We start from the raw sequence: 49,103 nt of genomic DNA, 5'->3' as shown, positions 1-49,103 counted from the left end.
CTCCTACTCTGATCCCCTGTAGGAGCTGCCGGAGGCTGCGATCTTTTGATCTTGGTTTAAAACGGATTCTGTCGCGGCAAACGCTGCGACAGTTCGTCGAGCAACTTCTGCTCGCGCTTGTCTTCGAGGCGTTGCGCCTCTTCGCGATAGCGCTGCACCAGTTTGCGGAGCCCTTCGACCTTGGCGAACGCTTGCTGCCATTCCTCGCGGGCCTTGTCGAGTTTGTTCTGGTGCCAGTTCAGGCTTTGCCGCTGCTGATCGACGGCGGTGTCGAGCTGCGCCAGAAAGCCCTGAAAACCGAGCAACCATTGGCCGGTCACGCCGGTGGCGCCCCGCACGATCCATTGCTCGGAGTAATCCAGACGAAAGGCATTGAGGTCGGCAAGTTTGCTTTCAGCAACCTTCACCTGGCCCTGAAAGTAACCCAAGCGTTGCACGGCGGCTTTCTCGGCCTGTTCGGCCATGTCCACCACCGGCGCCAGGCGCGCGGCACGACTGACGGCAGCCATGACCGGTTAGCCGCCCGCCGCTGGGGCGAACAGGGTTTCGAGGTAAGCCTGGCTTTCGCCCATGGTGATTTTGTCGTTGAGCCCCTGCCGCTGGTAGCGAACCAATTGCGGCTGCAGGGAGATCGCCAGGTCGGTTTCGCGATCGCCACCGGCAACGTAGGCACCGACGCTGATCAGGTCGCGACTCTGCTGATAGCGCGACCACAGCTGCTTGAAATACTGCGCGCGCTGCATGTGCTCAGGCGAAACCACTGCCGGCATCACCCGGCTGATCGACGCTTCGATGTCGATGGCCGGATAGTGCCCTTCCTCGGCCAGACGCCGGGACAGCACGATGTGGCCGTCGAGTACGCCTCGCGCCGAGTCGGCAATCGGATCCTGCTGATCGTCGCCCTCGGACAACACGGTATAAAACGCGGTAATCGAACCCCCGCCCTTCTCCGCATTACCGGCGCGTTCCACCAGTTTCGGCAGCTTGGCGAACACCGATGGCGGATAACCCTTGGTCGCCGGCGGCTCGCCGATGGCTAGGGCGATTTCCCGCTGAGCCTGAGCGAAACGGGTCAGCGAATCCATCAGCAACAGGACGTTCTTGCCCTTGTCGCGGAAATACTCGGCGATGCGCGTGCAATACATCGCGGCACGCAGACGCATCAACGGTGCATCGTCGGCCGGCGAGGCAACCACTACAGAACGCTTGAGGCCTTCTTCACCGAGGCTGTGCTCGATGAACTCCTTGACTTCTCGACCCCGCTCACCGATCAGGCCGACGACGATAATGTCGGCCTCGGTGAAGCGCGTCATCATGCCCAGCAATACGGATTTACCGACACCGGTACCGGCAAACAGGCCCAGACGCTGGCCACGGCCGACCGTCAGCAAACCGTTGATGCAACGGATGCCAACGTCCAGCGGCACGCTGATCGGGTCACGGTTGAGTGGGTTGATCGTCGGGCCGTCCATCGGCACCCAGTCTTCGGCTTTCATGCCGCCCTTGCCATCCAGCGCACGACCGGCGCCGTCGAGCACGCGCCCGAGCATGCTCATGCCCATCGGCAAACGCCCGGTATCGGCGAGTGGCACCACGCGGGCGCCCGGGGCGATACCGGCGACACTGCCGACCGGCATCAGAAAGACTTTGCTGCCGGAAAACCCCATGACTTCCGCTTCCACCTGCGAGGGGTGATAGCTGTCGTCGTTGATCACCAGGCAACGCGTGCCCATGGCGGCGCGCAGGCCTTCGGCTTCGAGGGTGAGGCCGACCATGCGCAGCAGGCGACCTTCGAGAATCGGCGCGCCGGCAATTTCCGTCGCCTCAGCGTAAGTGCTCAGGCGCTTGGCGAAACTGGTGCGTTCAAGGCGCATCGGGGTCGTCCGCGAGCGGCTCTTCAGGCGTGGCCGCCGGTTTTACGTCTTCCGGAATATCCAGAGTCAGATCCGCTTCAGCCGGGTGCAAAGCCTGTTCATGCAACTGATCGAACAGTTTGGCCATGACCTGAGTGACGCGGGTTTCGATGCTCGCATCAATGCGGCTGTGCTCGGTTTCGACCCGACAGCCACCCGGCAACAGCGACTCATCTTCGACGATGCGCCAGGTTTCTTCATGACGCTCGCGCAGGGCTTTGGCTTGCTCGAAGTCTTGCGGATTGACATACAGACGCACGTTGTCGACGCCCAGCGGCAACAGCTTGAGGGCGTCGCGCATGACGTGTTCGATCTGGCTGGAATCGATGGCCAGTTCGCGCTTGATCACCTGTTTGGTGATGTGTTGCACGAGGTCGACCAACGATTTTTCGATGTGTGTGTCTTGCTCGGCGATGGGCTCGAATAGGTTCACCATCAGTTGCTCAAGGCTGGCGAGTTTGGCGCTCAGCGCGACCTCGGCTTCCTGACGCACCTTGAGCGTGGCGCTGTGAAAACCTTCTTTTTCGCCGATGCCGAAGCCCTCGTTGTAAGCCTCCTGACGGATGCTTTCGAGTTCTTCCAGAGTCAGTGGCTGGACTTCTTCCAGCGGCACTTCTTCCATTTCCGGCGGTTCGGGCTCTGGCTCAGGCTCGGGTTCCGGCTTCGGCGGGTCGAAGCTGGGCATGGCCCAGGATTCGAAACCACGGACATCGCGGGCGCGGATCAGATCCGTCACATCGTCGTCGTGCTTGTCCATGGGCTTAGATCATTTCCTCGCCACCTTTGCCACCGAGGACGATCTCGCCGGCTTCGGCCATACGACGGGCAATGGTGAGGATTTCTTTCTGTGCAGTTTCGACGTCGCTGACGCGCACCGGGCCTTTGGCCTCGAGGTCGTCGCGCAACAGTTCGGCAGCACGCTTGGACATGTTCTTGAAGATCTTCTCTTTGACGCCTTCGTCCGAACCCTTGAGGGCCAGCACCAGCACATCGGAAGACACTTCGCGCAGCAACGCCTGAATGCCACGGTCGTCGACATCGGCGAGGTTGTTGAACACGAACATGAGGTCTTCGATCTGACCGGACAGGTCTTCGTCGACTTCGCGGATCGAGTCCATGAGCTGGCCTTCGATCGAGCTGTCGAGGAAGTTCATGATGTCCGCCGCACGCTTGATGCCACCCAAGGTGGTGCGCGAGGCGTTCGAGTTGCCGGAGAACTGCTTCTCGAGAATCTGGTTCAGCTCTTTCAATGCCGCTGGCTGCACGGTGTTCAACGACGAGACGCGCAGGATGATGTCCAGACGCACCTTGTGGTCGAAGTTGCCGAGCACTTCACCGGCCTGATCCGGGTCGAGGTACGCGACCACGATCGCTTGAATCTGCGGGTGTTCGTAACGGATCACGTCGGCAACGGCACGCGGCTCCATCCATTTCAGGCTGTCGAGGCCACTGGTGTTGCCACCGAGCAGGATGCGGTCGATCAGGCCGTTGGCCTTGTCTTCACCCAGGGCCTGGGTGAGCATTTTGCGCACGTAGTCATCGGAACCGACGCCGAGGCTGGTCTGGTCGCCGACGATGTCGACGAACTCGCTCATGACCTGCTCGACCTGTTCGCGATGGACGTTGCCCATCTGCGCCATGGCCACGCCGACGCGCTGAACCTCTTTCGGGCCCATGTGGCGCAACACTTGTGCAGCATCGGTCGAACCCAGGGACAGCAGCAGAATCGCGGCTTTGTCGACCTTGGTCAGTTTGACGGCTGCGGCTCGGTTATCACTCATCTGCGTTAATCCACTCTTTCACGACCTGAGCCACACGACCCGGATCCTCGGCCACAAGGCTCTTGATTGCATTCAGTTGCGCGTCATAACCCTCGCTCGGGCTCGGCAACAGAATGCTCTGCGGACCACCGAGGCTCACGCGGTCGTTGGAAAGTTCGCCGTCCAGGCCGCCCATCCCGCCGAGTTCCACGTCGCTGCCAAGACCGGCCAGCTCCTTGCCTTTGCCGCCGCCGGTGATGTTGTTGAGCACCGGACGCAGTACACCAAACACCAGCACCAGGATGAACAACACACCCAGCACTTGTTTGACGATGTCCCAGAACCATGGCTGGGAGTAGAACGGAATATCGGCAATCACTTCACCGCGCTCGGCGGAGAACGGCATGTTGATCACGCTGACACTGTCGCCACGGCTGGCGTCGAAACCGACGGCGTCCTGCACCAGACGAGTGAAGCGCGCCAATTCGTCGGCGCTCCACGGCGCACGGGTGGTTTCACCGTTGGCCGCGTTGACCTTGACCTGATCGTCGACAACAACCGACACCGACAGACGATTCAGGCGACCCTGCTGCTGCTTGGTGTGGCTGATCGAACGGTCGAGCTCGAAGTTCTTGGTGGATTGTTGACGCTTGTCTGCCGGGTACGGCGCGAGCATTGGCTGGCCGGTGGCAGGGTCCATGATCTGCTGACCGTTGGCGTCAACCAATGGCTGACCGGGTTGCACCATGCTGGCCGGTGCCGCAGCGCCGCCGGTGGTTTGCGGCGCAGAAGCCGGCGCCGGTGGCTGGTTGCTCAGGGCACCCGGCACACCTTGCGGGCCATTGCTGGCGGTGCGTTGTTCGTTGACCGACTGCTCGCTGCGCAACGCCGGTTGATCCGGGTTGAACTGCTCGGCAGTCGATTCGACAGCACTGAAATCGACATCGGCCGAGACTTCAGCCTTGTAGCGATCGTTGCCCAGTACCGGTTGCAGAATGTTGTGTACACGCTGAGTGAGCATGCTTTCCATGCGGCGGCTGTAATCGAACTGCTTGCCGGCCATGGTCATTTCGGAGTTTTCCGCCTGATCAGAGAGCAGGTTGCCCTTCTGGTCGACGACGGTGATCTGCGACTTGCTCAACTCGGGAACGGAAGTCGCCACCAGATTGATGATCGCAACGACCTGACCCGGCTCCAGCGAACGACCGCTGTACAGCTCAACCAGCACCGAAGCGCTTGGCTTGCGCTCGTCACGGACGAACACCGAACTCTTCGGAATCGCCAGGTGCACGCGGGCACCCTTGACGTTGTTCAGGCTGGAAATGGTCCGCGCCAGTTCACCTTCGAGGCCGCGACGATAACGGGTCGCTTCCATGAACTGGCTGGTGCCCAGACCCTGTTCCTTGTCGAGGATTTCAAAACCGATGTTGCCATCGCTGGGAGTGACACCAGCGGCTGCGAGCTTGAGGCGCGCGCGCGACAGATCATCGGCCTTGACCAGCAAGGCGCCAGAATTCGGTTCGACGGTGTAAGGGATGTCGGCGGAGGCCAGGGTATCCATGACCTGCTTGGCGTCCATGCCGGCAAGGCTGCCGTACAACGGACGGTAATCCGGCTGCTGCGACCACAGCACCACGGCAAAGCCAATCGCCACGCTCGCAGCCAGGCCGACCAACAGGCCCACCTGACGCAGCATGGTCATCTCGGAGAGGTTTTCCAGGAAGGACAGGCCGAACAACGGCGGTTTGCCGTCTATCGGGGTGGCCTTGGCCGGAACGTTATCGGCGACTGCTTCTGCCATGACTCAATCTCGTCCTTAAACCGGCATCTGCATGATGTCTTGATAAGCCTGAACCAGTTTGTTGCGCACCTGGGTCAGAGCCTGGAACGACACGCTGGCTTTTTGCGAAGCGATCATCACGTCCGTCAGATCGACGCCGCTTTTGCCCACTTCAAAGGCGTTGGCCAATTGAGTCGATGCCGTCTGGGTATCGCTGACCTTGTTGATCGCCTGACCGAGCATGTCGGAAAAGCTGCTGCCTCCCAGCTCAGGGACAGCGGTCGTCGATTTCGGCGCAGACATGGCATCCACTTTCATGGCCTGCATGTCCATCATCAACCGATTAAATTCAATACCTTGGCTCATGGTCTACTCTCTTGGGCGGCCCGCAATTTTTTGACACTCACTCGGCGGGTACACAGGTATTAGCAACAAGGGTGCCAGCTCATGGACACCCCTTCATAAAAGCGTTTTCAAAGCATTGCGCCACGGATCAAGTGGCGAACAGATAGCCTTCGACGTCCATCCCCGCATCGCGCATTTGCGCCAGTTTGTAGCGCAGGGTTCGCGGGCTGATGCCAAGCTTTTCTGCCGCTTCTTTGCGGCGACCGCGCTCGGTGCGCAGGGTGTCGATGATCATCTGAAACTCCCGGCGGCGCAGGTCATCGCCCAGTGCGCCGGACGAATCCACCTCAATTTCCACTTCACGAACTGCCACCGGCGCAGGCGTTGCGACTGGCAATGCGGCGAACGTCACGGCACAAGCGAGACAGAAATCCTGCGGCTGGATCAAACCGCCCTGCTGCAAAATCAGTGCGCGTTGAATCGCGTTATCCAGCTCTCGCACGTTGCCTGGCCACGGGTAGGCGGTCAGGCACGCTTGCGCCTCAGGCGAAAGTTTCGCGGCGGCATGCTTCATTTTATTGACGTGTTTCGCCAACAGCCTTTCGGCCAGCGGCAGGATATCGGCAGTGCGCTCGCGAAGTGGACGCCAAGCCAAGGGGAAAACCGACAGACGGTAGAACAGATCCTCACGGAAACGCCCCGCCGCCACTTCGCCCGCCAGGTCGCGGTTGGTTGTCGCGACCACCCGGATATCGAGGCTGATCGGTTTGCGCGCCCCAACGCGCTCGACTTCACGCTCTTGCAACACGCGCAGCAGCTTGGCTTGCAGGCCGAGGGGCATTTCGGAAATTTCGTCGAGCAGAAGAGTGCCGCCGTCGGCCTGTTCGAACTTGCCGGCCTGCGCGGCGATGGCCCCGGTAAAGGAACCCTTCTCGTGCCCGAACAATGTTGCTTCAAGCATGTTGTCCGGGATCGCGGCGCAGTTGATCGCAATGAACGGTTGATTGGCGCGATGGGATTGCTGGTGGATGTAGCGCGCCAACACTTCTTTACCGGTGCCGGACTCGCCGGAGATCAGCACGGTGGAATCGCTTCGTGCGACGCGCGCGGCCAGCTCAAGCAGTTGGGCGCTCGCCGGTTCGACTGCAATCGGGCCTTCGCTTTCGCTCGCGCCAAGATTGCCCAAGGCATGGCGTGCGACCAGATCGAGCAGCGCTTTGGGCTCGAACGGCTTGACCAGATAATCCGCCGCGCCCTGACGCATCGCATCGACCGCGCGTTCGACGGCGCCATGGGCGGTCATCAGCAACACCGGTAATTGCGGCTGGCGGGCCCGTAACAATGCAAGCAGTTGATGGCCATCCATGCCGGGCATGTTGACGTCGCTGACCACCAGACTGAACGCCTCTCGCGCCACCGCCGTCAACGCTTCTTCAGCGCAACCGACCGCGTGGTAATCATGCCCGGCCAACAGCAGTGTGTCGGCCAGCGCTTCGCGCAATGAGCGGTCATCCTCGACCAGCAAAACCTTGATGCCCATGTCTGTCACTCAGCTCCCTGTACAGCGGAAAACAGCGGCAGGCTGACCTGCGCGCACGTGCCACGCCCGACTCGCGAGCGCAGCTGCAATTCTCCCTGATGCGCCCGCGCCACCGCTTTGACCACGGTCAGGCCGAGGCCAGTGCCAGTCACTTTGGTGGTGAAAAATGGTTCGCCGAGCCGCGCCAGAACAGCGGGCTCGATGCCGCTGCCACTGTCGCTGACACTGATGCGCAAGGCGTTGTCGCGGGTGTAGCAGTGCACTTTCAGCCGCACATCACCGGCGCTGGCTTGAATCGCGTTTTCAATCAAATTCAACAGCGCGCCGACCAGGGTGTCGCGATTGCACAGCAACTCACCGGCATGGCTGTCGCACTGCCAGCGAATGGGCAGATCCTGCACATGCGTCAGCGCCGCAGCTTGCAGCGCTTGCATCAAGGCATTGGGCGTGAGGCGATCGGTCAGCGGCAACTCACCGCGCGCGAATATCAGCATGTCGCGCACCTGGTGTTCCAGCTCATGCAGGCGCTCTTTCAGGCGCCCGGCGAAACGCTGCTGCGTGGCGACTGGCAATTCCTGCTCAGTCAAATGACTGGCGTAGAGCAACGCGGCGGAGAGTGGCGTGCGAATTTGATGGGCCAGTGAGGCAACCATGCGCCCCAGCGATGACAGGCGTTCATGGCGCGCCAATTGATCTTGCAGATGACGGGTTTCTGTCAGGTCGTTGAGCAGCACCAACTGGCCTGGCTCAGCGTCCAGCGAACGGGTCGCGATCGACAGGCGCCGACCGTTTTTCAGGGAGATTTCGTGACCGTCGTCTTCGCGCGGGGCGAAGCAACGCGCAATGACTTGGCGCCACAGCTCGCCTTCCAGTGGCAAGCCAAGCAGCTCAATGGCGGCGGGATTGGCTTCGCGCACCATGCCGTGACCGTCAATCACGATGACGCCACCGGGCAACAGATCAAGGAGGTTTTGCAGACGGTTGGCCAGGCGTTCTTTTTCCGCCAGTTCCTGCATGCGCTGGGCACTGACCACCGCCAGCTCACCCTTGAGCTCGGTGACCCGCGCTTCAAGCATGCTGTAGGAATCAGTCAACTGGCTGGACATTTGATTGAACAGCTCGAAAGCCTGCTCAAGACCCTGTCGGCTTGCCTGTTCAACGGAGGACGGCTGCCCCTCGGGACTGGAGGCAGAAGACATCTGGGCGGCTTGGGGCATTGTGCTTTCTCGCGTGGCTGACCGTCAGTTAAACGGAACGTTGCGAGGGATGTAGCAATACCCGTGCCTAAAAAAAACTGCTTATAAATGAAGCAGTTGAAAAACAGGCGTCAATCATCCGCCTGTTCATCACCGTCGCGACGGCTCATGCCGTACTTGCGCATCTTCTCCACCAGCGTGGTACGACGAATGCGCAGGCGTTCAGCCGCACGCGCCACGATGCCATTGGCGTCGTCCAGCGCCTGCTGGATCAAGCCCTGCTCCAGACCACCGAGGTAGTCCTTCAGATCGAGACCTTCCGGCGGCAGCATGGCATTGGCGGCGAAGTCAGGCGTATGGCCGTTGATGGCCACGCGCTCTTCGAGGTCGCTGCGCAGGCTGTCGACCATTTGCTCGTCTTCGTCGTCGACGTAGCGGAATTTCTTCGGCAGCTCGACCACGCCGATCACCCCGTACGGATGCATGATCGCCATGCGCTCGACCAGGTTGGCCAGCTCGCGGACGTTGCCCGGCCAGCCATGGCGGCACAGCGACATGATCGCGGCGGAGTTGAAGCGGATCGAACCGCGCTTCTCGTGCTCCATGCGCGAGATCAGTTCGTTCATCAGCAACGGGATGTCTTCAACACGCTCACGCAGTGGCGCCATCTCGATCGGGAACACGTTCAGGCGATAGTAGAGGTCTTCGCGGAAAGTGCCGATCTCGATCATGCTTTCGAGATTCTTGTGGGTCGCGGCGATGATGCGCACGTCGACGCTCTGGGTCTTGTTGCTGCCCACACGCTCGAAAGTGCGTTCCTGCAGGACGCGCAGCAGTTTGACCTGCATCGGCAGCGGCATGTCGCCGATTTCGTCGAGAAACAGTGTACCGCCGTTGGCCAGTTCGAAACGGCCGGCACGGCTGGTGATCGCGCCGGTGAAGGCGCCCTTCTCGTGGCCAAACAATTCGCTTTCGAGCAGTTCTGCCGGGATAGCCCCGCAGTTGACCGGCACAAACGGCGCATCGCGGCGTTTGGAATGGTAATGCAGGTTACGCGCAACCACTTCCTTGCCGGTCCCGGACTCGCCGAGGATCAGCACGCTGGCGTCGGTGTCGGCGACCTGCTGCATCATCTGGCGCACGTGCTGGATCGCCCGGCTGGTGCCGACGAGGCTACGGAACAGATTGGGCTCGCGATGACGGCCGCGCTCGCGGGCCTGGTCGTACATCTCGCGATAGACCTGGGCACGGTGCAGGGAGTCGAGCAGTTTGCTGTAGCTAGGCGGCATTTCGAGGGTCGAAAGCACGCGGCGGCGCTGGTCTTCAGGCAAGTCGACGGAAGAATTATCGCCCATCAGCAAAACCGGAAGGAACTCATCCCAGGTCGAGAGTGTCTTTAACAAGCCCAAAAGCGCGCCAGGAGCATTAACGGTCCCGATCAGTACGCAAATGACCTCACGACTAGACGACAAAGAGCCGACTGCCTGCTGCCAGTCATGGCTGCCGCAGGGTAAATTTTCTTCGCCAAGAAAATTTAAGATCACCGCCAGGTCGCGGCGGCGGACGCTATCGTCATCGATCAGCAGAATTTTGGTTTCACGCCACATGCAATAGCAACTTCCCTAGTCAACTCAATGCCCGAAAAATTGGGGCAAGCGAGACGCTTGCAGGACACCATGTGCCTGTAGACGCCTGAAATCTGAAATCAGCCACTAGTTAAGTCAAAAAACCGTGCACAGTCAAATTTATGGCGCACATGTCTGGATTAACTGCGGGTTAATTAACCAAACAGATGGTAAACCTTTGCTGCCTTTTGCGCTTGGGTGATCTGCGACATCTCGTTGGCTATCGCTTGCCGCTCTCCCATGGCCACCTCGAGAAGGTCCTTGTAGACGTGCAGCAGCTCCTCGAGATTGTCGCGCAACGCGACCTCGTCCAGCGAAGCCTCAGCCATGACGTCTTCCATGCAGGAACGGCAAGCCAGATCCAGCTCGCCAATGGCTTCCCAATTGCGTTCGGCCAGCGCAGTAACCAACGCTTCACGGGTATCGGCGATTCGCTGCAATACAAGACTCATGGCGCTCTCCTTAGAACTGTGGACCTGGTGGAGCAATACCGTCCCAGCCTTCCTTTACGGTGCGCAGGAGACCGGCAACTTCGTCGAGAATCTTCGGATCACTTTTGACGTTGGCCTCGGCGAGTCGCTTCATCATGTAGATGTAGAGCTGATTGAGCTCCCCTACCGCATCGGCGCTGTTTTCCAGATCCAGGCCTTCACACAATCCACCAATGATGCCAACGGCTTTGCTGATAGCCGTGCATTTGGCAGCAATATCCTTGCGCTCAATGGCGCCCTTGGCCTCGGCGATACGCCCCAGACCACCTTCCATCAACATTTGCACCAGACGGTGCGGGCTCGCTTCGGACGTCTGTGCATGCGCGCCGACTTTCTGGTATTGCCGAAGGGCTAACATCGGATTCATGTTCTACCTCATTGCCACAATGACTCGTATAACCAGTGTATCGCCAACGAATCAGAGAACTTTAGATGAAAAGACAAAAACCCGGCACACGCCGATAAAGCGTAGCCGGGTTTTTGTCGTGCCTGCCTGTTACTTCGCGGACTGCTGAGCGTTCAGCGAGGTGAAGAACGAGGTAATGCTGCTCGCCGTCGCTTTCATTTGCCCTACCAGCAAGTCCATGGCGTTGTATTTTGCAGTCAACGTCTTGGTCAGGTTGGCAACACGCAAGTCCAGCGCCAGTTGCTGCTCGGTCAGGTTTTTGGTGTTCTTGGTCAGAATAGCCATGCGCTGATCAAGCAAACCCGTGCCGGTAATATCACCTGCAGCTGGCTTGAGATACGGGTCCACTGCTTTGCTCATGCGCGCCAACAGACCGTTAGTGTCGTCGGTACCGGTGAACAACTGCTGAACCTGACCGGTCATGCCTGGCTGGGCCATGGTTTTGGTGAAAGCGCTGGTATCAAACGTCAGGTTACCGGTGTTGCGGTCGGTCATTACGCCCAACTGCGACAGCACGGCCAACGGACCACCTGCCCCCGTGTTGGTCAACTCGGCACGTACATCGGCAATCAGCGAGCGTGGCATCGCGTCACCGGTGAATGCCGCTTGCACGGTCAGCTTGCCATCCGCATCCGGGGTGGCTTTGGACAGCGTATCGATGGTGGTTTTCAAGGTGTTGTAAGCATCGACGAAAGCCTGAATCGATGTTTGCAACCCTTTGGTGTTGGCATCCACGCCGACAACAGTCGGCGTCGCAACGCCACCCGAGACAGAGCTCACCGTGGTCAAATTCAGGGTCAGGCCACTGATTGCGCCGGTCACCGTGTTGCTCTTGCTGCTAACCTCAAGGCCGTCGATGGAGATTTTGGCGTTTTGCGCAACGCCGTTGACGGCGCCCGCAGCACCAGCCGCAGGACTACTGCCCAGAGATTTTGTGCCATCAATCTCCAGACCGGCAATGCCGCTGACGCTAAGGTCAGAACCTTCGCCGGTCTTGTTCGAACTGATCACCAGGCGCGAAGCACCGGAAGCGTCGGTCACAATGTTGGCGGAGATACCGTTGGCGCCCTGAGCCTTGTTGATGGCGTCCCGGGTAGTCTGCAAAGTGGAATTGGCAGGAATGTCGACATTGTAATCAGTGCCATTCTGACTGATTTTCAGGGTACCACTCGGAATGGCACTGGAGGCGCCGCCGGCGAAGGAGGCACTGGCGATTTTCGAGCCGGTAGCCAACTGCGTTACAACAACATTGTAACTGCCCGAAACCGCGGAACTGTCGGCGGTGGCGCTCAGGTTCGTATTGCTGGAAGTCGCGGTGAAACCGGCAAATGCAGGATTGGTCTTGCTGCTCAGATTGGTCATCGCCGTCTGGAACGCAGTCAGCGCACTCTTCAACGAACCGATGCCGGAAATTTTCAGCGTGTTGGCTTTGGTCGCGGTGTCGATCTGCGTCTGCTTCGGTGCCTTGTCGGCATCGACCAGTGCAGTGACGATCGCACCGATGTCCAGGCCGGAACCCAGTCCGGAACCCGGTAGAATTGGACTTGCCATGTGCATCTCCCTTCAGATTGTTGCCATTCTTTTGACCGTTACACGCGTCCTGAGAACGGACAAACATTATTCATGCCAGCTATCAGACTTTGGCGTCGAACAACACGTGGCTCGCGTTGGCCAGGCTGTCTGCCAGCTTGAGGGCTTCTGCGGAGGGAATCTGTCGAACGACCTCACCCGTCTCGCTTGCGATCACCTTGACGATGACCTTGCCGGAATGCTCGTCGATGGAGAACTCCAGATTGCGTTTGATCGACTGGACAAACTTTTCGATCTCTTGCACCGCCAGTTTCAACTTGGCGTCGTCCGAATCCTGACTCTTGGCAGCGACCGGCGCTTCAGTCTTGGCAACCTTGGGCGTCTCTGACGGTTTGTCAGCAACCGGCGTGACTGGCTTGGGAGCCGGATAAGACTGGTTAAGCTTGACGCTCATGTCCATGCTCATCACCTCCTAACGTAAAAAGGCGAGAGAGCGCGACCAGCGCACCCTCCCGCCCAAACTTGTTCCGAAATTACTGAAGCAGCTTCAGTACAGCGGAAGGCAGTTGGTTGGCTTGAGCCAGAACGGAGGTCGAAGCCTGCTGCAGAGTTTGCTGCTTGGTCAGGTTAGCAGTTTCTGCGGCGAAGTCGGTGTCTTGTACACGACCCTGTGCAGCGGTGGTGTTCTCAACGATGTTCTGCAGGTTGGAGATGGTGCTGGTCAGACGGTTTTGCGAAGCACCCAGGCTGGCACGGGTATCACCGATCGCAGCGATAGCAGCGTCGATTGCAGTGATAGCGTTGTCGATGTTGCTACCAGCGGTAGCAGCGTCAGTACCGGTCAGAGCCAGAGTACCTTTGTCCACGGACAGGTTGACGGCGTCGAACTTGGAGCTCAGTACCAGGTCGATGTGGTTAGCAGTACCGGTGTTTGCGCCAACTTGCAGAGTCACAGTACCAGCCGAACCGTCCAGCAGGTTTTTGCCGTTCAGGTTGGTGGAAGCGGCGATACGGGTGATTTCGTCCGACATGTCGGCGAATTCTTTGTTGGTCGCTTTCTGGTCAGCAGTGCCGTTGGTGCCGGTACGTGCTTTAACAGCCAGTTCACGCATACGCTGCAGAATGTCGGTAGTAGCTTGCAGAGCGCCTTCAGCGGTCTGAGCAACGGAGATACCGTCGTTGGCGTTCTGGATAGCCTGGTTGCCACCGCGGATTTGCGATTGCATACGAGTGGAGATCTGCAGGCCAGCGGCGTCGTCTTTAGCGCTGTTGATTTTCAGGCCGGAAGACAGGCGCTGCATCGAAGTCGACAGGGCGTCGGAAGCGCGGTTCAGGTTTTTCTGAACGTTCAACGATGTGGTGTTGGTGTTTACTGTTAAAGCCATGACGAATTCCTCGTTGGTTGGGTACTGCGGCTTCCGGCCCTGGCAACCGCCGGGTATGGCCTAGAGAACCTTCGTAATAGTTATCGTCGGGTAATCAGGTTGCTTGAGGGCTTTTTGAAAAAATTTTGCCATCAACCGGCCACCCCCGTGAAAACAAGGGTTTAGCCGCCCCTCACCCACGAAAAAATGACGTCATAAAACCGACCACGGCGAAAACCTGCGGGCCAGTGCTGCCGCCCATCTTCAGGCCGGCACGCTTTGCAGCAACTCAACCAACTCGTACTCCATGTCATCAGCCAGTCCCAACCAGTCCTGACGCTCCTGACAGTCGAGCATGTGCGTGAGGATCTGCGCCCATACCTGTTGTGTATCCGCCGGCGCCAACACCAACACCTGCTGCGCACCCTCGAAGACCTCGACCATGCTAAGCGCCGCCTCGACATCACGGCCCAAGCGAAACAGGCCGGCGCAGTGACGGCATTCGTCGATGCAGGTATCAATCGCCGTCATTGCACAAACTCCTGATTGAATTGCGTCCCGGCGATCAACGCGCCTGCCCTGCTACTGTTGAAGAACTGCACGTGCGGATGCGCGGCGATGTAGCGCTCCAGCACACACAGGTAACCCCGAAAATTCAGTTGCGTACTGACCCGCTGGCCATTGCCGTCGCGTACCCAGTGCCGCGCCTGACTCACGCCGGGCCCCAGATCACCGTCGCCCCAGCCCGCGTGAGTCTTGTTCATTGGAAAAGCAAAATCGGCGCCAAACAGCGTGACGCGCGACGCGCCCATTTTCACCGCCAAATCGACCGCCGGATGAATCACGCTGCCGCCGACATGCAACAGCGCGCGCGGATGCTGCTCACGCAAGCCGGCATAGATCGGACTGGCCGAGTAACCACCGTAGCGCTTGCCCTTCCAGGCGCGCAGAACTTCAGGATCACTCATGGGCAGATACACCAGGGCGATGCCATCGGACTCTTCGAACGGCAGGTGCCTGAAGCTGATGCGCTGATCGATGGTGACCACCAGATCGGGCTTGATACCGTGTTCAAGCAACGGTCGATACGCGGTGTCGACACAGATGAACAACGGGCGCTGCGCCTGAGCCCGCGCTGCTGCCAGTCGCTCAAAGTGCCCTTCAAGGGTCGGGCCGGTGCCGATCACATAGACTTCGCGATCAGTACAGCTGCCGAACAACTGCGCGACATCGTCATCGCCCAACAGCACTGGCAAGCACTCCTGCAAACGCTGCTGAATGAACGGCGACTGCGCATCGAATTCGCGATTGTTGAAACTCAAATGGACTTCATTGACCAACCGATCACGGATCTTCGCATTGAAGTCATCGGCCAGCAGCATCTCGGCCGGCAAGGCGAAAAACGGCGTAAACATGTCCGAGTGATCGCCGGCGTAGAACAACTCGACACGCGGATCTTCCAGCCACTGCCGCTGATCGAGCAACTGCAGCACCAACGCGAACAGCGCGCCGTTGAGGATGTGCACGTACAAACGCTGCAGTCCTTCGCGCTCAAGCAGGACACCGGGCAGATCGCCGAGGCCAGTGCCATAAACGTGTAATTGCGCTTTGTCGGGCAGGCTCGCCGCCTGAACCTGCGCTTCGTGGAGGCGATCGTGGCGGCTGGTGAGCTGGATGCCGTTAACACTCAGCGTAGAGCCCAGGCCTTGCACCAGCTCGGCCTGAATGGCCGCACTGTCTTCAGCCATCAATCGCTCGAACAGCGCCGGCCAGCGCCGTTGCAACACTTCGGCATTGGCTTGAAAAAACTCGCTCATGGCGCCTCGCGCTCCCGTTCAGGCAAAAAAATAGCGTTCAAGGTTAACCTTGAACGCTTTTTTTGTATCCGCCGTTTTTGCTTCAGCTCAAGGGCGATAGATGATCGCCGAGCCCCACGACAGACCGACACCAAAACCGCTCAGCGCAATACGCTGCCAATCGGAATCGAGTACGTGTTTTTCCAGCAGCAACGGAATGCTCGACGACACGGTGTTGCCGGTCTCGACCATGTCCTTGATGAACTTCTCCGGCTCGCCTTCGAAGCGCCGCGCCACGGCATCAACGATTGCCGCGCTGCCTTGGTGAATGCAGAACGCATCGATGTCATCAGCCTTGAGGCCGGAATCATCCAGCAGCTCGTGCAAGTGCGCGGGGACTTTGAGCAAAGCAAAGTTGAACACCTGACGACCGTTCATGAAGAACACGCCATCGGTGACTTTCAAATGCGGTGCGCCGGAACCGTCGGTGCCGAACTTGGCTTTGCCCAACGCCCAGCTCGGATCTTCGCCCATCCAGGTGGCCGTGGCGGCATCGCCGAACAGCATGGTGGTGTTGCGATCTTCCGGATCAACGATTTTCGAATACGGGTCAGCGGTGATCAGCAGGCCGTTCTTCAGGCCGGCGGCTTCCATGAAACCCTTGATCGCGTAGATGCCGTAGACGTAACCGGAGCAGCCCAGGGAAATATCGAACGCGGCGACGTTGGTTGGCAGGCCGAGTTTGTCCTGCACGATCGCGGCGGTATGTGGCAGGCCCTCTTCGTCACCGTTCTGGGTGACGACGATCAGCGCGTCAATCGATTCACGCTTCAGATCCGGATTGCTGGCAAACAGCGCATTGGCCGCTTCCACGCACAGATCGGAAGTTTCTTGCTCAGCGTCTTTGCGCGGCAGGAATGCCGAGCCGATCTTGCCAAGGATGAATTCTTCATCCTTCTCGAATTTTGCACCTTGTGCGTAATTGTCCACGCCGGCTACAGGAACGTAGCTCGCAATGCTTTTTATGCCAATCATTACGGCTTCCCAATAAAAAACAGCCCAAGACCACCGCTCGCAAGGATTTCGAGGGGCGCCGACAAACAGAAAACGGCCGCCACAACGGGCAGCCACGGGGAGCGCAAAGGGCTATCACTGGAATCGAAAACGAGCCAGGCGCCATCTCCCCGATCAATACAATACAGTGAAGATGCGCGTTATGACTCACAGGTCACGCTATTTTGCCGAATCGGTGCAGATCGGCTTATTCGACCAACGACCAGTCCAGCGGCGTGCCGCGTTTGATCGGCGTGCGCGCGCGGCGGCCGAGAACAGCGTCGGTGTGCTTGGGCGGCAAACCGAGGCCGGGACGAATGGCGCGCAGATTGTCCCGGGAAAAGGCCTCACCAGCGGCCATGTCGGCGGTGACGTAGAGCGAACGGCGATACACCACCGATTTGAGCTCGGCTTCGGTTGCGCCGTATTGCACCTTGCCAAGGGCCTGCCAGGCGCGCTCGGTTTCCAACACCAGGCTGGCCATTTCCGCTGGCTCCAGCGAGAAACTGGCATCGACGCCACCTGCTGAGCGGTCGAGGGTGAAGTGTTTTTCCACCACCGTCGCACCGAGCGCTACCGCCGCTACCGACACACCAACGCCCATCGAGTGATCCGATAGCCCCACTTCGCAACCGAACAACTCACGCAGATGCGGGATCGTGCGCACATTGCTGTTGAGTGGCGTGGCCGGGTAGGTGCTGGTGCATTTGAGCAGCACCAGATCCTTGCACCCCGCCTCACGTGCAGCGCGCACGGTTTCATCCAGCTCGGCGATGCTGGCCATGCCGGTGGAGATAATCAGCGGCTTGCCGGTGGCAGCCACACGACGGATCAATGGCAGATCGGTGTTCTCGAAACTGGCGATCTTGTAGGCCGGCACATTGAGGCTTTCGAGAAAATCCACGGCGCTGTCATCGAACGGCGTGGAGAACGCGAGCATGCCCAGTTCCTTGGCCCGAGCGAAAATAGGCGCATGCCATTCCCACGGTGTATGGGCCTCTTCGTACAGTTCATAAAGCGAAGAACCGGCCCACAGACTGCCCGGATCCTTGATGAAGAATTCGCCTTCAGCCAAGTCCAGGGTCATGGTTTCGGCGGTGTAGGTTTGCAGTTTCAGGGCATGCGCCCCGGCCTTGGCCGCTGCCTCGACAATTTGCAGGGCCACGTCCAGCGACTGGTTATGGTTACCGCTCATCTCGGCAATGATGAAAGGCGGCGCGTCGGCGCCGATCAAACGGTCGCCGATCTTGAAACTAGTCATGGGGGTGATCCTTCAAAACACGGGTGAACGCACAGGCACTCTGAGTAAACCCGGCATCACGAAACACATTCAATGAGGGCCGATTGGCCGGCGATACCTGAGCAGTCAGCGCCGTCACTTGCGGCCAGTGGCGGGTGACGAACGCTTCGCTCCGCGCCAGCAGCGACTTGCCCCAGCCCAGGCCGAAACGGCCCTCAAGCAGATAGATCGACACTTCGGCATCAAATCCGCGCAGGTCGTAACGCAGAACACCCACCGGGCCGTCATCGGCCTCGGCAATCAGCAGCAAGCGCTGCGGGTTGCGCAGACTGGCGGTCAGCCAGTTGAGGTGCTGCGGCCAGTCGATTTCCGCGTTTGCCAGCGACCAGCGTCGCACTGGCTCAGCATTGCGGCCATCGAACAACAGTTGCGCATCCTCTTGCGTGGCAGGCCGGATCGTCAGCACCGCACCGGACAATGCGGCGGCCACACGCAAGGCGCCGCGCCCGTCGACCAATTGCCGCGAGCGCTCAGCCAGGCTCTGACGCAGGTAATAATTGTCGGTGACAAAGCCAATGGCATCGCGCAGTTGCTCGACACTCACTTGCTCGCGAGCGCCCATGAACACATGTGCCCCCGCCGCTGCCATCACTTCACCGTTATTCTGTTGGTTGTTCGACACCGCAATGCAGATCGTCGGCAAGCCCAGCGCCGCGCGCTCCCAACTGGTGCCGCCGCCGGCGCCGATAAACAGATCAGCTTCCGTCATGCGCTGATGGAAATCGCTGACAAAACTGTGCAGGCGCCAGTTCGGTCGCGTCTCGGCCAGTGCCTGCATCTGCGTCCACGCCGGATTGTCGGCGCCCGCGACGAAGTCCACTTGCAGTTCGGTGAAATCCGCCAGGGCGAGCATCGCGTGATGGGTTTGCATCGCCGCATCGAACCCGCCGAAGTTCACCAGCACGCGTCGCGCCTGCGGTTTGATCTCGATCGGCGGGCAATCGAATTCTTCGCGCAGCATGGCGAAGCGTGGGCCGAGCAACGTGCGGCAGCCCTCGGGCAACAACGGCGCATAGTTTTCGCTGAGACCGGACAGGTTCTGATTGAGCAGTAGATCGACGCTGTAACGCCGGGTGGCCAGATCATCCACCGCCGCGATGCGATGCGCCCAGCGCCGTGCCGCGGTTTGCCAGTGATGATCGAGGCCGTAGTGATCGACGATGATCCAGTCAAACTCGGCCTGACCTTCAAGCTGCGAGCCTAGCGCGTCGATGTCGGCCTGCCACGGCAGCATCGATTCGATGGCTTGCAGTGGATCTTCATAGGCGTAGCGCTCAGGCAACGCGAACGTTTCAAAACCCTCGGCATTCAATGCGTCCAGACGATGCCCTTGCAACCGCCGGCAAGCGAACGCGACATGACTGCCCTGCGCGAGCAGCACCCGCGCCAGAGTCAGGCAACGGGCAATGTGGCCGCTGCCGATGGTCGGCGAGGCGTCGGCGCGAATCAGCACTCTCATTGCAGTTCTCCGCTGGCCTTGAGCGCGGCATAAAGGTATTCGGCGCGCTTCCAGTCCTGCGGCGTGTCGATGTCCTGAACCAGATGCCGGGGCAGAATCACCGGCAGGCTGGCTGGCGAATACAACACTTCGCCGCGCAACCACGCCTCGCTGCGCCCCCAGTAAAACTGGCCGGCGTCTTGAAACGCCTCCGGCAGATCCTGGGAACGGGTGTTGCGAAATTCCGGATACAACGCGGTCAAGGCACCCTGCCCGTCCAGCGTCAGCGCTCGCTGCACCGGAAAGCCGAAATCACAGACTGAGAAGGCGAACGACTTGTCCGAATGCCGCTCCAGTAACTCGAAGCCTTCGCGCAGATAGCGTACCTGCAACAGCGGCGCCGTGGCGTACACACAGCAGGCGTAATCGAAGGCTGACAGTTGCTGCAAGGCATGCTCGATCACCGCTGCGGTGCCGGTGAAATCATCGGCCAGCGCCGCCGGACGCATGAACGGCACCTGTGCGCCGTGCGCCAGTGCGACTTCAGCAGTTTCGGCGTCGTCGGTGCTGACCACGACTTGATCGAACAAACCTGAATCCAGCACCGTGCGGATCGAACGAACAATCATCGGCACGCCATCGAACGGCAAAAGATTCTTGCGCGGGATGCGTTTGCTGCCGCCACGGGCGGGGATGATTGCAACACAGCTCACACTTGATTACTCCTCAAGAACCAGCCGACGCAATTGCTCGACCACGTAATCCTGCTGCTCATCGCTCAACAACGGAAACAACGGCAGGCTGATCGCCTCGGCGTAATAACGCTCGGCTTCAGGGAAATCGCCCTCGGCAAAACCCAGGTCGCGATAGTACGGCTGCAAGTGCACGGGAATATAGTGCAGATTCACGCCGACGCCGGCGGCACGCAAGCCTTCGAACACCTGACGATGGGTGAGGCTGATGCGCTCGGTCTGCAAGCGAATGACGTAAAGATGCCAGGCAGATTCTGCCTCTGGCTGAAGGCTCGGTAGCGTGACTGGCAAGTAAGTCAGCAGGCGATCGTAACGCGCCGCCAGTTCGCGGCGCCGGGCGATGAAGCCGTCGAGTTTGCCCAGTTGCGACAAACCCAACGCGGCTTGCAGATCGGTGATGCGGTAATTGAAGCCCAGCTCGATCTGTTGGTAGTACCACGGGCCGTGGCTGGGCTCGGTCATCTGCTGCGGATCGCGGGTCATGCCGTGGCTGCGCAGGCGCAGCAGGCGCTCGGCCAGTTGCGGGCGATTGGTCAGCACCATGCCACCTTCGGCGCTGGTGATGATCTTCACCGGGTGAAAACTGAACACCGTCATCGCCGCGAATTCTCCGCAACCGACCGGACGCCCTGCATAGGACGCACCGACCGCATGAGAAGCATCTTCGATCACCGTGAAGTTGTAGCGCTCGGCCAGTTCGGCAATCTTGCGCATGTCACAGCTCTGCCCGGAGAACGCCACCGCCACCAGCACTTTCGGCAAGGTGCCGGCCTGCTCGGCCTGATCAAGCCTGGCTTCGAGGGCGAACGCATCGAGGTTCCAGGTCAGCGGATCGATGTCGACGAAATCGACGTCAGCGCCGCAATAACGTCCACAGTTGGCCGAGGCGAGAAAGGTGTTGGGCGTCGTCCACAAACGATCACCCGGCCCGAGCCCCGCCGCTAGACAGGCAATGTGCAGCGCCGCTGTGGCATTGCACACCGCAACCGCAAAATCGGCCTGGCAACGCTCGGCCATCGCCTGCTCAAAACGCTCGATGCTTGGCCCTTGGGTCAGCCAGTCCGACTGCAGGACTTCGACGACCGCGTCGATGTCTGCCTGATCGAGGCTTTGCCGACCGTACGGAATCATACCGAGAGCTTCGCGTGCAGGTCGGCGATCTGCCCGACCGAGAGGAAATGAGGATTGGTGTCGGAGCGATATTCGAAATCTTCGCCGACCGCACGCCCCCGCTCACCGACTTTGTCGACGGCAAAATCGACATCGACGCTGGTAAAGCGAATCGACGGCTGGATGGTGTAGTGATCTTCGAATTCGAGGGTCATCCGCGCATCGTCCAGCGGCACCATCAACTCATGGAGTTTTTCGCCCGGACGAATGCCAACATTCTTGTGCGGCAGATGTTCGGCCATGCCGCGCGCCAGATCGACGATGCGGATCGACGGGATCTTCGGCACGAACACTTCACCGCCGTGCATGCGCGCGAAGCTGTCGAGCACGAACTGCACGCCGTGATCGAGGGTGATCCAGAAGCGGGTCATGCGCTCGTCGGTGATCGGCAACTCCGTAGCGCCGTCGGCGATCAGCTGGCTGAAAAACGGCACCACGGAACCGCGCGAGCCGGCGACATTGCCGTAGCGCACCACGGCAAAACGGGTTTCCTGCTCGCCGGCAATGTTGTTGGCAGCGACGAACAACTTGTCCGAGAGCAACTTGGTCGCACCGTACAGATTGATCGGGCTGGCGGCTTTGTCGGTGGACAGCGCCACGACCTTTTTCACGCCATTGTCGATGGCGGCGGCGATGATGTTCTCCGCGCCATTGACGTTGGTGCGGATGCATTCGGTCGGGTTGTATTCCGCCGCCGGCACTTGCTTCAACGCCGCGGCATGCACGACGTAGTCGATGCCGCGCATGGCTTGGCGCAGACGGTCGGCGTCGCGCACGTCTCCGATGAAGTAGCGCATGCACGGCGCGTTGAACGTCTGCTGCATTTCGTACTGTTTCAGCTCATCGCGGGAGAAAACCACCACGCGCTTGGGCTGGTACTGCTCGAGCAGGCGCGCGATGAACATGCGCCCGAACGAGCCGGTGCCGCCGGAGATGAAAATCGATTTACCGTTGAACATAGCTTGATTCCTGTCCGGCACGCTTAGGCGAGCAACTGTGCCCAATTGATCGAGCTGTTTTCGCCCAAGGTAAACCCTTTGCCGGTCAGGGCCAGGTTGGCGTTGTAAGCCGGATCCTGCGCGAACGCATCACTCCATTTCTCACGCAGTGCCGCCAGTGCTTCAGGAGCCTTTGGCAACTCATCGGTGTGCAGCACCTGCACCGACGGAGTCCAGACAGTGAGGAAACCGTTCTGACCAGCCTTGAGGCATAGATCGACATCGCTGAAACCATCAGCAAACGTCACTTCGTCCAAACCGCCGAGAGCGTTGAACAGCTCCTTGCGCACCATCAGGCAGACCTTCGACACGGCCGAGTAATTCTGCTCGACGGCCAAACGCTGCATATAACCCTCGGCATTGTGTTTCTCGCCAATGAAGGGTGAACCGACACCGCCGTTCAAGCCGAGGATCAACCCGGCCTGGGAAATCTTGCCATCGCGGTCGACCAATTTGGCGCCGACGATGCCCACTTCCGGACGTTGGGCCTGGTTGAGCAACGAGTCGATCCAGTTCGGGTTGACGACTTCGCTGTCGCCAGCCAGCAGCACCAGGTACTCACCCCGTGCCTGTTCGCTGGCAGCGTTATACAACGCCACTTCACCGAGCGTCTCACCGGCACGCAAGACATTGACTCTCGGATTGCGCAACTGGCCGAGCCAGTCGTTGACCGCCGCCGACTGATTCGGGTTGGCTGCCACCAAGACTTCATAGCGGCTGTAGCGGGTCCTGAGCAGCACGCCCTCCACGCAACGGCGCAACGCCGACAAATCATCACTGGCCGGCACAATGATCGACACCATTGGGAGTTCGGTATGACGATAATCGACCTGCCAGGTGCCTGGCAGCGACGAAGTGACCTTGGCCTTGTAGCCGCGATTACCCAAATGACGCAGCAGCGCCAGGCGCTCATGAGCATTCTCTTGCAGCGCAGCGGCCTGGGTGATCAGCAGCGGCTCGTCGAGATGTGCCAGGCCGTCGAGACCACCCTGCTCAATCAGGCGCAGCAACAGGTCAAATTCCAGCGCCTTGCTGAAATCGGCCTGATAACCGCCCGCCTCGAGGAACACGTCGCGTCGAATCAGCCAGTGGCGCGCCATCAGTGCTGGAGCGCTTTGCAGCAAATCAAGGTTGAAGCCGGGGCGGAACACATCCACCAGCGCGCCGTCTTCAGTACGCTGGATTTCATCGGTGGCCACCGCGCGAAGACCCGTGGCCGACATCAACTCAAGCCCGGCGCGCAACAGACCACCGGCAGTGAATTCATCGCCCACGCTGGCCAGCAGCAACCAGTCGCATGGAGATTGCGCGGCACTCTGGTTGAGTTTATCGACCAGATTGCCCGGTGTGACCCGGACGAAGTGCAAGGTGTTCTGCGCGGTGGTCGCCGTCTGTGGTTCACCCGTGGTGAAGACCACGATTTTGAAGGCCTTGCTGGCCCCTTCGACGAGGCTGTCGAGCGTCACTTGCAGCTTCTCAACGTTGTCGTCCAGATCCAGCAGGAAAATACCGAATTGTGGCCCGCCATCGTTCGCCGCCAGATGCGCGGCAATCGCTGCAGCCTGTTCGGCGTCCGGCTTGCGGGCTGCCATCCAGTCAAGCAAGCGACCTGAGCGCATCTTGTTGAAGACCGGGTAGTGATCGACGTTTGATACGGCCTCTAGACGCTTCGCCCACTCAGCCATTTCCTGCGCCTGATCCTCCTCGTCGAGCACTTGCAGTTGCTCGGCCAGACGCTTGACCACACGACGGTTGAATACGTTGCTGTCATGGGCCTGCCACAAACGGTCGACGACGCTCTCCGTCGTATCGTTATTGCGCGGCTGCAACAGGTACTCCTGCCGGGTCCATATGCCCTCAAGTTTTTCCAGTTGAATACGACCAGCCGGCATCGCATGCAGGAGAAACTCAAACTGAGTCAACAAATCAAAAAAACGCTGGTTGTAGAACGGCATTTCGACATATTGCCGTGGCCCGAATTTGCGCTCCGGCGCCTTGGTCAAGTGGTTCCAGTGCGATTCGAAAATCAGCTCGGCCGTCAATGCCCGCCCGGTGACCAGGCTGTCGGTCATGGCCGCGAAGCTTTCCAGGGCAAACGCCTTGCGCTGCGCCTGATCGAGATCGTTGATACCGGTCGGCAGCGAGGCAAGGAATTCAGCGAAGGCTTCACGCTCCGCTACCGATTTGGCATCGACATAGGACAGGGCGTGATACACCTCGGTGTTGTGGTCGGAGAAACCGACGTTGATCTCGCGCACGACATAAGGGATCGGCAGGATGCGCGCCTTGGAATTCGCCAGTAGATAATAGGTATGGCCGATTTCCTGCCATTCGAAACTGGTGCCCGCCGGCAATGCCGCGTACCAGTCCTGAATGATCGAGGTACGGCATACACCATAGAACGGCGGCACGTACTGGTGCATGAAGTCGAGAACCCGATCCTGGGCGCGCTCCGATGCATAGTCTTCGCAGATTTTTTTGTCGCGGCGGTAGTAACTGACGCTGCCGGCCAGCGCCAGGTACATCAGGCAATAGCCATGGCACAAACCGTAGTCGCGGTTCGCCTCCAGGAAGTTCACCGATTCGGCCAGCGACTCGTGCAGGATAAAGTCGTCGTCGGCAGCGAACACCATGTAGGGCGTGGTCAGTTGCGCAACGCCGTAGGTCAGCTTGGCCTGCATGCCCCAGTAGGCGAATTGCGGCAGATGCTGATAGTCGACGGCCGAAAAATCACCTTCCGGACGCTCGGGAGACGAGTCCAGTACCAGAACCTTGCAAGGCAGGCTGCTGTAGTACTGCAGCGCACGACGCAGAAACGCCGGGCGGTTGTGGGTGATCAGCACCACCGTCAGCAACTCGTTCAATGGCAGCTTTTGTTCAGAAACAGACTTGCCTTGCATAACTTCTCCCACGACCGGCGACACCGCCTGAAAAACGCTTTGATGATGGAACTGATTAACGAATCCGACGCAGATAGCCGTCCGACGCAACGGTGATCAGCAGCTTGTCTTGCATCGCTTGATCGATCTCGAAATCACGGTTTTCTTTCAGGAACGCCCAAACGGCAGTTTTCGGGTTGTCACCTGGCCCCCATGGACGATCCGGAAACGCATCGGCCGGCATGTCTTCAACCACGGTGTCCATGACGATGCAGTAGCTGTCCTGCGAAACCAGTGGTGCGTAGAGACGCAGTTCTTCGAGGACGTGGTCATGGGTGTGGTTGGAATCGAGCACCACGATGACTTTCTTGCCGGCAGCCGCCTGACGCACCTGCTCGACCACTGCCAGATCGAGGCTCGAGCCTTCGATCATGCTGATGCGCTTGATCATCGGATGGCTTTCGATGGCCTCGCGGTTGTGCGCACGAATGTCACGATCGATGCCCAGCACTTCACCGTGGCCCTGCAGTTCCAGCAGCGAGGCGTAGTAAATGATCGAACCGCCGTGGGCGATACCGCATTCGATCACCAGGTCCGGCTTTATGCGCCAGATCAGCTCCTGCATCGCCATCATGTCTTGCGGCAATTGAATGATCGGACGGCCCATCCACGAGAAGTGGTAGGTGTATTTGTGCTTGGCCGACTGGTTGTAGAACTCTTGGGCCAGCGCCTTCAAGTCCTTGTCCTGGCCTTGGGCAATCACTTCGGCCTGGCACTCCGCCTCGAAGGCTTTGATTACGTTATCGCTCATTGTCCGGTCTCACTGAAAAGTCATTTGATAGTCACGCCTGGAGGTGCATCAGTGGGTGCGCTGCGCCTCGAGTAACTGTTGTAATCGGTCGACCACTGCCCAGAACGCCAAGGGCTCGTGCGTCGGGTAGGGGTAATGCCCCAGATTCAAATCGATCGAAGCGCCGCGCTCGCGCAGGCGTTGTTCGACCAGTGCCCTGACTGAAATCGGCTGGCCGCTGGCGCAATTGATCACGCCGTTGAAGTCGCGTTTTTGCACGATCGCGGCGAGGTTCTCGGCAGCCGTTTCGATGGCCAGAAAATCACGCAACTGCTCGCCGGCCGACATGTTGAACGTGGACTCACCGGCATCGATTGCACGGTCCAGCGCCGCCAGCAAACTGTTGGGGTTCTGCCCTTCGCCATGCAGATAAAACAGGCGCGCCCACTGCAAGGTGAACGGTTGTTCCTGCTGCAGGTTTTGCAAAAACAGGTGCAAGGTGTGCTTGGCCAGACCGTAAGGATTGCTCGGCTGTGGCTCAGTGCTTTCGCTGAGCGGGCCGCTTTGCATGCCGTATTCAAAACAGGTGCCGGTGACCAGCACCTGCTGCACGCCCGCCTCAACCGCGCTTTTGATAAAGCGGTAATCGGCCATCAGGTTGTGTTCGAAATGGAACAGCGCCCGATAGTTCGGCAAGCCCGGCCAAGCCAGATGCGCCAGCGTATCGATGTCTTTTACCAGTGCTGCGACATCCAGATCAGGCGCGTGAACATCGGCGCTGACGAAGTCGACGTCGTTGATCCACGGCATGCCTTGCGCGGTTTGCGCATTGCGCGCCACCGCGCGGACTTCGCAGCCACGCGCCAGCAAGGCGGCAACCAGATGCCGGCCAACAAAACCGGTAGCGCCAGTGACCAGAACCTTCACAGCACTTTCAACTCAGGCACGGCGATCACGAAGCGGCCGTCCCACTGACGCACTTGCGCCAGTTGCTGACTGACTTCGTGCAGCAGGTTCCACGGCAAAACCAGCACGTAATCCGGTTTTTCGAGTTCGATCTGCGCCGGCGCAACAATCGGAATGCGGCTGCCCGGCAGGAACTTGCCCTGCTTGTGCGGGTTGGCATCAGCCACCCATGCCAACAGGTCGGGTTTGACCCCGGCGTAGTTGAGCAAGGTGTTGCCCTTGGCTGCTGCGCCATAGCCGACCACACGTTTGCCGTCAGCCTTGGCCTGCAACAGGAAGCGCAGCAGTTCGTGCTTGATGCGTTCAGCGGCGGGCGCAAGGGTTGCGTAGTACTCGGCGGTTTTCACCCCGGCATCCAGTTCGGCTTGCAACTGTTGCTGCACCGCTGACTGAACCGGGCGACGCTCGCCGTCCTTGCGCTGGACGAACACGCGTAACGAACCGCCGTGGGTGGTCAACTGGCTGACGTCGAAGACTTCCAGATCATTGCGCTCGCACAGCGTCTGCACGGCGGTCAGCGACAGGTAGGAGTAGTGCTCGTGATACAGCGTGTCGAACTGCGCGCCAGCCATCAGCGTCAGCAATTGCGGAAATTCAAACGTGGCCACGCCGCTCGGCTTGAGCAGCGCGGCGAAACCGCCGAGGAAATCGTTGATGTCCGGCACATGGGCGAGCACGTTGTTGGCCGCCATCAGATCAGCGCCCCAACCTTCGCTGTTCAGCTGTGCGGCGGTGTCGCGACCGAAGAACAGTTCGCGGATTTCCAAGCCTTTCTCGCGAGCCGCTTGCGCAGTGCTACGGGTCGGCTCGACGCCCAGGCACGGGATGCCGCGACCGGCGACGTATTGCAACAGGTAACCATCGTTGGCAGCGACCTCGACTACGCGGCTTTCGGCAGTCAGGCCAAAGCGCTCAACCATCTCGGCAACATAGCGCTCGGCGTGAGCCAGCCAGGTGCTGGAGAACGAACTGAAATAGGCATACTCGGCGTCAAACAGGCTGTCGGCGCTGGTGTAATCCTCGGTCTGGACCAGCCAGCATTGCTGACATACGGCGACCTTGAGCGGCACCCATTGCTCAGCCTGTTCGAGGCGATCGGCGTGGACGTAGGCGTTGGACGGTGGCGAGGTGCCGAGGTCAATCAGCGGCAGGCTCAGCGGTGCGGCGCACCCACGGCAGTTCATAGACGCACTCCAGCAAAGTGTTGATCAAGCGCGGGATGGCTGGAATCCCGCGCTGACAAATTATTGACAGGCAACGGCCAGGCGATCGCCAGCCGTGGATCGTTCACCGACAAACCGCCCTCGTGCTCCGGCGCGTAATCGGCGCTGTGCAGGTAGAGCAATTCGGCGTCTTCGGTGAGGGTCTGGAAACCGTGGGCGAACCCGGCCGGGATCAACAGGCTGCGGCCATCGCCGGCCTTCAGGTGTTCGGCATGCCAGTGCAAAAAGGTTTCCGAATCCGGACGCAAATCCACCACCACGTCCCACACTTCTCCGCGCAGACAGGTGATCAGTTTGGCTTCCGGCGCTTTGGCGTTCTGATAATGCAGACCGCGCACACTGCCCTTCTCGCGAGTGCAGGAATGGTTGATCTGGCGGATATGGAATTCGCTGCCGAACGCACTCAGGCTGCCTTCGCAGAACAGCCGGGCGAAGTGCCCGCGCTGGTCTTCAAAACGTTTGTGCTGGACGCTGAACAATCCGGCCAGCGGCATAGCCTTCAGGGAAAATTCGCTCACAGCACGCCTCGGTACAGGTCCAATTGACCGAGGGTGACGGCGCGCATGTCATCGCCGTTCTGCCAGGCCAGGTGCCAGTCGAGGGTCTGGGCCAGGCATTGCTGCAGGGTCCAGCGCGGTTGCCAGCCAAGCAGTTGGCGCGCGCGGCTGCTGTCCAGACGCAACAGGCCGGCTTCGTGCAGTTCGCTTTTTTCAATGCGCAAACCACGCGCCTGCGGCCAGCGGCTGGCGAGCAATTCGACCACTTCGCCGACGCTGCACATGTCCGCCTCGCCCGGGCCGAAGTTCCACGCCCCGGCGTATTCCGGGCCTTCTTCGTAGAGGCCGACGGCCAGTTGCAGGTAACCGGCCAGCGGCTCCAGCGCGTGCTGCCACGGGCGCACGGCTTGCGGGTAACGCAGGGTCACTGGCTCGTCTGCCGTCCACGCTTTCAGTACGTCGGGGATCAGTCGCTCAGGGGCAAAATCACCGCCGCCCAAGACATTGCCGGCACGCGCCGTGGCCAGGGCCAGACCGTGTTCGGCGTACTTGTCCGCCGAGAAGAATGACGCGGCATAAGACTGCGCGAGCAGTTCACAGCAGGCCTTGCTGCTGCTGTAAGGATCGTGGCCACCGAGGGCTTCGTCTTCGCGGTACGGCCACAGCCATTCCTTGTTGGCGTAAACCTTGTCGGTGGTGACCAGCACGCAGGCGCGCACGCAACCGACCTGACGAATCGCTTCAAGCAGGTTCAGCGTGCCCATGACGTTGCTGGAATAAGTGCCGAGCGGATCGCGATAGCCTTCGCGCACCAACGGCTGCGCGGCCAGGTGCAAAACGATCTCCGGCTCGGTGTCGGCGATGATTTCCAGCAAGGCGCCGAGATCACGCAGATCACCGCGCTGATCGTTGATGCCTTCGTGCACGCGGGCCAGTTCGAACAGGCTCGGCTCGGTCGACGGATCGAGGGAAAAACCGCTGACTTGCGCGCCGAGGCTTTGCAGCCACAGGGTCAGCCAACTGCCCTTGAAACCGGTGTGACCGGTGATGAGAACGCGTTTGCCGCGCCAGAAATCCGCACTCAGGCCCATTGCTTCCATGGGGCCTCCCCGCTCTGCCACAGCGCTTCGAGGTGGTTCTTGTCGCGCAGGGTGTCCATGGGTTGCCAGAAACCATCGTGTTCGAAAGCCTTGAGCTGCTCATCCTGGGCCAGACGCGCCAATGGCTCGGCTTCCCACGTGGTTTCATCGCCAGCAATGTACGGCAGCACTTTCGGCGACAGCACGAAGAAACCGCCATTGATCCAGCCACCATCACCACGGGGTTTTTCGGTGAAACCGAGGACCTGATCGCCCTGGCGCTCAAGGGCACCGTAGCGTCCCGGCGGTTGCACGGCCGTCACGGTCGCAAGACGGCCGTGCGCCTTGTGGTAATCGACCAACTGACGAATGTTCAGATCGGACACGCCGTCGCCGTAGGTGAAGCAGAACGCCTCTTCATCCTTGAGGTAACGGCCGGCACGCAGCAGACGGCCACCGGTCATGGTTTCCTCGCCGGTGTCGATGAGCGTGACGCTCCACGGTTCGCTGTAGTTCTGGTGCACGTCCATGCGGTTTTCACGCATGTTGAAGGTGACGTCGGAGGTGTGCAGGAAGTAGTTGGCGAAGAAGTCCTTGATCGCGTAACCCTTGTAGCCAAGGCAGATCACGAAGTCGTGGATTCCGTGGGCGGAATACTGCTTCATGATGTGCCAGAGAATTGGCTTGCCGCCGATCTCGATCATCGGTTTGGGCTTGAGGTGCGACTCTTCACTGATGCGCGTGCCGAGGCCACCCGCCAAAATAACTGCCTTCATCGTCTCCCCTCTCGTACGTCACCGGGCTGCGCAGAGCTTTCTTGAGCTGTGCGGGCCATCTGGCTCAACCTTTTACCGCTCCGGGCGCCGGTGGGATGACCGCGAGCGCTCGTTTTATGGCGATTTACCGGGGACTTGCAGGAAACGCGCCAGCTCGATGAGTCCCGTGAAGACCGGGCTGCAAGGTAAAAAAAAGGGCAAATATGATGAGAATTATCAGGTTCGCCCTCCATGACTACACCTTCAATCCCGTTGCAGGATCGACAGTGTTCGATTCAGCGATCAACCAAACATGGCAAACGCATCGCTATTGGCTGGCAGGTTGATGATTTGCCCGTTCGCCGTTTGAATTTGCTCAATGGTATCGAAGCCGGCGAACCAGCCCTTGAGCTGCACACCTTCCTGCGGCGTCGTGCCCGGTGCGAAACTCGAGCGATGCAGATAAAGATCATCACCGACACGATCAATCAACAGTTCTGAACTGCTGATATACGACAGCACGAGTTTGTCCTCGCGGCTCGCGCCGTCATCCTGGATGGTCACAAGCCCCGGGGTGCCGATTGTGTAAAGGTCGTCATCCTCGCCACCGTTGGCAAAACCGCTGGACTTCAACACCAGTTGATCTTTCCCCGCCCCGCCAAACAATACAAAGCCCAAGCCTGTACCGGTCAGCAGGTCACCATCCTCGCCACCGTCTGCCATGCCGTGAACCACGGTGATGACATCGCCACCGGCCTCGCCATACACGCGGCTTCCTACATCATTGCTTGCCGTGAAAATGGTGTCGTTGCCTTTGCCGCCATACATTGTGTCGGCCTGCGGCCCGTTGACCTGTCCGTCGAGGGAGAACGGCCCGATCGAGGAAACCAGTCCGCCGTAGAGGTAATCGTTGCCGTCACCACCGTAGATGATGTCATCCCCCAATCCACCTTCCAGGTAGTTGATGCCAGCATCGCCGGTCAGGCTGTCATTGAGGTGACTGCCCACGACACGCTCGATATTGCGTAATACATCGCCTTGCGCATCGCCACCCTCGTTGATATTGGTCAACAGGTTGATGGTCACCCCGCTGGTGCTGGTGATGTACATCGCCGTATCTTGTCCCTCGCGACCATCGATTACATCCGCACCCAAGCCTCCGATGAAAACATCAGCGAGTCGAGAACCTGACAACGTGTCATCGAAGTGGCTGCCCTGAAAGAATTCGATGCTGGCGAAAGTGTCGCCCGCGGCTTCTCCAGAGTTGATATTGCTGATCAGGTCGAGGGTGATCCCAGCGTCCGAAAACTCGTAACTGATCAGGTCCTGACCGGTGCCACCGTCAACGCCCATAGCGGCGGCGCCACCGTAGAAGATGTCGTCGAGGCCCGAACCGCTAGTGATGACGTTATCGCGGCGAACGATAAAAAACTACGAATGTGTTGATATCGACAGGAAAGGATCGCAACTTGAGCCGCTGCAAAAAAATGTATTGGGGTTGATACAAAGACGAATACACGACGCAAAAAAAAACAGGTGACTGCATAAGTCGCCTGTTTTTTAGGTAGCCGGAGCTGATCGATCAATCCGCCAGCCAGCCATGTTCCCAGTAACGCAGGTTATCGCCGCGCAAGATGTAGTCGCGCAGCACGACCTCACGCAACTCGTCGCCCATGCGATAGCTGGCGTCCGGATCGGCCAGGTGCATGCGAATTGCCTGCAGCCATTCTTCCGTGGAGTTGGTCTTGACCCGCGTACACGGCAGGTAGCCGCGATAGGCCTCAGTGTCGGTGCAGATTACCGGGAAACCGCAGGCACCGTACTCAAGCAGACGCAGGTTGCTTTTGCAGTCGTTGAAAATGTGGAATTCCAGCGGCGCCAGAGCCAGATCAAGATTGAGGCTGGCCAGTTTTGCCGGGTACGCGTCGAGGGCGATGACGCCGTGGAACTCATGCATGTAAGGGCGCAGGTCGTCCGGGCACATGCCAAAAAATACCCAGTCGACTTCATCCGCCAGCTCGCGCACGACATCAGCGATCACCGCCAGGTCACCATGGTGACTGGTGCCGCCGCCCCAACCGACTCGCGGCTTTTTCGAGGTCCGGCGCTGGCCGCGCAGGTTGCTCCAGAACTCCTTCGCCAACATGTTCGGCACGACACGGATGTCGTGATGCATGTCCGACAAGGCGTTGGCCAATGGCTGAGTCGAGACCACGACGCGGTCGCACATGCCGATCGCACGGCGAACAATACGCTCCATTTCATACTTGTCCGGCATGTTGCGGATATGCGCATTGCGATGGGGAACATCAATGACGTAGTCGTCAAGCTCATAGATGCTGCGGGCATTGAAGTAGCTGCACAGCACCGGCATTTCGTTGACCGACGACACGGTGTAACGCCCTTGCAGAACGATTACATCAGGTGACAGACGCTCGATTTCAACAATCGGTGGCAGGTTCACGCTGTAGCGGATCTGCCCCTGCACCCGCCCTGCCGCTTCGAGCTCGATCAGCGGTTGCGTGACACGATAGTGACCGATCGCGGAGGCGTTGAGCGGCAACCCGAGAATCTTCGGCATGGTGCTATTGCTGAAAGGACTCCAGCCGGTGCGCAGCCCTGGCTCGAGCGTGAAGCTCGAACCGGTGTGCTTTTGCAGCGAAAGATTGTGATTGTAGGCAGGGTCGCGGGCAATGACCGGCAGCCAGCGCTTGAAGAACGTTTCTTCCTGCTGATTATGCGAGACCCCTTCTTCGTTGATGACCTCCTCGACTGGCTGCGCGCCCAGCGCCAGCACCGCATAGGGAGTCCACACCACGAGATAACCCTGCTGGGCTACGCGTAGCGCCAGGTCCACTTCATGCAACATACGCGGCAGACTCTGCTCATCCAGGCCGTCAACCGCATCGAACACCGACTTGCGCACCATCAGGCAATCGGCGCCGACGGCGCTCAGATCCTGAACCACCTGTAAGCGGAACATGTAGCCGGACGACTGCATGGCCTGACCATAGAACGGCAGGCCGGCCGGCCCCTGCAAACCCAGCACCAGCCCCGCATGCAACACATAGCCATCAGGATTGAAGAGCTTGGCACCGACAATGCCGACTTCCGGACGCTGGGCGTGATTGAGCAACTCGTCGAGCCAGTCACCCTGAGTGATCACGGTGTAGGGGTTGAGCAGCAAAACGTATTCGCCCCTCGCCTGACCTACGGCAAAGTTGCGCAGTGCGGCGAGGTTACCCTGTTGCGGGTAGGACAGCACGCGTACGCGTTCACTGCCCAATTGCGCCATACCGTCCAGCCAGGCACGGGCCTCGGCGGTCTCGCTGCCGTTGTCGACCAGCAACAGCTCGTACTCGCTGTACGCGGTTTTTTCCAGCAGGCTTTCGACGCAGCGTTGCAACGCCGCAATCTGGTCGCGCGTGGAAATGATGATGGAGACCAACGGCCGATGGGCATGCCGGTAATCGACTCGATTGAGCAACTCGACGCTGCCGCGTCGCAGACCGTGGGCGATCCCCATACGATCCAGATGCGCCGACAGCAAGCGCGCGTTGTGTTCCGTCACGGCGGGCAGCGACAACCACTGCGCCAGGTCGAAGGACGACTCGATGGCAATCTCGGCCAGATGCCCAACCACCTGAGTGCCCTGCTCTTCAACCATTCGCCAGAGCATGTCGTGAGGCGCGAGCTCAGTGAAGGTCGAATCGAAGCCGCCGAGTGTCAGAAAAGTCTCGCGCCGGAACGCCAGCGCGCGACCGACATAAGGGTAGGAGCGCATCAGATCCAGGTTGAAGTCGGGCTTGAATGCCGGCTCCACCGACTCCCCCGCACGCAAGCTGCCTTCATCGCTGTACAGACAATGCAAGGCGCTGTTGAAGGCGATGCGTTCGGCCAACATCAGCAGGGCCGGAGGCACCAGACGATCACCCGCGCGCAGCAGATAAAACCAGTCAGCGCCATCCAGTTGCGGCAGCAGCTGGTTGATCTGTTGCAGATAATCGTCCTGCAACGGCAAATGGAACACACGCCCATTCAATACCGGCTCAGTGCAATCGCTGGACAACACCAGCGTCAACTCAGGTGGATAGACCTGTGCGGCAAGACTTTCCAGCGTGCGCTCCAGCGCCGCAGGACTGCCCTGCTCATCCAGCACGATGGGCACGATTCGCGGCGTGTACGACCAGCCTGCCAGAGTGTCCGGCAGCAATCTGCTCTGGACGTCGCTGAGCCTGCGGCACGCCAGCCATTGCGCATAGAGTTCGGAGAAGCTCTGGCTGTCAGCACCCACTTGCCAGATCTGGGCGCTCTGTTTGGTACCGAGCGTTCGGCTCAGCGGCAGCTCTATCCAGACCCGGGGGGACTCATCCGCATTGGGCAATGGCACATAACGCGCCCACCCTTTCGCTGGCGCCGACTCTCCGCTGCGCGCCTTGAGCATTTGCAGCAGCCATTGCCGCTCGACGACCAAAGCATCCTTCATGACTTGCTGGCCACTCAGGCGATCCGGATACAGACGTTCAACACTTAACACATGATTGGAGATCACCGCGTTGCCGCGTCGTAGCAAACACACGAACAAGGCGAAATCGAGGCTCGCGACAAAACGATGCTCCGGCTGAGTCAGCGCCGGCAGTAACTCGACAACGTCAGCGCGACGGAACAGGGCATTACTGAAACCACCGAGGAGGTTCGACGGGAACGTCTCGAAGAGCGCCAGCAGATCCTCACCCTTGAACAGGCCACTGATCGGAGACAGTGGCGTGTTTTCCAGCCGTGAAGGCAGCACCATGTCGTCAGCATCCCAGAACAAACGCTGGGCCAGCACCAGGTTGACCTCGTCACGTTCAGCGAGCACTTTGGCCTGATGCTCGATGCAGCTGGTAAACAGCTGATCGTCATCGCACAAAAACTTGATGAATTCGCCCTGAGCCTGATCCAGGCAGGCCTGCAGATTGCCGACCAGTCCCAAGGTGTGCGGGTTGCGCACGTAACGCACCGCCACCCCGCTCAGCTCGATCAACGCTGCGACAATGGCTTCAATTTCATCACCACGACTGTCATCGCAGACAATGATTTCAAGATTGCCGTAACCCTGACTGACGGCGCTGCGCAATGCCCGCTCGAAGAAGCGCGGGTTGAAGGCAGGAATGACAAGGCTGACGAGGGGAAGTGAATTCACGGCGGACTCGCAAGCGGCGGGAACCCGCCCGGAATTGCGAGCCCTCTGAAACCGCGAAAAAAGATATTGGAAAACTCAAGAGCCGAAGCTCCGGGCGCTTGCGCGCCCGTCACCTTCAGATCTTGTTGAACAGACCCAGCTGGCTGATCTTGCTGAACGCCAGTTGCGCAGCCTGCAACATGGTTTGCTGCAAGGTCAGGCGGGTCATGACTTCGGCCGGATCCGAATCGCGGATCGAGCCTTGCGTCGTGGTGTTGGCGGTGCTCAGGCTGTCGTTGGTAACGCTTTGCATGTCCAGCGACTGGCCACGGGCGCCGATCGATGTGACTGCGGTGCCAATCTGGTTGGTCGCAGCATCGATGTTGCCGATACCGGCTTCCATGGCGCCCTGCAGTTTTTGCTTGGCGACCGGATCGCCATCGATTGGCGTGTTCAGCGCGTTGATCATCTGGCCCAGGGTGTCGAGCACGTTCTGGGTCTGGTGGTTGTTCGGCTGAATCGAAAATTGATCGCCGGCGGCCGGAGTGTTGCCCAGGGCGAATGTCACGCCGGCTGCCGTCGCATTGCCACCGACCACAGTGCCCGAGGATACAGGCTTGCTGTCTGCGGTGACCGGCGCCGCGTAAAGGTCAAACGCAGTGGCGCTGGTGAATTTGAGGACCGCCCCGCCCTGTGGGAATGCCGCGTTGTAGGCCGCCTGATCGGTGATGCTGGAACCGGTGATCACCGCCGTCGACGTATTGCCCGGGTTACGCGAGGTGTTGAACGTATCCGGTGACACTGCCAATTGAAAGCTGTGCCCGGCAATGACTGCGTCCGGGTTGGTGTCACCCGCTTTCAGGTTGATGTTCAGCTGCATGTCGACGCCACGGAAGCTGAAGCTCTGGTTGGCGCCACTGGTGTTGCTGATCACACCGTTCTTGCTCGCCTCAGCGGTCACGTCATTACCCAGCGCATCAGTGATTTGCATCTGCGTGCTGCTGACGAAACTGACGGTATACGGCTGGCCACTGGTGAACTTGGCGTTGTAGGTCGCTTCAGTGCCAATCGTACCGTTGGACAGCACGACACGGCCGTCATCCACCGCTGGAGCAGTCTGGGTAACGTTGGTGCGGGCGGTGTTGATGGTCTGCTGGAATGCATCCCAACCGGTGGTGTTGGTGCCGACCGACAGGCCATCGCCAATGCCCAGATTGATGGTGGTCTGATCACCATTGTAGGTGTAGGTGCCGTCGCCGTTTTGCGAGTACGGGGCCGTGTCGGTTTTTGAACCGGAGAACAGATAGTTGCCGTTGGCATCCTTGGAGTTCATCAGGCCCAGCACTTGTTTCTGGATCTCGCCCAGTTCCGAGGCGTAAGCCTGGCGGTCCTTGTCGGTGATCGTGCCGTTGTTGGCGGCCAGGGACAGTTCCTTGGCACGCGACAACGCCGTGGTGATCGCATCCAGCGTGGATTCCTGAACGGTCAACGCACTTTTGGTGGTGCTGATATTGGTGGTGTACTGGTCAAGCATCGCAGCCTGCTGACCCAACTGCAGCAAACGCCCGGCGCCGAGCGGATCATCGGACGCATTGGTGATGCGCTGCAGGCTGCTCGCCTCGCTGGCGGTGGCAACGGCCTTGTTGAAGTTACGCTGATAGTCCGACGCTTGCGTGCCGTAATACTGGGCGGTGGAAATGCGCATGAATTACGACTCCTTAAAGGCTGTTGATCAGCGTGGCGAAAGTTTCCTGCGCAGCTTTGATGATCTGCGAAGACGCTGTGTAGTACTGCTGATATTTGACCAGGTTGCCGGTTTCTTCATCGAGGTTGACCCCGGACAGCGAATCGCGGGCGCCCTTGGCGTTATCCAGAATCGCTGTCGTGGCGGCGCTGTCGGACTTGCCTTGGGCAGTCTTGGTGCCGACGTTGGTCACCAGTTTGTTGTAGGCGTCGGTCAGGCTGATGCCCTTGCTCGCCGAACCGGTGTCGACGGTCTGCTTGGTTTGCAGGCCGACCAATGCTTGCGCGTTTCGGTTGTCCGAAGACGCCGCGCCGGTGAGGTTCATGGTGAAGGTTTCGCCGGACTTCGGCGTGCCGCCGACCGTGGTCTGTACGGTGAAGGTCTTCTGCACGTTCGGCGTGACGGTGGTGTCCATCACTGGGTTGCCGCTGGCATCGACGATGCCGACTTTCAGGTTCAGCGTGTTCGACTGGCCGGGCACGATGGTGCCGGTGCCGATAGTCGCGCCCTTGGCATCGACCAGGTTGTACGACTGGCTGCCGCCGCTGGCTGCACCGAACACCAGTTTGACCGGCGTCGAATTCTTCAGCGCCGCCTGCATGTCAGCCTGGGCCGTCGAGCTGTAGATATTGATCGTGTCGCTCAGCGTCGGCTGAGTGTAAGTCCCCAGGCCGGCAGCGCTGGCCGTGCCGGTCAATGGACCTGCCGCAGCGATTTTCTTCGGGTCGGTGAGGACCGTCTGGATGCTCGCGGCCGCGCCACGGGTCGGGGTGATCTTGAAGCTGTCACCGGCGCTCAACGCACCACCATTGAGGGCGAGGCTGAAGCCGTCGATCACCGGAGGCGGGTTGGTGGTGGTGCTGAACGCACCCAGGTCGGTGCCGTCGGAACGCTTGACGGTGTAGTCGGTGGCGCTGGTGAAGGTGACCTGATAATCGCTGGTGGTCAGCTTGCCAGAGTCCTTGATAGTGACATCAAGGTTGCCCGAACCGGTGCTGTTGCCAGCCGCCGCGATGCTGCGCTGACTGATCAGGGCGGCACTGTTGATGTTGTTGAAAATCGCCGCGCCGAAGTCACCGTTCTTGTCGATGCCCTGGGCTTGCTGGCTGTTGATCTGGTCAGCGACCACCAAGGCCACGCGGCCCAGCTCGTTGAGCGAAGGGTCGAGGACTTCCTTGCGATAGGTCAGCAGGCCGCCGATTTCGCCACCGCTGATCACCGAGGTGATGTCGATGGTGCTCGAACCGCGATCCATCTGAATGCCCATGCGCGAAGGGTCATCCTTCATCGGCACGGTGCTCAGGGTGTTGGTGGTGTTGCCGATCACCAGCGGCTGGCCGCTGCCGACGTAGATGTCGAAGCTGGTGCCACGCTCGACAACCTGCGCACCGGTCAGCTCGGACAATTGGCGCACGGCTTCGTTACGCGAATCGAGCAGATCGTTCGGCGCGCCACCACTGGTGGAGATCTCGCCGATCTTCTGGTTCAGGTTGGCGATCGAAGTGGCCAGCTTGTTCACCTGAGCCGCCATGTCGGCGAGGCTGCCGTTGATGGTGGTGTTCTGGTCGTTGAGCTGCTTGGCGATGGTGTTGAAACGATTGGTCAATGCCTGCGCGCCGGTCAGTACCGATTGACGGGAAGTGTCATCGGTCGCCGAGGTCGAAACACCCTGCATCGAGGTGAAGAATTTTTGCAGCACGCCGGTCAGGCCGGTGTTGGTGTCCGACAGCATCGAGTCCAGCGGCGTGGCTTGTGCCAGGAACGAGGCCGACTCGCTATCGAGCGACGTCGCGGTGTGCAACTGGGTTTCCAGGTACGAGTTGTAGACCCGACGCACGTCGGCCAGGGTGGTGCCCGTGCCGATGAAGACGGTGCCGAACTGCTGCGAGGACTTGGTGCCCTGCACGGTTTGCTGACGCGAATAACCGGCGGTGTCGACGTTGGCAATGTTGTTGCCTGTCGTAGCCAAAGAGGACTGACTGGCCGACAGTCCCGACATCCCGATATTGAGCAAACTCATGGTTCAGACCTTATACCTTGTGCCTTATAAAGGCGTGGTGGATACACCCGCCGCAGCGTAGTTTTGGAAACTGTTCATCTGCTTGGCTATCTGCGAAATCTTTGTCGCGTAGTTCGGGTCGGTGGCGTAACCGGCCTTCTGCAACTCACGCACAAACTGTTCTGGGTTATCGGCAGACTTCAGCACATCTTGATAGCGATTATTGCTCTGCAGCAAAGTCACCAGATCGTGGAAGCTGTCCTTGTACGAGGCGTAGGAGCGGAACTCGGCCGTCTCCTTGACCATCTGCCCATCGCGGAACTCGCTGGTGATCGCCCGGGCCGAATCGCCCTTCCAGTTGCTGCTCGCCTTGATGCCGAACAGGTTGTGACTGCTGCTGCCATCCTGGGCGCGCATGACCGATTTGCCCCAACCGGTTTCCAGTGCTGCCTGAGCCACCAGATACCGTGGATCGACGCCGATACGGTCGGCGGCTTCCTTGGCCATCGGCAGCATGGTGTTGACGAATTCGTCGGCAGAACTGAAGGCTTTCTTCGCCGGCGCCAACGGAATTTGTGCCATGGCTCGGCCGTAAACCTGCATCTGTCCGCCGGCCGCTTTTTCGTTCTCGGCGCGGGCCAGCCAGTCACCGTTGTACAGCGGACCAGAGCCAGTCGCGACGGCAGTCGTGGCGCGCGGCAACAAGGTATTCGCGGCAGGCGTCGCGTTTGTCGTGGCCGACGGCACCAAACCGGCGAGCAGACGATCAGCCAGTTTCGGCGGCAGAGCCAAGCGACGCTTGTTGATCATCGCCATGTCATTGCTGTGGGAAACGTCGGCGCTGTTCGACACACGATCCGAACGCGACGCCCACAGCGGACGCTCGCCATTGACTCGCGACAACGGGCCATTGGTGGCGGTGGTGCCGGCGGCAATCGGAGTGGCCACGGCAGCGGCTTTCGCCCGGGCTTCTTCCTGCTTGGCGGCGGATGCGGCAGCAGCCTCACCCGGGGCCATCGGTTTGTTCTTCTGCATCTGGCGCAACAGCACGTCAGCCAGGCCGATACCACCGCCCTCGCGGGACATCGAAACGGCCATCTGCTGGTCAGCCATTTCCTGATACTGCTTGGCGGCCGGCGTGTTGAGCGGGTTGTCCTGACCGAGGGTCTCAGTGGCCGAGCGCATCGACTTGAGCATTTCCCCGATGAACAGCGACTCGAATTCCTGCGCAACCTTGCGCATATTCGCATCACTGTTCTTGTCGCCGACCTTGAGCTGATTCAGACGATTGAGGTCGGAGTACGAACCCGAATCCCCGGTGTCGACCAGACTGCCTTTGCGCATATCCATGTCTGCCGTCCTCAGATCACGATCAGGTCGGCTTGCAACGCGCCGGCCTGCTTCAGTGCTTCGAGGATCGCCATCAAGTCACCTGGCGCCGCGCCGACCTGGTTCACCGCACGCACGATCTCGTCGAGGGTGGTGCCCGGGCCGAACTTGAACATCGGTTTGGCTTCCTGCTCGGCATTGACGCGCGAGCGAGGCACCACAGCGGTCTGGCCGTTGGACAACGGGCCTGGCTGGCTGACAATCGGGTCTTCGGTGATGGTCACGGTCAGGCTGCCGTGGGTCACGGCGGCCGGCGAAACCTTGACGTTCTGGCCGATGACGATAGTGCCGGTTCGCGAGTTGATGATGACTTTCGCCACCGCCTGACCCGGATCAACTTCGAGGTTTTCGAGGATCGACAAGTAGTCAACGCGCTGGCTCGGATCGAGCGGCGCGGTGACACGGATCGAGCCGCCGTCGATGGCTTGGGCGACGCCAGGGCCGAGCATGTCGTTGATCTTGTCGACGATGCGCTTGGCCGTGGTGAAGTCGGAGCGATTCAGGTTCAGCGTCAGGCTGTTGCCCTGGTTGAAACCGCTCGGCACCGAACGCTCCACCGACGCACCGCCGGGGATGCGACCGGCCGACGGAACGTTGACGGTGATCTTCGAACCGTCGCGACCTTCGGCGTCAAAACCGCCGACCACCAGGTTGCCCTGAGCGATGGCGTAGACGTTGCCGTCGATACCCTTGAGCGGGGTCAGCAACAGTGTGCCGCCGCGCAGGCTCTTGGAGTTACCGATCGAGGAAACAGTGATATCGACCTGCTGACCCGGTTTGGCAAACGCCGGCAAGTCGGCACTGATCGACACCGCTGCGACGTTCTTCAGCTGCACGTTGCCCGAGCCCGGCGGCACTTTGATGCCGAACTGCGACAGCATGTTGTTGAAGGTCTGCAGGGTGAACGGGGTTTGCGTCGTCTGGTCACCGGTGCCATTAAGCCCGACCACCAGGCCGTAACCGATCAACTGGTTGGAACGCACGCCGGAGATGCTGGCGATGTCTTTCAGCCGCTCGGCGTGGGCACCAAAAGCTGCGGACATCATCGCCGCAGCGAGCATGAGGCTCTTGAAGTTCAACGTAGCCACCTAGAAAGGGAACAGCGGGCTGAGGAAGAAACGGTCGAACCAGCCTGGCTGACTCGTATCGGCAAACGCGCCGGTACCCGAGTAGGTGATGCGTGCATCGGCGACCCGGGTCGACGACACGGTGTTGTCCGTGGCGATGTCATCGGCGCGCACCAGGCCGGCGATGCGAACCAGTTCGTCACCGGTGTTCAGCGTTAGCCACTTCTCGCCGCGCACGGCGATGATGCCGTTGGGCAGCACGTCAGCGACGGTCACGGTGATCGAACCGGTCAGGCTGTTGCTCTGCCCCGACTTGGCGTCGCCCTTGGTCGAACGGTCGGCGCTGTAGCCGGCGTTCAGGCTCAGGTCATTGCTGCCGATCGGGTTGTTCGTCGTCAGACTGGAACCGAATAACGACGTCAGGCCGATCTTGTTATCGCTGTTCTTGTCCATTTGCGAGTTGGCGTTCTTGCTTGCCTGGGTGCGCTCGTTCAGGGTGATGGTGATGATGTCACCGACCCGGAACGCCTTGCGGTCGCTGTACAGGTTCTGTTCGAAACCGGCCTGATAGATCGAGCCGTTATTGGCCGCCGACGGCAACGGCGTGCGCGGCAACACCGGAGCGTAGTAAGGGTCATTAGGCTTGGGCGTCGGTGCGACGCAGCCCGCGAGCGAGACGACCCCACCCAATGCCAGAACAGATACAAAGCGTTTCATGACCCTACCTCACGGTGTTGCAGGCAGCCTCATGGCTGCCACATAGACTTGATTACAGATTCTGCGTTACGAACGAGAGCATCTGGTCGGCGGTGGAGATCACCTTGGAGTTCATCTCATAAGCGCGCTGAGTGGTGATCATGTTGACCATCTCTTCAACGGTGCTGACGTTGGAACCTTCCAGGGTGTTCTGCAGCGTGGTGCCGAAACCGTTCAGGCCCGGGGTGCCGATTTGCGGCGCGCCGGAAGCAGCGGTTTCCAGGAACAGGTTGTTGCCCACCGCTTGCAGACCGGCCGGGTTGATGAAGTCGGCGGTTTGCAGGTTACCGATCACCTGCGCGGCAGGGTTGCCCGGCACGGTGATGGACACGGTGCCATCGGTGCCGACGGTGAAGCTCTGCGCGTTGTTCGGGATAACGATGGCCGGCTCCAGCGCGAAACCGCTGGCGTTGACGATCTGGCCATTGGAGTCGAGGTGGAAGGTACCGTCACGGGTGTAAGACGTGGTGCCGTCCGGCTGCAGGATCTGGAAGAAACCGCGACCGTCGATGGCCATGTCCAGCGGCTGCTCGGTGGTTTGCAGGCTGCCGGCGGTGAAGTTTTTCTGCGTGCCGACGATGCGCACACCGGTACCCAGTTGCAGACCCGACGGCAGTTCGCTGTCCTGAGTCGACTGGGCGCCAGGCTGACGCTTGATCTGATACAGCAGGTCCTGGAACTCGGCGCGGTCACGTTTGAAACCCGTGGTCGATACGTTCGCCAGGTTGTTGGAAATGGTGGTCAGGTTGGTGTCCTGGGCGGACAGACCGGTTTTGGCAACCCATAGAGCCGGAAGCATTCGATTCTCCTCGTGCGCCTGTTTTACGGCGCGACGTTCTGATAATTAGCTGATCTGCAAGACCCGAGCCATGGCCTGGTCGTCGTCTTTGGCGGTGTTCATCATCTTGACGTGCAATTCGAACTGCTTGGCCAGGGCCAGCACCGACGTCATTTCTTCCACGGCATTGACGTTGCTCGACTCAAGGAAACCCGACACCAGTTTGACGTTGGCGTCGGCCTGCGCAGGCTGGCCGTCCTTGGTGTAGATCGAGCCGTCGAGGCCCTTGTTCATGTTCTTGATGTCCGGGTTGACCAGTTTGATCCGGTCGACTTCCGCCATGACGCGCGGGCCTTCGCCCATCGCACGAATACTGATGGTGCCGTCTTCGCCGACTTCGACCTGTTGCTCTGGCGGCACGGCAATCGGCCCGCCATTGCCCATCACGGCCATGCCGTTGCCGGCACGCAGCACGCCGAGGGCGTCGACATTGAGGCTGCCGGTGCGCACGTAGCTTTCACCGCCGCTAGGGTTCTGCACGGCGATATAGCCGTTGCCGGTCACGGCGACGTCGAGGTCACGACCGGTCTGCACCAGCGAGCCTGGGGTGAAGTCGGTGGCAGGCCGTTCGCTCATGGCAAACGCACGCGCCGGAAACACGTCACCGAACACCGGCATCGAACGCGCCTGCTCCAGGTCGCGCTGAAAACCGTTGGTGGAGATGTTCGCCAGGTTGTTGGCATGCGCCTTTTGCGCCAGTGCGTTCTGGCTGGCGCCGGTCATTGCCACATAAAGGTACTTGTCCACACTCTTTCCTCTGCATGCCGGACGTTTGCCGCCCACCGCTGTACTGCTGAGCCATAAGCAATTTGCAGACCAACTTTTTTCTGGCGGCGCGGGGCCCGGTAAACAAAGGACTTGGGGGATGTTGCGGGGGAATTGGAAATGTATCGAAGTCGAAAAACCGGCGGTGTTATGCCGCTTGGCGGCAATCCCGGCGAATGATCGTAATGATCGTTCCCACGCTCCGCGTGGGAATGCCTCAATGGACGCTCTGCGTCCGCTCTGGGACGCGGAGCGTCCCGGGCTGCATTCCCACGCAGAGCGTGGGAACGATCACGTGCTGCCCGGGTCTTTGCCGACTTCATATTCACGCAGTTTGTTGGCAATGGTGGTGTGCGAAACCCCCAACCGCTTGCCCAACTGCCGACTGCTCGGGTGTTCGGAATACAAGCGCTCCAGCACCGCCTTCTCAAAGCGCCCGACGATCTCGTCCAGCCCACCTTCCAGAGAAAAATCGCCAAGCGGCTGACGCACGCCGTAATCCGGCAGGCGAATATGTTCGGCCTTCACCGTGCCGCCATCACACAGCGACACGGCCTGGAACAGCACGTTCTCCAGTTGCCGCACGTTGCCCGGCCAGTGGTAATGACTGAGCCGCTCCATCGCCGCCGGCGCCAGTTTTGGCAGCGAACAACCGATCTGCCGACTGGCCTGATCGAGGAAGTGCTCAACCAGCGGCGTCAAACCGTCGAGGCATTCGCGCAGTGGCGGAATGTGCAGGGACAGCACGTTCAAGCGGTGATACAAATCCTGACGAAACTCACCGCGCGCGCACAGCTCGGACAGATCCACCTGGGTCGCGCAGATCACCCGCACGTCCAGATAAACCTCTTCATCACTGCCGACCCGACGGAAGCAACCGTCCTGCAGAAAGCGCAACAGTTTCACCTGCAAGCGCGGGCTCATTTCACCGACGCCATCAAGGAACAACGTGCCACCGGCGGTCAGCTCCAGCAGCCCGAGCTTGCCTTCGGCGCGCGCACCTTCAAACGCGCCGGGGCCGTAGCCGAACAGCTCAGTTTCAGCCATCGATTCCGGCAGCCCTGCGCAATTGAGCGCCATCAACGGCGATTGGCCGCGCGGACTGGCGAGGTGACAGGCGCGCGCCAGCAATTCCTTGCCGGTGCCGGTTTCGCCTTCTATCAATAGCGGTGCGTCGAGTGGTGCCATCCGCCGCGCTTCGCGCACCACGGCAGCCATGACTTTCGAACTCTGGAAAATGCTGTCGAAGCCGCGCAACTCCTGCTTGCGCACGTTGTAGATGCGCTCGCCGACGCGGTCGGCGCGATGCAATGTCAGCACGGCGCCGGCCATGGCTTCGCTGTCATCGTGCTCCGATTGCAGCGGCGCGATGTCGGCAAGAAAGACGTCACCCTTGACCTTGACGCGCATGCCGTTGATCCGCGACTTGTTGGCGCGCACCAGTTCCGGCAAGTCGAAATCTTCGGCGTAGCGCGACAACGGAATCCCCGGCACCTCGTCGACCCGCACGCCGAGCAGCTGCGCCGCCGCGCGGTTGGCCGCGACAATCGAGCCGCCCATGTCGATCGACAACACCGGAAACTCCAGTGCACCGAGCAAGGCGTTCAATTCCATGTGCCGACGCTCGCTCGGCATCAGCCCTACCCGCTTGACGCCGAAGACCCCGGCAATCGCCTCGAACTTCGGCCGCAGCGCCTGGAACTGAATGTTGATCAGGTTCGGGCAGTGCAGGTAGATCGCATTGCCATGCTCGCCACCGACTTCGCCGCGCGCGACGTTGATCCCGTATTCCACAAGCAGATTGAGAATGTCGCGCAGGATGCCGATGCGGTTTTGGCAGTGGACTTTGATGCGCATAAAAAAGGGTCCGGCAAATTGGAAATTGAACACATCCAATGTGGGAGCGAGCTTGCTCGCGAAGGCGGTTTGTCTGACACATGAACATTGAGTGTGGCCGACGCTTTCGCGAGCAAGCTCGCTCCCACAGGGATTGCGGTGCACGCGGACGCGACTTTCTGTCGAGGCGCGCAGATAGTTGTCAAGATTATGTGACAGTAGTCAACCTTTTCAATCCCGCCAATGACCGCAAATGCGAGATACCGCCGAAAGCGTAACGATTACTTTACGAAATCCCCAGAAAATTCCTACGCACACCTCCTTCACACCCCTGCACACCACCACAGTCTCGGGTGATTCTGAGTTCATCGCTGGACATAACAAGAACGAATTCCCCTAGCAGGAGAGCAGTATGAAGCAGACGCAATACGTGGCCCGCGAGCCCGATGCGCAAGGTTTTATCGACTACCCCGCCGAAGAACACGCGGTGTGGAACACGCTGATCACTCGCCAGTTGAAAGTGATCGAAGGGCGTGCCTGCCAGGAGTATCTGGACGGTATCGAGAAACTCGGTCTGCCCCACGACCGCATTCCGCAACTCGGCGAGATCAACAAGGTGCTCGGCGAGACCACCGGTTGGCAGGTCGCCCGCGTGCCGGCGCTGATTCCCTTCCAGACCTTTTTTGAATTGCTCGCCAGCAAGCAGTTTCCCGTCGCAACCTTTATCCGCACCCGGGAAGAGCTGGACTACCTGCAAGAGCCGGATATTTTCCACGAGATCTTTGGCCACTGCCCGCTGCTGACCAACCCGTGGTTCGCCGAATTCACCCACACCTACGGCAAGCTCGGCCTGCAAGCGACCAAGGAAGAGCGCGTGTACCTGGCGCGCCTGTACTGGATGACCATCGAGTTCGGTCTGGTCGACACCCCGCAAGGCAAACGCATCTACGGCGGCGGCATTCTGTCTTCGCCCAAAGAGACTGTTTATTCGCTGTCGGACGAGCCCGAGCATCAGGCTTTCGACCCGCTCGAAGCGATGCGCACACCGTACCGCATCGACATTCTGCAACCGCTGTACTTCGTCCTGCCGAACCTCAAGCGTCTGTTCGACGTGGCTCATGAAGACATCATGGCCATGGTTCGCCAAGGCATGCAGCTGGGTCTGCACGCACCGAAATTTCCGCCAAAGCCGAAAGCGGCCTGAGCAGAACCCGCTCGCGACTTGCGCGCAAAGATAGTAATTTCCAACAAGAATCGAATTCAGGAACCGACCATGTCCACTTTGAACCAAGCCCACTGCGAAGCCTGCCGCGCCGATGCGCCACAAGTCAGCGACGAAGAACTGCCGATCCTGATCAAGCAGATCCCTGACTGGAACATCGAAGTCCGCGACAGCATCATGCAGCTGGAGAAAGTTTTCCTGTTCAAGAACTTCAAGCACGCACTGGCGTTTACCAACGCCGTCGGCGAAATCTCCGAGGCCGAAGGTCACCACCCGGGCCTGCTGACCGAGTGGGGCAAAGTCACCGTGACCTGGTGGAGCCACTCGATCAAAGGCCTGCACCGCAACGACTTCATCATGGCCGCGCGCACTGACGAAGTGGCCAAGACTGCAGAAGGACGCAAGTAATGCACTTCGACGCCATCGGCCGGGTCCCCGGCGACCCGATCCTCGGCTTGATGGAGGCGTATGCGCAGGACAGCAACCCGCGCAAATTCGACCTGGGCGTTGGCGTCTACAAGGACGCCCAAAGCCTGACGCCGATCCCGGAAGCGGTGAAAATCGCCGAAGCGCGCCTCGTCGAAAGTCAGGACACCAAGACTTACATCGGTGGCCACGGCAACCCATTGTTCGGCAAGGTCATTAACGAGTTGGTGCTCGGCGCTGACTCGAAACTGATCGCAGAACAACGTGCCGGCGCCACCCAGACGCCAGGCGGCACCGGTGCCCTGCGTCTGGCCGCCGACTTCATCGCCCAATGCCTGCCGGGCAAAGGCGTGTGGCTGAGCAACCCGACCTGGCCGATCCACGAAACCATTTTCGCCGCGGCCGGGGTCAAGGTCAGTCACTACCCGTACGTCGGCAGCGACAACCGCCTCGACGTCGACGCCATGCTCGCCGTGCTCAACGAAGTGCCGAAAGGTGATGTGGTGTTGCTGCACGCGTGCTGCCACAACCCGACCGGCTTCGACTTGAACCACGACGACTGGCAGCGCGTGCTCGACGTGGTGCACGCCCGCAATCTGCTGCCGCTGATCGACTTTGCCTACCAGGGCTTTGGCGATGGTCTGGAGCAGGATGCGTGGTCGACCCGGTTGTTCGCGAATGAAGTGCCAGAGTTGCTGATCACCAGCTCCTGCTCGAAGAACTTTGGTCTGTACCGCGACCGCACCGGTGCGCTGATCGTCTGCGCGAAAACTGCCGACAAGCTCATCGACATCCGCAGCCAACTGGCCAACATCGCCCGCAACCTGTGGTCGACGCCACCGGATCACGGCGCGGCAGTGGTCGCGACCATCCTCGCCGACCCGGAGCTGAAAGCGCGCTGGGCCGATGAAGTGGAAGCCATGCGTTTGCGTATTGCGCAACTGCGCAGCGGCCTGGTCGAAGCGCTGGAGCCGCACGGTTTGCGCGAGCGTTTTGCGCATATCGGTGTGCAGCGCGGCATGTTCTCTTACACCGGCCTGTCGCCGGAGCAAGTGAAACAACTGCGCGAGCATCACAGCGTGTACATGGTCAGCTCGGGCCGGGCCAATGTTGCCGGCATCGACGCCACGCGGCTTGCGCTGCTGGCCGAAGCCATCGCCAGCGTCTGCAAGTAATACCGCAACCCCGTAGGAGCTGCCGAAGGCTGCGATCTTTTGATCTTGTTTCTAAAGCAGGATCAAAAGATCGCAG

General features: G+C 60.0%; 42 protein-coding genes. 3 read left to right on the top strand and 39 right to left on the bottom strand.

Annotation, left to right across the window (positions count from 1 at the left end; translation table 11 throughout):
* Positions 1–56: 56 nt before the first annotated feature.
* The 39 genes from fliJ to EJA71_RS10555 form a co-directional block, all read right to left on the bottom strand.
* On the bottom strand, positions 57–509 hold the full coding sequence (gene fliJ / locus EJA71_RS10745; RefSeq protein ID WP_122593398.1) for a flagellar export protein FliJ: 453 nt from the start codon (positions 507–509) through the stop codon (positions 57–59).
* 6 nt (positions 510–515) lie between these two features.
* Positions 516–1,874 carry a flagellar protein export ATPase FliI gene (gene fliI, locus EJA71_RS10740; protein WP_158956685.1) on the bottom strand — a complete coding sequence of 453 codons (1,359 nt, stop codon included), beginning with the start codon at positions 1,872–1,874 and terminating at the stop codon, positions 516–518.
* Positions 1,864–2,670, bottom strand: a complete 807-nt coding sequence (fliH, locus tag EJA71_RS10735) for a flagellar assembly protein FliH (protein ID WP_158956683.1) — start codon at positions 2,668–2,670, stop codon at positions 1,864–1,866. The genes fliI and fliH overlap by 11 nt, the downstream gene beginning before the upstream one ends.
* Positions 2,671–2,674: 4 nt before the next feature.
* Positions 2,675–3,694: a flagellar motor switch protein FliG gene (gene fliG, locus EJA71_RS10730; RefSeq protein WP_039761172.1), complete on the bottom strand. Its 1,020-nt coding sequence runs from the start codon at positions 3,692–3,694 to the stop codon at positions 2,675–2,677.
* Positions 3,687–5,474: a flagellar basal-body MS-ring/collar protein FliF gene (gene fliF / locus EJA71_RS10725; RefSeq protein WP_158956681.1), complete on the bottom strand. Its 1,788-nt coding sequence runs from the start codon at positions 5,472–5,474 to the stop codon at positions 3,687–3,689. The genes fliG and fliF overlap by 8 nt, the downstream gene beginning before the upstream one ends.
* Before the next feature lie 15 nt (positions 5,475–5,489).
* Complete coding sequence (gene fliE, locus EJA71_RS10720; protein ID WP_064390858.1) at positions 5,490–5,819, bottom strand: flagellar hook-basal body complex protein FliE; 330 nt, start codon at positions 5,817–5,819, stop codon at positions 5,490–5,492.
* 127 nt (positions 5,820–5,946) lie between these two features.
* Positions 5,947–7,338, bottom strand: a complete 1,392-nt coding sequence (locus EJA71_RS10715) for a sigma-54 dependent transcriptional regulator (protein WP_158956679.1) — start codon at positions 7,336–7,338, stop codon at positions 5,947–5,949.
* A 5-nt stretch (positions 7,339–7,343) separates the two neighbouring features.
* Entirely contained in the window at positions 7,344–8,537 is a 1,194-nt protein-coding gene (locus EJA71_RS10710) for a PAS domain-containing sensor histidine kinase (RefSeq protein ID WP_178113676.1), read from the bottom strand.
* 128 nt (positions 8,538–8,665) lie between these two features.
* On the bottom strand, positions 8,666–10,141 hold the full coding sequence (locus EJA71_RS10705) for a sigma-54 dependent transcriptional regulator (RefSeq protein ID WP_158956675.1): 1,476 nt from the start codon (positions 10,139–10,141) through the stop codon (positions 8,666–8,668).
* Between the two features lie 173 nt (positions 10,142–10,314).
* On the bottom strand, positions 10,315–10,611 hold the full coding sequence (locus EJA71_RS10700) for a flagellar protein FliT (RefSeq protein WP_158956673.1): 297 nt from the start codon (positions 10,609–10,611) through the stop codon (positions 10,315–10,317).
* 10 nt (positions 10,612–10,621) lie between these two features.
* Entirely contained in the window at positions 10,622–11,017 is a 396-nt protein-coding gene (fliS, locus tag EJA71_RS10695; RefSeq protein WP_158956671.1) for a flagellar export chaperone FliS, read from the bottom strand.
* A 129-nt stretch (positions 11,018–11,146) separates the two neighbouring features.
* Positions 11,147–12,607 carry a flagellar filament capping protein FliD gene (gene fliD, locus EJA71_RS10690; protein ID WP_158956669.1) on the bottom strand — a complete coding sequence of 487 codons (1,461 nt, stop codon included), beginning with the start codon at positions 12,605–12,607 and terminating at the stop codon, positions 11,147–11,149.
* Positions 12,608–12,689: 82 nt separating this feature from the next.
* Positions 12,690–13,046, bottom strand: a complete 357-nt coding sequence (locus tag EJA71_RS10685; RefSeq protein ID WP_158956667.1) for a flagellar protein FlaG — start codon at positions 13,044–13,046, stop codon at positions 12,690–12,692.
* Positions 13,047–13,119: 73 nt separating this feature from the next.
* The gene (locus EJA71_RS10680; RefSeq protein WP_064390851.1) at positions 13,120–13,971 is read right to left on the bottom strand and encodes a flagellin domain-containing protein; all 852 of its coding nucleotides are present in this window, start codon (positions 13,969–13,971) and stop codon (positions 13,120–13,122) included.
* Positions 13,972–14,214: 243 nt separating this feature from the next.
* Positions 14,215–14,481 carry a hypothetical protein gene (locus EJA71_RS10675; protein ID WP_158956665.1) on the bottom strand — a complete coding sequence of 89 codons (267 nt, stop codon included), beginning with the start codon at positions 14,479–14,481 and terminating at the stop codon, positions 14,215–14,217.
* Positions 14,478–15,767, bottom strand: a complete 1,290-nt coding sequence (locus EJA71_RS10670) for a motility associated factor glycosyltransferase family protein (protein ID WP_158956663.1) — start codon at positions 15,765–15,767, stop codon at positions 14,478–14,480. The genes EJA71_RS10675 and EJA71_RS10670 overlap by 4 nt, the downstream gene beginning before the upstream one ends.
* Before the next feature lie 87 nt (positions 15,768–15,854).
* The gene (locus EJA71_RS10665; RefSeq protein WP_064119546.1) at positions 15,855–16,781 is read right to left on the bottom strand and encodes a ketoacyl-ACP synthase III; all 927 of its coding nucleotides are present in this window, start codon (positions 16,779–16,781) and stop codon (positions 15,855–15,857) included.
* 226 nt (positions 16,782–17,007) lie between these two features.
* Positions 17,008–18,060 carry a pseudaminic acid synthase gene (pseI, locus tag EJA71_RS10660; RefSeq protein ID WP_158956661.1) on the bottom strand — a complete coding sequence of 351 codons (1,053 nt, stop codon included), beginning with the start codon at positions 18,058–18,060 and terminating at the stop codon, positions 17,008–17,010.
* Complete coding sequence (pseG, locus tag EJA71_RS10655) at positions 18,053–19,558, bottom strand: UDP-2,4-diacetamido-2,4,6-trideoxy-beta-L-altropyranose hydrolase (RefSeq protein ID WP_158956659.1); 1,506 nt, start codon at positions 19,556–19,558, stop codon at positions 18,053–18,055. The genes pseI and pseG overlap by 8 nt, the downstream gene beginning before the upstream one ends.
* Positions 19,555–20,250 (bottom strand): pseudaminic acid cytidylyltransferase, encoded by a 696-nt coding sequence (pseF, locus tag EJA71_RS10650; RefSeq protein ID WP_158956657.1) that lies wholly within the window; start codon positions 20,248–20,250, stop codon positions 19,555–19,557. The genes pseG and pseF overlap by 4 nt, the downstream gene beginning before the upstream one ends.
* Positions 20,251–20,256: 6 nt before the next feature.
* Complete coding sequence (gene pseC, locus EJA71_RS10645) at positions 20,257–21,420, bottom strand: UDP-4-amino-4,6-dideoxy-N-acetyl-beta-L-altrosamine transaminase (protein WP_158956654.1); 1,164 nt, start codon at positions 21,418–21,420, stop codon at positions 20,257–20,259.
* Positions 21,417–22,418 (bottom strand): UDP-N-acetylglucosamine 4,6-dehydratase (inverting), encoded by a 1,002-nt coding sequence (gene pseB, locus EJA71_RS10640; protein WP_158956652.1) that lies wholly within the window; start codon positions 22,416–22,418, stop codon positions 21,417–21,419. Before pseB ends, pseC begins: the two co-directional genes overlap by 4 nt.
* Positions 22,419–22,441: 23 nt before the next feature.
* On the bottom strand, positions 22,442–25,357 hold the full coding sequence (locus EJA71_RS10635) for a TIGR00180 family glycosyltransferase (RefSeq protein WP_158956650.1): 2,916 nt from the start codon (positions 25,355–25,357) through the stop codon (positions 22,442–22,444).
* Between the two features lie 55 nt (positions 25,358–25,412).
* The gene (locus EJA71_RS10630; RefSeq protein WP_158956648.1) at positions 25,413–26,147 is read right to left on the bottom strand and encodes a cephalosporin hydroxylase family protein; all 735 of its coding nucleotides are present in this window, start codon (positions 26,145–26,147) and stop codon (positions 25,413–25,415) included.
* 48 nt (positions 26,148–26,195) lie between these two features.
* Positions 26,196–27,053, bottom strand: coding sequence for an NAD(P)-dependent oxidoreductase (locus EJA71_RS10625; protein ID WP_158956646.1), 858 nt, complete (start codon positions 27,051–27,053; stop codon positions 26,196–26,198).
* The gene (locus EJA71_RS10620) at positions 27,050–28,276 is read right to left on the bottom strand and encodes a class I SAM-dependent methyltransferase (RefSeq protein ID WP_158956644.1); all 1,227 of its coding nucleotides are present in this window, start codon (positions 28,274–28,276) and stop codon (positions 27,050–27,052) included. The genes EJA71_RS10625 and EJA71_RS10620 overlap by 4 nt, the downstream gene beginning before the upstream one ends.
* A complete protein-coding gene (locus tag EJA71_RS10615) occupies positions 28,273–28,833 on the bottom strand; it encodes a dTDP-4-dehydrorhamnose 3,5-epimerase family protein (protein ID WP_158956642.1) in 561 nt (186 codons plus the stop codon). The genes EJA71_RS10620 and EJA71_RS10615 overlap by 4 nt, the downstream gene beginning before the upstream one ends.
* The gene (gene rfbG, locus EJA71_RS10610) at positions 28,830–29,912 is read right to left on the bottom strand and encodes a CDP-glucose 4,6-dehydratase (protein ID WP_158956640.1); all 1,083 of its coding nucleotides are present in this window, start codon (positions 29,910–29,912) and stop codon (positions 28,830–28,832) included. The genes EJA71_RS10615 and rfbG overlap by 4 nt, the downstream gene beginning before the upstream one ends.
* Positions 29,894–30,667 carry a glucose-1-phosphate cytidylyltransferase gene (gene rfbF, locus EJA71_RS10605; protein ID WP_034153269.1) on the bottom strand — a complete coding sequence of 258 codons (774 nt, stop codon included), beginning with the start codon at positions 30,665–30,667 and terminating at the stop codon, positions 29,894–29,896. Before rfbF ends, rfbG begins: the two co-directional genes overlap by 19 nt.
* A gap of 282 nt (positions 30,668–30,949) precedes the next feature.
* Positions 30,950–31,999 (bottom strand): calcium-binding protein, encoded by a 1,050-nt coding sequence (locus EJA71_RS10600; protein WP_158956638.1) that lies wholly within the window; start codon positions 31,997–31,999, stop codon positions 30,950–30,952.
* A gap of 229 nt (positions 32,000–32,228) precedes the next feature.
* Positions 32,229–35,831, bottom strand: coding sequence for a glycosyltransferase (locus EJA71_RS10595; RefSeq protein WP_158956636.1), 3,603 nt, complete (start codon positions 35,829–35,831; stop codon positions 32,229–32,231).
* Between the two features lie 115 nt (positions 35,832–35,946).
* A complete protein-coding gene (locus tag EJA71_RS10590) occupies positions 35,947–37,515 on the bottom strand; it encodes a flagellar hook-associated protein 3 (RefSeq protein WP_158956634.1) in 1,569 nt (522 codons plus the stop codon).
* 13 nt (positions 37,516–37,528) lie between these two features.
* Complete coding sequence (gene flgK, locus EJA71_RS10585; RefSeq protein WP_158956632.1) at positions 37,529–39,574, bottom strand: flagellar hook-associated protein FlgK; 2,046 nt, start codon at positions 39,572–39,574, stop codon at positions 37,529–37,531.
* A 24-nt stretch (positions 39,575–39,598) separates the two neighbouring features.
* Entirely contained in the window at positions 39,599–40,903 is a 1,305-nt protein-coding gene (flgJ, locus tag EJA71_RS10580) for a flagellar assembly peptidoglycan hydrolase FlgJ (protein WP_158956630.1), read from the bottom strand.
* 11 nt (positions 40,904–40,914) lie between these two features.
* The gene (locus EJA71_RS10575; RefSeq protein ID WP_163005196.1) at positions 40,915–42,003 is read right to left on the bottom strand and encodes a flagellar basal body P-ring protein FlgI; all 1,089 of its coding nucleotides are present in this window, start codon (positions 42,001–42,003) and stop codon (positions 40,915–40,917) included.
* A gap of 27 nt (positions 42,004–42,030) precedes the next feature.
* A complete protein-coding gene (gene flgH, locus EJA71_RS10570; RefSeq protein WP_122593339.1) occupies positions 42,031–42,726 on the bottom strand; it encodes a flagellar basal body L-ring protein FlgH in 696 nt (231 codons plus the stop codon).
* 52 nt (positions 42,727–42,778) lie between these two features.
* On the bottom strand, positions 42,779–43,564 hold the full coding sequence (gene flgG, locus EJA71_RS10565; protein WP_003222804.1) for a flagellar basal-body rod protein FlgG: 786 nt from the start codon (positions 43,562–43,564) through the stop codon (positions 42,779–42,781).
* Positions 43,565–43,609: 45 nt separating this feature from the next.
* Complete coding sequence (locus tag EJA71_RS10560; RefSeq protein ID WP_158956628.1) at positions 43,610–44,350, bottom strand: flagellar basal body rod protein FlgF; 741 nt, start codon at positions 44,348–44,350, stop codon at positions 43,610–43,612.
* 309 nt (positions 44,351–44,659) lie between these two features.
* Positions 44,660–46,225 carry a sigma-54-dependent transcriptional regulator gene (locus tag EJA71_RS10555; protein WP_158956626.1) on the bottom strand — a complete coding sequence of 522 codons (1,566 nt, stop codon included), beginning with the start codon at positions 46,223–46,225 and terminating at the stop codon, positions 44,660–44,662.
* 391 nt (positions 46,226–46,616) lie between these two features.
* Between EJA71_RS10555 and phhA the strand changes: the two genes are divergently transcribed.
* The 3 genes from phhA to EJA71_RS10540 all read left to right on the top strand — a co-directional run bounded on the left by phhA (position 46,617) and on the right by EJA71_RS10540 (position 49,027).
* On the top strand, positions 46,617–47,408 hold the full coding sequence (phhA, locus tag EJA71_RS10550) for a phenylalanine 4-monooxygenase (protein WP_007965510.1): 792 nt from the start codon (positions 46,617–46,619) through the stop codon (positions 47,406–47,408).
* Between the two features lie 69 nt (positions 47,409–47,477).
* Positions 47,478–47,834, top strand: a complete 357-nt coding sequence (locus tag EJA71_RS10545) for a 4a-hydroxytetrahydrobiopterin dehydratase (protein WP_003222798.1) — start codon at positions 47,478–47,480, stop codon at positions 47,832–47,834.
* A complete protein-coding gene (locus EJA71_RS10540; protein WP_158956624.1) occupies positions 47,834–49,027 on the top strand; it encodes an amino acid aminotransferase in 1,194 nt (397 codons plus the stop codon). Before EJA71_RS10545 ends, EJA71_RS10540 begins: the two co-directional genes overlap by 1 nt.
* The last annotated feature ends 76 nt before the right edge of the window (positions 49,028–49,103 follow it).

The sequence above is a fragment of the Pseudomonas sp. PB106 genome (genome assembly GCF_009764645.1).
In the GTDB taxonomy this organism is placed as follows: Bacteria; Pseudomonadota; Gammaproteobacteria; order Pseudomonadales; family Pseudomonadaceae; genus Aquipseudomonas.
Note: the sequence above shows the minus strand (reverse complement) of the source record. Positions and strands in the feature narration are given on the sequence as shown.

What these genes read in the sequence shown, in the direction of transcription:
- EJA71_RS10545 (WP_003222798.1), top strand. Translation starts at nt 47,478, where the DNA reads ATGTCCACTTTGAACCAAGCCCACTGCGAAGCCTGCCGCGCCGATGCG.
- EJA71_RS10675 (WP_158956665.1), bottom strand. Translation starts at nt 14,481, where the DNA reads ATGACGGCGATTGATACCTGCATCGACGAATGCCGTCACTGCGCCGGC.
- rfbF (WP_034153269.1), bottom strand. Translation starts at nt 30,667, where the DNA reads ATGAAGGCAGTTATTTTGGCGGGTGGCCTCGGCACGCGCATCAGTGAA.
- EJA71_RS10715 (WP_158956679.1), bottom strand. Translation starts at nt 7,338, where the DNA reads ATGGGCATCAAGGTTTTGCTGGTCGAGGATGACCGCTCATTGCGCGAA.
- pseC (WP_158956654.1), bottom strand. Translation starts at nt 21,420, where the DNA reads ATGATTCCGTACGGTCGGCAAAGCCTCGATCAGGCAGACATCGACGCG.
- EJA71_RS10680 (WP_064390851.1), bottom strand. Translation starts at nt 13,971, where the DNA reads ATGGCTTTAACAGTAAACACCAACACCACATCGTTGAACGTTCAGAAA.
- EJA71_RS10700 (WP_158956673.1), bottom strand. Translation starts at nt 10,611, where the DNA reads ATGAGTCTTGTATTGCAGCGAATCGCCGATACCCGTGAAGCGTTGGTT.
- flgJ (WP_158956630.1), bottom strand. Translation starts at nt 40,903, where the DNA reads ATGGATATGCGCAAAGGCAGTCTGGTCGACACCGGGGATTCGGGTTCG.
- rfbG (WP_158956640.1), bottom strand. Translation starts at nt 29,912, where the DNA reads ATGGAAGCAATGGGCCTGAGTGCGGATTTCTGGCGCGGCAAACGCGTT.
- fliD (WP_158956669.1), bottom strand. Translation starts at nt 12,607, where the DNA reads ATGGCAAGTCCAATTCTACCGGGTTCCGGACTGGGTTCCGGCCTGGAC.
- pseG (WP_158956659.1), bottom strand. Translation starts at nt 19,558, where the DNA reads ATGAGAGTGCTGATTCGCGCCGACGCCTCGCCGACCATCGGCAGCGGC.
- EJA71_RS10600 (WP_158956638.1), bottom strand. Translation starts at nt 31,999, where the DNA reads ATGGGCGTTGACGGTGGCACCGGTCAGGACCTGATCAGTTACGAGTTT.
- pseI (WP_158956661.1), bottom strand. Translation starts at nt 18,060, where the DNA reads ATGACTAGTTTCAAGATCGGCGACCGTTTGATCGGCGCCGACGCGCCG.
- EJA71_RS10665 (WP_064119546.1), bottom strand. Translation starts at nt 16,781, where the DNA reads ATGATTGGCATAAAAAGCATTGCGAGCTACGTTCCTGTAGCCGGCGTG.
- EJA71_RS10590 (WP_158956634.1), bottom strand. Translation starts at nt 37,515, where the DNA reads ATGCGCATTTCCACCGCCCAGTATTACGGCACGCAAGCGTCGGACTAT.
- EJA71_RS10710 (WP_178113676.1), bottom strand. Translation starts at nt 8,537, where the DNA reads ATGTCTTCTGCCTCCAGTCCCGAGGGGCAGCCGTCCTCCGTTGAACAG.
- EJA71_RS10635 (WP_158956650.1), bottom strand. Translation starts at nt 25,357, where the DNA reads ATGCAAGGCAAGTCTGTTTCTGAACAAAAGCTGCCATTGAACGAGTTG.
- pseB (WP_158956652.1), bottom strand. Translation starts at nt 22,418, where the DNA reads ATGTTCAACGGTAAATCGATTTTCATCTCCGGCGGCACCGGCTCGTTC.
- phhA (WP_007965510.1), top strand. Translation starts at nt 46,617, where the DNA reads ATGAAGCAGACGCAATACGTGGCCCGCGAGCCCGATGCGCAAGGTTTT.
- fliE (WP_064390858.1), bottom strand. Translation starts at nt 5,819, where the DNA reads ATGAGCCAAGGTATTGAATTTAATCGGTTGATGATGGACATGCAGGCC.
- EJA71_RS10620 (WP_158956644.1), bottom strand. Translation starts at nt 28,276, where the DNA reads ATGAACTGCCGTGGGTGCGCCGCACCGCTGAGCCTGCCGCTGATTGAC.
- EJA71_RS10540 (WP_158956624.1), top strand. Translation starts at nt 47,834, where the DNA reads ATGCACTTCGACGCCATCGGCCGGGTCCCCGGCGACCCGATCCTCGGC.
- EJA71_RS10705 (WP_158956675.1), bottom strand. Translation starts at nt 10,141, where the DNA reads ATGTGGCGTGAAACCAAAATTCTGCTGATCGATGACGATAGCGTCCGC.
- EJA71_RS10685 (WP_158956667.1), bottom strand. Translation starts at nt 13,046, where the DNA reads ATGGACATGAGCGTCAAGCTTAACCAGTCTTATCCGGCTCCCAAGCCA.
- EJA71_RS10630 (WP_158956648.1), bottom strand. Translation starts at nt 26,147, where the DNA reads ATGAGCGATAACGTAATCAAAGCCTTCGAGGCGGAGTGCCAGGCCGAA.
- EJA71_RS10670 (WP_158956663.1), bottom strand. Translation starts at nt 15,767, where the DNA reads ATGAGCGAGTTTTTTCAAGCCAATGCCGAAGTGTTGCAACGGCGCTGG.
- EJA71_RS10575 (WP_163005196.1), bottom strand. Translation starts at nt 42,003, where the DNA reads ATGCTCGCTGCGGCGATGATGTCCGCAGCTTTTGGTGCCCACGCCGAG.
- fliF (WP_158956681.1), bottom strand. Translation starts at nt 5,474, where the DNA reads ATGGCAGAAGCAGTCGCCGATAACGTTCCGGCCAAGGCCACCCCGATA.
- EJA71_RS10555 (WP_158956626.1), bottom strand. Translation starts at nt 46,225, where the DNA reads ATGCGCATCAAAGTCCACTGCCAAAACCGCATCGGCATCCTGCGCGAC.
- fliG (WP_039761172.1), bottom strand. Translation starts at nt 3,694, where the DNA reads ATGAGTGATAACCGAGCCGCAGCCGTCAAACTGACCAAGGTCGACAAA.
- fliH (WP_158956683.1), bottom strand. Translation starts at nt 2,670, where the DNA reads ATGGACAAGCACGACGACGATGTGACGGATCTGATCCGCGCCCGCGAT.
- flgK (WP_158956632.1), bottom strand. Translation starts at nt 39,574, where the DNA reads ATGAGTTTGCTCAATATCGGGATGTCGGGACTGTCGGCCAGTCAGTCC.
- fliS (WP_158956671.1), bottom strand. Translation starts at nt 11,017, where the DNA reads ATGAATCCGATGTTAGCCCTTCGGCAATACCAGAAAGTCGGCGCGCAT.
- fliJ (WP_122593398.1), bottom strand. Translation starts at nt 509, where the DNA reads ATGGCTGCCGTCAGTCGTGCCGCGCGCCTGGCGCCGGTGGTGGACATG.
- flgG (WP_003222804.1), bottom strand. Translation starts at nt 43,564, where the DNA reads ATGCTTCCGGCTCTATGGGTTGCCAAAACCGGTCTGTCCGCCCAGGAC.
- fliI (WP_158956685.1), bottom strand. Translation starts at nt 1,874, where the DNA reads ATGCGCCTTGAACGCACCAGTTTCGCCAAGCGCCTGAGCACTTACGCT.
- flgH (WP_122593339.1), bottom strand. Translation starts at nt 42,726, where the DNA reads ATGAAACGCTTTGTATCTGTTCTGGCATTGGGTGGGGTCGTCTCGCTC.